The organism is Candidatus Omnitrophota bacterium (assembly GCA_003598025.1).
Lineage (GTDB): Bacteria > Omnitrophota > Gorgyraeia > Gygaellales > Profunditerraquicolaceae > Profunditerraquicola.
Window position 1 is genome coordinate 1 of the sequence record QZKH01000009.1, and the last position, 57,671, is coordinate 57,671.

Annotated in this window: 58 protein-coding genes, 5 tRNA genes and 1 other RNA gene (1 of these 64 running past the window's edge); 33 read left to right on the top strand and 31 right to left on the bottom strand. The window is 41.1% G+C overall.

Translation table 11 applies throughout. The annotated features are described in order from the left end of the window. Positions 1-121: 121 nt before the first annotated feature. The 31 genes from C4533_07375 to dnaA all read right to left on the bottom strand — a co-directional run bounded on the left by C4533_07375 (position 122) and on the right by dnaA (position 32,128). On the bottom strand, positions 122-574 hold the full coding sequence (locus C4533_07375) for a V-type ATP synthase subunit K (GenBank protein ID RJP27282.1): 453 nt from the start codon (positions 572-574) through the stop codon (positions 122-124). A 12-nt stretch (positions 575-586) separates the two neighbouring features. Then, positions 587-2,374: a hypothetical protein gene (locus tag C4533_07380; GenBank protein ID RJP27283.1), complete on the bottom strand. Its 1,788-nt coding sequence runs from the start codon at positions 2,372-2,374 to the stop codon at positions 587-589. Next, positions 2,371-2,988, bottom strand: coding sequence for a V-type ATP synthase subunit D (locus C4533_07385; GenBank protein ID RJP27284.1), 618 nt, complete (start codon positions 2,986-2,988; stop codon positions 2,371-2,373). Before C4533_07385 ends, C4533_07380 begins: the two co-directional genes overlap by 4 nt. A gap of 30 nt (positions 2,989-3,018) precedes the next feature. Continuing rightward, positions 3,019-4,311, bottom strand: coding sequence for a V-type ATP synthase subunit B (locus C4533_07390; GenBank protein ID RJP27285.1), 1,293 nt, complete (start codon positions 4,309-4,311; stop codon positions 3,019-3,021). Beyond that, positions 4,304-6,067, bottom strand: a complete 1,764-nt coding sequence (locus C4533_07395; GenBank protein ID RJP27286.1) for a V-type ATP synthase subunit A — start codon at positions 6,065-6,067, stop codon at positions 4,304-4,306. The genes C4533_07390 and C4533_07395 overlap by 8 nt, the downstream gene beginning before the upstream one ends. A gap of 5 nt (positions 6,068-6,072) precedes the next feature. Then, entirely contained in the window at positions 6,073-6,627 is a 555-nt protein-coding gene (locus C4533_07400) for a DUF2764 family protein (GenBank protein ID RJP27287.1), read from the bottom strand. Then, positions 6,627-7,244, bottom strand: a complete 618-nt coding sequence (locus C4533_07405) for a hypothetical protein (protein ID RJP27288.1) — start codon at positions 7,242-7,244, stop codon at positions 6,627-6,629. Before C4533_07405 ends, C4533_07400 begins: the two co-directional genes overlap by 1 nt. A 15-nt stretch (positions 7,245-7,259) precedes the next feature. Next, positions 7,260-7,931, bottom strand: coding sequence for an orotidine-5'-phosphate decarboxylase (locus C4533_07410; GenBank protein RJP27289.1), 672 nt, complete (start codon positions 7,929-7,931; stop codon positions 7,260-7,262). Beyond that, on the bottom strand, positions 7,928-8,869 hold the full coding sequence (locus tag C4533_07415; protein ID RJP27290.1) for a dihydroorotate dehydrogenase: 942 nt from the start codon (positions 8,867-8,869) through the stop codon (positions 7,928-7,930). Before C4533_07415 ends, C4533_07410 begins: the two co-directional genes overlap by 4 nt. Positions 8,870-8,871: 2 nt before the next feature. Continuing rightward, the gene (locus C4533_07420) at positions 8,872-9,231 is read right to left on the bottom strand and encodes a sulfite exporter TauE/SafE family protein (protein RJP27291.1); all 360 of its coding nucleotides are present in this window, start codon (positions 9,229-9,231) and stop codon (positions 8,872-8,874) included. 14 nt (positions 9,232-9,245) lie between these two features. Next, positions 9,246-10,157, bottom strand: a complete 912-nt coding sequence (locus C4533_07425) for a dihydroorotate dehydrogenase electron transfer subunit (protein RJP27292.1) — start codon at positions 10,155-10,157, stop codon at positions 9,246-9,248. Next, positions 10,145-10,945 (bottom strand): DNA-formamidopyrimidine glycosylase, encoded by an 801-nt coding sequence (gene mutM, locus C4533_07430; protein RJP27293.1) that lies wholly within the window; start codon positions 10,943-10,945, stop codon positions 10,145-10,147. The genes C4533_07425 and mutM overlap by 13 nt, the downstream gene beginning before the upstream one ends. A 125-nt stretch (positions 10,946-11,070) precedes the next feature. Then, positions 11,071-11,475, bottom strand: coding sequence for a YjbQ family protein (locus tag C4533_07435; protein ID RJP27294.1), 405 nt, complete (start codon positions 11,473-11,475; stop codon positions 11,071-11,073). After that, positions 11,438-13,024, bottom strand: a complete 1,587-nt coding sequence (locus C4533_07440; protein ID RJP27295.1) for a carbamoyl-phosphate synthase large subunit — start codon at positions 13,022-13,024, stop codon at positions 11,438-11,440. Before C4533_07440 ends, C4533_07435 begins: the two co-directional genes overlap by 38 nt. Before the next feature lies 1 nt (position 13,025). Then, on the bottom strand, positions 13,026-13,478 hold the full coding sequence (locus C4533_07445; protein RJP27296.1) for a TIGR00725 family protein: 453 nt from the start codon (positions 13,476-13,478) through the stop codon (positions 13,026-13,028). Positions 13,479-13,517: 39 nt separating this feature from the next. Continuing rightward, positions 13,518-13,592, bottom strand: a tRNA-Arg gene (locus C4533_07450). Between the two features lie 41 nt (positions 13,593-13,633). Beyond that, the gene (locus tag C4533_07455) at positions 13,634-13,915 is read right to left on the bottom strand and encodes a hypothetical protein (protein RJP27297.1); all 282 of its coding nucleotides are present in this window, start codon (positions 13,913-13,915) and stop codon (positions 13,634-13,636) included. 10 nt (positions 13,916-13,925) lie between these two features. Continuing rightward, entirely contained in the window at positions 13,926-15,161 is a 1,236-nt protein-coding gene (locus tag C4533_07460) for a DNA helicase UvrD (GenBank protein ID RJP27298.1), read from the bottom strand. A gap of 56 nt (positions 15,162-15,217) precedes the next feature. After that, positions 15,218-16,495, bottom strand: coding sequence for a dihydroorotase (locus C4533_07465; protein ID RJP27430.1), 1,278 nt, complete (start codon positions 16,493-16,495; stop codon positions 15,218-15,220). Further along, positions 16,479-17,426, bottom strand: a complete 948-nt coding sequence (locus C4533_07470; GenBank protein ID RJP27431.1) for an aspartate carbamoyltransferase catalytic subunit — start codon at positions 17,424-17,426, stop codon at positions 16,479-16,481. The genes C4533_07465 and C4533_07470 overlap by 17 nt, the downstream gene beginning before the upstream one ends. A gap of 4 nt (positions 17,427-17,430) precedes the next feature. Beyond that, the gene (gene pyrR / locus C4533_07475; protein RJP27299.1) at positions 17,431-17,970 is read right to left on the bottom strand and encodes a bifunctional pyr operon transcriptional regulator/uracil phosphoribosyltransferase PyrR; all 540 of its coding nucleotides are present in this window, start codon (positions 17,968-17,970) and stop codon (positions 17,431-17,433) included. Beyond that, a complete protein-coding gene (locus C4533_07480; GenBank protein ID RJP27300.1) occupies positions 17,967-18,188 on the bottom strand; it encodes a hypothetical protein in 222 nt (73 codons plus the stop codon). The genes pyrR and C4533_07480 overlap by 4 nt, the downstream gene beginning before the upstream one ends. Positions 18,189-18,420: 232 nt before the next feature. Next, positions 18,421-21,510, bottom strand: a complete 3,090-nt coding sequence (locus C4533_07485; protein RJP27301.1) for a class I SAM-dependent methyltransferase — start codon at positions 21,508-21,510, stop codon at positions 18,421-18,423. 145 nt (positions 21,511-21,655) lie between these two features. Beyond that, positions 21,656-22,309, bottom strand: coding sequence for a 16S rRNA (cytidine(1402)-2'-O)-methyltransferase (rsmI, locus tag C4533_07490; protein ID RJP27302.1), 654 nt, complete (start codon positions 22,307-22,309; stop codon positions 21,656-21,658). A 60-nt stretch (positions 22,310-22,369) separates the two neighbouring features. Next, positions 22,370-24,205 (bottom strand): glutamine--fructose-6-phosphate transaminase (isomerizing), encoded by a 1,836-nt coding sequence (glmS, locus tag C4533_07495; protein ID RJP27303.1) that lies wholly within the window; start codon positions 24,203-24,205, stop codon positions 22,370-22,372. A 77-nt stretch (positions 24,206-24,282) separates the two neighbouring features. Further along, positions 24,283-24,359 (bottom strand) — tRNA-Glu (locus tag C4533_07500). A gap of 8 nt (positions 24,360-24,367) precedes the next feature. Continuing rightward, positions 24,368-26,797: a DNA gyrase subunit A gene (gyrA, locus tag C4533_07505; protein RJP27304.1), complete on the bottom strand. Its 2,430-nt coding sequence runs from the start codon at positions 26,795-26,797 to the stop codon at positions 24,368-24,370. A 1-nt stretch (position 26,798) separates the two neighbouring features. After that, complete coding sequence (gyrB, locus tag C4533_07510; GenBank protein RJP27432.1) at positions 26,799-29,237, bottom strand: DNA topoisomerase (ATP-hydrolyzing) subunit B; 2,439 nt, start codon at positions 29,235-29,237, stop codon at positions 26,799-26,801. Between the two features lie 45 nt (positions 29,238-29,282). Next, positions 29,283-29,564 carry a DUF721 domain-containing protein gene (locus tag C4533_07515; GenBank protein RJP27305.1) on the bottom strand — a complete coding sequence of 94 codons (282 nt, stop codon included), beginning with the start codon at positions 29,562-29,564 and terminating at the stop codon, positions 29,283-29,285. Next, positions 29,565-30,656, bottom strand: a complete 1,092-nt coding sequence (gene dnaN, locus C4533_07520; GenBank protein RJP27306.1) for a DNA polymerase III subunit beta — start codon at positions 30,654-30,656, stop codon at positions 29,565-29,567. A 140-nt stretch (positions 30,657-30,796) separates the two neighbouring features. After that, positions 30,797-32,128: a chromosomal replication initiator protein DnaA gene (gene dnaA / locus C4533_07525; protein ID RJP27307.1), complete on the bottom strand. Its 1,332-nt coding sequence runs from the start codon at positions 32,126-32,128 to the stop codon at positions 30,797-30,799. A gap of 264 nt (positions 32,129-32,392) precedes the next feature. Here dnaA and C4533_07530 point away from each other — a divergent pair, with 264 nt between their 5' ends. From C4533_07530 to C4533_07690, 33 genes are all read left to right on the top strand, one after another. Continuing rightward, the gene (locus C4533_07530) at positions 32,393-32,530 is read left to right on the top strand and encodes a 50S ribosomal protein L34 (GenBank protein ID RJP27308.1); all 138 of its coding nucleotides are present in this window, start codon (positions 32,393-32,395) and stop codon (positions 32,528-32,530) included. After that, on the top strand, positions 32,518-32,745 hold the full coding sequence (gene yidD / locus C4533_07535; GenBank protein ID RJP27309.1) for a membrane protein insertion efficiency factor YidD: 228 nt from the start codon (positions 32,518-32,520) through the stop codon (positions 32,743-32,745). Before C4533_07530 ends, yidD begins: the two co-directional genes overlap by 13 nt. Positions 32,746-32,760: 15 nt before the next feature. After that, positions 32,761-34,284 (top strand): membrane protein insertase YidC, encoded by a 1,524-nt coding sequence (gene yidC, locus C4533_07540; GenBank protein RJP27310.1) that lies wholly within the window; start codon positions 32,761-32,763, stop codon positions 34,282-34,284. An 11-nt stretch (positions 34,285-34,295) separates the two neighbouring features. Further along, complete coding sequence (locus tag C4533_07545; GenBank protein RJP27311.1) at positions 34,296-34,475, top strand: hypothetical protein; 180 nt, start codon at positions 34,296-34,298, stop codon at positions 34,473-34,475. Positions 34,476-34,567: 92 nt separating this feature from the next. After that, entirely contained in the window at positions 34,568-35,383 is an 816-nt protein-coding gene (locus C4533_07550; GenBank protein RJP27312.1) for a ParA family protein, read from the top strand. Positions 35,384-35,397: 14 nt separating this feature from the next. Further along, complete coding sequence (locus C4533_07555) at positions 35,398-36,246, top strand: ParB/RepB/Spo0J family partition protein (GenBank protein ID RJP27313.1); 849 nt, start codon at positions 35,398-35,400, stop codon at positions 36,244-36,246. A gap of 2 nt (positions 36,247-36,248) precedes the next feature. After that, positions 36,249-36,752: a nucleoside-diphosphate kinase gene (locus C4533_07560; protein ID RJP27314.1), complete on the top strand. Its 504-nt coding sequence runs from the start codon at positions 36,249-36,251 to the stop codon at positions 36,750-36,752. A gap of 1 nt (position 36,753) precedes the next feature. Then, entirely contained in the window at positions 36,754-37,581 is an 828-nt protein-coding gene (locus C4533_07565; protein ID RJP27315.1) for a YicC family protein, read from the top strand. After that, positions 37,582-38,178, top strand: a complete 597-nt coding sequence (locus C4533_07570; GenBank protein RJP27316.1) for a guanylate kinase — start codon at positions 37,582-37,584, stop codon at positions 38,176-38,178. 18 nt (positions 38,179-38,196) lie between these two features. Continuing rightward, on the top strand, positions 38,197-38,406 hold the full coding sequence (rpoZ, locus tag C4533_07575; protein ID RJP27317.1) for a DNA-directed RNA polymerase subunit omega: 210 nt from the start codon (positions 38,197-38,199) through the stop codon (positions 38,404-38,406). A 6-nt stretch (positions 38,407-38,412) separates the two neighbouring features. After that, on the top strand, positions 38,413-38,955 hold the full coding sequence (locus tag C4533_07580; protein RJP27318.1) for a hypothetical protein: 543 nt from the start codon (positions 38,413-38,415) through the stop codon (positions 38,953-38,955). A gap of 40 nt (positions 38,956-38,995) precedes the next feature. Then, a tRNA-Cys gene (locus C4533_07585) sits at positions 38,996-39,068 on the top strand. A gap of 66 nt (positions 39,069-39,134) precedes the next feature. After that, positions 39,135-39,217, top strand: a tRNA-Leu gene (locus tag C4533_07590). A gap of 224 nt (positions 39,218-39,441) precedes the next feature. Next, positions 39,442-39,515: transfer RNA gene (locus C4533_07595), tRNA-Val, on the top strand. A 29-nt stretch (positions 39,516-39,544) separates the two neighbouring features. After that, positions 39,545-40,612: a CpaF family protein gene (locus C4533_07600; protein RJP27319.1), complete on the top strand. Its 1,068-nt coding sequence runs from the start codon at positions 39,545-39,547 to the stop codon at positions 40,610-40,612. After that, positions 40,612-42,330: a threonine--tRNA ligase gene (gene thrS, locus C4533_07605; protein ID RJP27320.1), complete on the top strand. Its 1,719-nt coding sequence runs from the start codon at positions 40,612-40,614 to the stop codon at positions 42,328-42,330. The genes C4533_07600 and thrS overlap by 1 nt, the downstream gene beginning before the upstream one ends. A gap of 137 nt (positions 42,331-42,467) precedes the next feature. Next, on the top strand, positions 42,468-42,956 hold the full coding sequence (locus C4533_07610) for a translation initiation factor IF-3 (GenBank protein RJP27433.1): 489 nt from the start codon (positions 42,468-42,470) through the stop codon (positions 42,954-42,956). A 75-nt stretch (positions 42,957-43,031) separates the two neighbouring features. Next, a complete protein-coding gene (locus tag C4533_07615; protein RJP27321.1) occupies positions 43,032-43,229 on the top strand; it encodes a 50S ribosomal protein L35 in 198 nt (65 codons plus the stop codon). Positions 43,230-43,272: 43 nt separating this feature from the next. Beyond that, complete coding sequence (locus tag C4533_07620; GenBank protein ID RJP27322.1) at positions 43,273-43,626, top strand: 50S ribosomal protein L20; 354 nt, start codon at positions 43,273-43,275, stop codon at positions 43,624-43,626. A 21-nt stretch (positions 43,627-43,647) separates the two neighbouring features. After that, on the top strand, positions 43,648-44,295 hold the full coding sequence (locus C4533_07625) for a TrkA family potassium uptake protein (protein RJP27323.1): 648 nt from the start codon (positions 43,648-43,650) through the stop codon (positions 44,293-44,295). A gap of 16 nt (positions 44,296-44,311) precedes the next feature. Next, positions 44,312-44,974: a TrkA family potassium uptake protein gene (locus tag C4533_07630; protein RJP27324.1), complete on the top strand. Its 663-nt coding sequence runs from the start codon at positions 44,312-44,314 to the stop codon at positions 44,972-44,974. A gap of 109 nt (positions 44,975-45,083) precedes the next feature. After that, on the top strand, positions 45,084-46,589 hold the full coding sequence (locus tag C4533_07635; GenBank protein ID RJP27325.1) for a TrkH family potassium uptake protein: 1,506 nt from the start codon (positions 45,084-45,086) through the stop codon (positions 46,587-46,589). Next, positions 46,586-47,095 carry a DNA-binding protein gene (locus C4533_07640; protein RJP27326.1) on the top strand — a complete coding sequence of 170 codons (510 nt, stop codon included), beginning with the start codon at positions 46,586-46,588 and terminating at the stop codon, positions 47,093-47,095. Before C4533_07635 ends, C4533_07640 begins: the two co-directional genes overlap by 4 nt. Next, positions 47,065-48,084 (top strand): phenylalanine--tRNA ligase subunit alpha, encoded by a 1,020-nt coding sequence (locus C4533_07645; GenBank protein RJP27327.1) that lies wholly within the window; start codon positions 47,065-47,067, stop codon positions 48,082-48,084. The genes C4533_07640 and C4533_07645 overlap by 31 nt, the downstream gene beginning before the upstream one ends. A gap of 39 nt (positions 48,085-48,123) precedes the next feature. Continuing rightward, positions 48,124-50,157: a phenylalanine--tRNA ligase subunit beta gene (gene pheT / locus C4533_07650; GenBank protein ID RJP27328.1), complete on the top strand. Its 2,034-nt coding sequence runs from the start codon at positions 48,124-48,126 to the stop codon at positions 50,155-50,157. Positions 50,158-50,244: 87 nt separating this feature from the next. Next, positions 50,245-50,404, top strand: a non-coding RNA gene (ssrS, locus tag C4533_07655) — 6S RNA. Between the two features lie 138 nt (positions 50,405-50,542). Next, on the top strand, positions 50,543-51,853 hold the full coding sequence (locus C4533_07660) for a replication-associated recombination protein A (protein RJP27329.1): 1,311 nt from the start codon (positions 50,543-50,545) through the stop codon (positions 51,851-51,853). A gap of 173 nt (positions 51,854-52,026) precedes the next feature. After that, entirely contained in the window at positions 52,027-52,680 is a 654-nt protein-coding gene (locus C4533_07665) for a 5,10-methylenetetrahydrofolate reductase (protein RJP27330.1), read from the top strand. A 1-nt stretch (position 52,681) separates the two neighbouring features. Further along, the gene (nifU, locus tag C4533_07670; protein RJP27331.1) at positions 52,682-53,113 is read left to right on the top strand and encodes a Fe-S cluster assembly scaffold protein NifU; all 432 of its coding nucleotides are present in this window, start codon (positions 52,682-52,684) and stop codon (positions 53,111-53,113) included. Between the two features lie 33 nt (positions 53,114-53,146). Beyond that, complete coding sequence (locus tag C4533_07675; protein ID RJP27332.1) at positions 53,147-53,689, top strand: 5-formyltetrahydrofolate cyclo-ligase; 543 nt, start codon at positions 53,147-53,149, stop codon at positions 53,687-53,689. Positions 53,690-53,737: 48 nt separating this feature from the next. Next, positions 53,738-55,291, top strand: a complete 1,554-nt coding sequence (gene rny, locus C4533_07680; GenBank protein ID RJP27333.1) for a ribonuclease Y — start codon at positions 53,738-53,740, stop codon at positions 55,289-55,291. 72 nt (positions 55,292-55,363) lie between these two features. Beyond that, positions 55,364-56,143 carry a TIGR00282 family metallophosphoesterase gene (locus C4533_07685; GenBank protein RJP27334.1) on the top strand — a complete coding sequence of 260 codons (780 nt, stop codon included), beginning with the start codon at positions 55,364-55,366 and terminating at the stop codon, positions 56,141-56,143. After that, positions 56,144-57,671 carry the 5' portion of a hypothetical protein gene (locus tag C4533_07690; protein RJP27335.1) on the top strand. The gene runs 242 nt beyond the window's last position, so only the first 1,528 of its 1,770 coding nucleotides appear in the window; the start codon lies at positions 56,144-56,146; the stop codon falls past the right edge of the window.

A 57,671-nucleotide genomic window follows, 5' to 3' on the forward strand; every position in this document is an offset into this window, starting at 1 on the left:
CCTATACCAAAACATATAACCAGTCCCGACGCTCATTTGCATTCGGTCGGGATGCCGACTTCACGTACTTTGTGAACGTCGGCACTGAGCTAAGCGCCCGAATTAAAAATATTAATTCTTATTAAGCAAGTTTACCAAGTAAACCCATTACAAAAGCCATAACAAACAATGCTACTGTTTCAATAATACCCAAAACGACAATATAATTACCAAAACCTTTGCCTGTTTCACCCATAGCATCAGCTGCAACTGCTCCGGCTTTACCCTGCATATAAGCTGAAAGCCCCATAGCAATACCGCAAAAAATACCAACACCCCAGAGATAATTTCCCTTGAGGGCAAGCTCTGCCATTTTGTTCATAACTATCATGCCGTATATCGTCTGGGTCAGAGGAGCTCCTACAAAAGCTACTAACATAAAAGAAGCGGCTTTATTCTGAGCAAAAGCCTTTTTCCATGCCCCTGCCGCTGCCATACCGGCAACGCCTGTCCCGAGAGCTGAACCCATAGCTGAAAAAGCCAAGACAGCTGCTAAACCTAAATCTTTGAATTGAGACAAAATGTTTGCTTCCATATTATTTCTCCTTTATTTTAAAATTCCCGGTTCTTCCCGGAAAGGACTATAGCTGAAACCGCTCCATTTAATATCTAAATGGCTGCAGAATTCCAAAACATTCAATCTTACGCCATGGACTAGTATAGACATCGGGCCTAATACAATATTAAGAACGTGGCCTACCAATATAATCAAAACCGTTAATATTCCGGAAAGGAAACTTCCGAATCCTATACCCATTGCCATTTTATTAAAAGAATCAGCAACAGCAACAGTTGCCAGGCCTACGGCAAAAAGACGGATATAAGAAACTATGTCCGTAAAGTTATTTATCAGGTTTAATAATAAATTTCCAAGCCCGGATGCGATGCTTTTTAATATATTCTTCTGTGGATTAGAGAATAAAATTACCAGCGCACAACCTGCGATTATCATCCATTTCACAAAACCGGGGAAAACTTCTGCTAAAATAAGCAATTTTGCCAGGAAAAACGCTGACCACAATATTAGAATCCAGCCTATATCAGCCAGCATGCTCAGAGAAGGCGCTTTTACTGCCGCCCGCCAGGCATGGGCTATGCTTAAGTGCACAGCTCCTAAAAGAAAACAAAAAGCCTGGACGTTTTTATCTTCCCTTAAAGCCGGCAGCAAAGGCTTGATAGCTTGCGTAAGCCATTCCTGGCCAAAAAACGTACCGGTCAAAACACCCCAGATAATAGCACATAAGCTCAAAATATAAAATAAAATAAAAAGCGACGCGTTTGTTTTATGCGCGAATTTCCTGTTAAAAATAACGGTGATAATAAAAAATACCAGCCCGTATCCCGCATCTCCGATAAGCATACCAAAGAATATGGAAAAAAATACCAGGAACCACATACTGATATCCAGTTCCCTATACCCGGGGATAACTTCAACAACCTTAAATAAAGGGCTTATAATCGAAACCCATCTTGGATTACGTATCAAAGTAGGGACCATATCATCTTGGCCCGGGTCTTTTATCATCAAGCCCCATTTTTCTTGCCTGCTTAAATTATACAGATTGGATTCAGCATCATAAGGAAGATAACCGCTTAGATACATAATATCTCCGTCCTGCCCCATGCCTCTAAGAGTATTATGAAATTCCAAATCCCTCTCTATTGCAGACCTTACAGCTTTTAATTTATCTATATAAACAGAATATCTGCAAATATCATCCTTGATAATGCTCATCAAGCGACCGTCTTCGTATAGCCGCTTCTGCATTTTGCTTAACCCCATTGATGGCAGAGCTAACTCTTTAAAAGGTATTTCTGCTTTTCTGCCTTTACTTATGACTATGCAATTAATTAAACCTCCGGTTACAGATACTTTTTTCAATATGAACTCTTGGCTATTTATCGACTCAAACTCTTTGGCCGGTATTTGATACAGGCTTACAAAAATACCGGAGTTTGACAAAAGTTTAATTTCTTCAGGATCAAAATCGCCCCATAGCTGCCATTGTGTTATTCTATTCTTTAAGTGGTGAGAATATTCCTCCAGCTGTTCAAGCCTGTTATTTAAGTCGATTATATGTTTTACAAGAAAACGCCAATCCTGATCAAATTTTGGTTTGCCGGGCGAACAAACTTTAGAGAATTCCGGACTCGATAATATTGCCAATACACTGTTCACAGAGAGAATATCGTCGTTTAACCCCTGTATCTCTTGCCCGTGGGGAACCTGCTGATGCTCAATATGCACCGCCCCAAGCTTTCTTAAGTGCAGTGTGGCGCTGGATGCATCTTTTGACTGCACAAAAACAAATATTTTTTTCATCGGGACAATCATGCGGCAACCTCGGATAAAATCAGGTTTTCTATTTTACGTTTGGCCATTTTGCTCCTGCCAACTGCATTTGTCATTTGGTCCCCAAGATATATCTTAATCAATCTTATTGCCTCTTCTGATTCGGGTATCTTAACTTTCTCAAAGAGATTAACCCTTTGGGTCGTCACACGCAATTCGTGCTTTAGTATATTTATGCCTTTATCAATAATGTTGATTTCTGCCTGGAGAGAAATCAATTCCTTAAGCGCCTCAATTGCATTATCTACCCATAAAGGTGTCGTGAAAAGATCATATTCCGTCTCTTTAAATTCAGCCTTTTCAAAAACCGGGATATCTACACCTGCTATATTATGTATGGAGGTCACGGTTTTTTCGAAAGCGAATAGCTCTTTTATGTTTACCTGTGGTTCGGCCAAAAGCCCTGCCCAGACAAATATGCTCTTAAGCTTCTTCTCCCTGTGTTTATCAGCCTGGTCTTTTAAGGATAGCTGGCGCAATATTTCCATCTGCAGCTGTTGCTTCTTTAGCTGTAACGTGGGCAGATATCTTTCGTATTGCCTTAGAGCATCTCTTTGCCTCTTTAATTCCCCTTTAGTAAGCTTTATCTTCCCCATATTTATGAACTATGAACCTCGAGCTATGAACTATTTCGGCCAATACTGTTCTATCACAGACTGTTTTATGCCGGTCTCTTCCGGGGTAAAACAAGCTGATAGTATCTGCCAACCCTTATCCAAAGCCTTCTCAAGAGGGATATTGACCTCTAGAGACATCATTTCCTTCTCAAATAAATCACCGTATTTTAAAAGTTTATTATCCCAGCCACTCATCTGGAAACCCATAGCCCGTTTCTCAAGCGCCTCACGGTAGCTGGCAAAAAGCTGAATCATTGTATCCATTATCGTCCTATGATCAGGGCGCGTCTTGCCATTGACCTGCTGTTTAAGGCGACTTAAAGAACCGAAAGGCTCGATTACTCTATTCTTTAAATAAAACTGGCCTTCGGTAATATATCCTGTGTTATCAGGGACAGGATGCGTGACATCATCGCCAGGCATAGTAGTCACGGCAAGTATAGTTATTGAGCCTGCCGTATCAAAATCAACGGCCTTTTCATATCTTGCCGCCAGTTGACTATACAGGTCTCCTGGGTAACCGCGGTTAGAAGGCACCTGTTCCATCGTAATCGAAATTTCTTTAAGTGCATCCGCAAAATTAGTCATATCAGTCAGTAAAACCAAGACTCTCTTGCCTGAAAGAGCAAATTGCTCAGCTACTGCCAGGCTTATATCCGGGACCAATAAGCATTCTACGGTAGGGTCTGCTGCAGTATGTATAAAAAATATTGAGCGCGATAGAGCTCCCTGTTCCTGCAGTTTATCTCTGAAAAATAAATAACTATCAAATTTTAAACCCATACCCCCGAGAATTATTATATCGACCTCCGCCTGTACTGCTATCCTGGCAAGAAGCTCATTATAGGGTTCTCCGGCAATTGAAAATATGGGCAGCTTCTGAGATTCAACAAGAGAGTTGAATACATCAATCATGGGGATACCGGTACGGATCATCTTATTCGGGATAATCCTTTTTACCGGGTTTACTGAAGGGCTGCCTATTTCAACCTGGTTATCGCCAAGTGCGGGCCCTTTATCCAGGGGCTGGCCGCTTCCATTAAAAATTCTTCCCAAAAGCGCATCGCCGCTTGTTATACGCATTGGATGGCCGAAAAACCTCACTTTATCTCCCGTAGATATTCCTTTGCTTCCGGCAAAAACCTGCAGATACACTTTATTGTTGTCGATCCTTATTACCTGCGCAAGTGATATCCCGTATCTGGTGGTAACTTCGGCGATTTCCATATAACCAACATTATCGGCCTCAACAGTAATAACATCCCCTGATATTTGTATAATATTTGTATGTACTTTACGCATTGGTTTTATCTTTCTCTTTCCTATCTAAACTCGCCTCATTTAATAACTCTTCGATTTCTGCCTGTGTCCTTTTAAAGCCCTCGGATTGCCAGCTGGCAGAATTCCAGGTTTTGAATTTTTGCCTAAGCTTATGGAAAAACTGCAAAGCATTATCTTTGTCGGCAAACCTAATTTCTCTTTCAAGTATATTATTATAAATAAATTCAAATATGAACTTCTGCCTTTCGGTGATAGTCGCTTCATCCACCTCATCAAAAGCATTTTGTTGCAGGTAAACAAAATCAAAAAAATCTCCTTTTAGGTAATCTATATAATCAGCCACAGACGTCCCTTCTTCTCCGATAACTTTCATCATTTGCGATACATCGTTACTTTTACGTAATATAGCATGGCCTTTTTTATTATGTTTTTCATTGATAAAGCTTGGGTATTTGCTCCAGCTTATCAGGGGATCGATAGAAGGGTACTTCCTGGCGTTAGAACGCTCGCGCGATAAACCGTGAAAAGCGCCTACGACCTTTAATGTCGCCTGAGTAACCGGCTCTTCAAAATTTCCTCCTGCAGGACTGACTGTCCCGCCTATGGTTACAGATCCGAGGGAGCCGTCATTAAGCCTGACAAAGCCTGCCCTTTCGTAAAAAGAAGCTATCCTGGACTCAAGATACGCAGGAAACGCCTCTTCTCCGGGGATCTCCTCTAATCTTCCGGACATCTCGCGCATTGCCTGAGCCCATCTGGAAGTAGAATCAGCTAACAGTAAAACGTTTAAGCCCATCTGACGGTAATATTCAGCTATTGTGGCTGCGGTATAAACACTTGACTCTCTTGCAGCAACAGGCATAGAGCTGGTGTTGCAAATAATCACTGTTCTTTCCATCAATGGCCTGGAAGTCTTTGGGTCGATCAACTCAGGAAAAGTCTTTAGCGTTTCTACTACTTCGCCGGCCCTCTCTCCGCATGCAGCTATAATTACAACATCAACCTCAGCATGTCTGCTGGTCAGCTGTTGGAGAACGGTCTTGCCCGCACCAAAAGGCCCGGGGATGCAATAAGTACCTCCTTTGGCTACCGGAAATAAAGAATCAATTATCCTCATTTTAGTTATAAGTGGTTCCTCCGGCTTCAATTTCTCGGCATAAGCTTTTATAGGCACCTTAACCGGCCAGGTCTGCTTGAGAAAAACTTCGTGTGTATTGCCGTTTGAATCTTTTATAGAAGCAATGCTATCTTTAAGGCTGTAACTCCCCGGGCTTGATATTCTTTCTACCTCAAAAATACCGGATAAACCAAAAGGAACCATTACAAAATGCTTAAAGATATTCTCTGTAACAAAACCTATTTTATCTCCTGCGCGTACCTTGGCTTTTTCTTTAACCAAGGGCTGAAAATCCCATTTTGAATCAGGGTTAAGAGGCTGCAGATAAACTCCGCGCTTAAGAAAAAATCCGCACTCTTTTGCCAGTTCGGGAAGTGGGTTTTGCAGGCCATCGAATATCTGGCCCAGCAATCCCGGCCCGAGTTCAACCGAAAGCAGCTCGCCGGTGAATTCAGCTACTTCTCCGACCTTTAAATCAACAGTATTCTCATAAACCTGAGTTTCAGCGAGCTTGCCGCGCACCCTAATTACCTCTGCCTTTAACCTTTGGTCGCCATGTATAATATAAGCTACTTCATTCTGTATCACAAAACTTTCCGCTTCCACAGTAACCATGTTGCCGTTTATCTTGACGATTTTGCCTGCCCTTAAAGAACTCATTTTTGCTATTCTCTCCTATCCATCCAGCCTTTATTTATTTCAGATATGCTCTTTAGAGCGCTCTCTTTATTAACTTGTCCGATATGATCCCAGCGATTTAATATTAGAAGCTTATACGCATAAACAATAAGTACATCAATATCAAAATAATGCCCTTGCGCCAATCCTTCCAAATACCGCCATTTTTCGTTATCTAAAGCCCTTTCAGCCTCAATCAGAGAAGGTATCCTGTGGATATTCATAGCAATATGCGCAAGCTCAACATCATATTCTAAATCTGGCCGCAAATATTTATCCGCTGGCACATGCTTACGGCTTGCCCGTATCTTTACCAACTCATTTCTTAATCCATTATTAAATCTGTACCAATATTTTATTGTGGGCTGCGTTAATGAATAGGCTTCTTCCTTTTCACTAAAGATACTTTTTATTATTTCCAAATCGCCTGAGCCTATCATTTCGGAACACAACCCAATGAATTTTTCAGGGGTAAACGGTGCTCGCATCCCAAATTGCAGCAAGGGTAAGCTCGAGATTAAATATATATAATAACTTGGCATTATCCCTTCTTGGAAGCTATCGGCTCTAGAATTTCTTTTAATTTCGGCTTAATTTGCGAACCAATAAATTCTGCTAAAGCTTTATCAGTAAAATCAAAATGTGATTTACCCGAATCAAAGCTTATTATGAACCCTGCTGATATCTCCTGAGATTGTTTAAGGACTATCTCTCTTTTGGCCTCATTTTTAAGTTTAGCCAAGAAAGTATCACTTAGCTTCTCTATATCGGCCTTGCTCACAGATATTATTATGTCCTCCTTGGAAGACTTATTGCAACCTTTTATTATGCTGTTCATCATATTACCTAATTCTTGGGGAGTTAAGGCTTCCTTAACCTGTAAATCAATAATCCTATCCAGGATATTATTAACCTCTCTCTTTAAGGTAATAATAAAATCTCTTCCTGCCTGGGAGAGCATGGCTTTACTGCTTTCTTCTTCCCTGGCAATATTATCTTTTGCCTGCTTGATAAGCCGCTCAGCTTCCTTCCTGGCTTCTGCAACAATACCGCTCGCTTTTAAGGCTGCCTCTTCTTCTATCTTTCTTGCCTTATCCTGGGCAGCCTTTATCCCTTCTTCCTGTATTTTCTGTATCAAACCTTTGATATCTTCCGGCATATTCCTCCCGCCTCTCTAATTAAGTTCTTTTAATAGCCGTTTAGCCATATCTAATGGATTCTCTGCTTTTAGAATCGGCCGGCCTACAACTATATAATTACTTCCTGCTTTTCGTGCTTGGCTTGCTGTAGCCACCCTCTTTTGATCATTAGCAGATACGCCTTCAGGCCTTATCCCCGGGGTAACTATAAGAAAAACCCTTTTGATATTTTCCCTTAAGAAAGCTGCTTCCCTGGCAGAACAAACAACGCCATCCAGGCCGCTTTCAATGCCAATTTTCGCTAAGGCTAAAACGCCGCTTAATTTAGTGTCCTTGCTGGTCAGAACCGTAACTCCTATAATCAATGGGCGCTTTTTTTTGATGGCTGCGGCCTCTTGGCTAGCTGCCTTAACCGCTGACCTAAGCATTTCCTGGCCGCCTGATATATGCAAAGTAATCATTTTTACATTTAATCTGACTGCCTCTTTTACCGCGTTTGCAACGGTGTTAGGAATATCAAAAAATTTAAGGTCAAGAAAAACCTGACCACCTTTCTTGTTAATAAAATCTATTATTTTAGGCCCGCAAGAAGTAAACAATTGTATGCCTACTTTGAAAATCTTTACCGTAGGGTAAAGTTTGTTGACCCATTTTTTTGCCTCTTCATAGCTATCCAAATCTAAAGCGAGAATTAAATCGGTCTTCAAACTTCAAGCCCTCCTATAATAGATCTAACTGTTTTTATCTTGTTTTTCGACAGATATTCTTCTAAGCCGGAAATTATTTTTATTGCCGTATCGGGATAAACAAAGTTGGCTGTCCCTATGCTTACTGCGGTTGCCCCAGCAACAATAAATTCAAGGGCATCTGAAGTATTCATTATACCACCCATGCCTATAATGGGAAGTTTTATGTTATTGAATACCTCCCAGGCCATCCTTACAGCAATAGGCCTGATTGCAGGGCCGCTTAAACCCCCTGTAACAGAGGCTATCTTTGGCCTACGGGTATTTATATTAATACACATACCTGATAATGTGTTAATCAAAGAGATGGCATCACTGCCTGCGCTTTCGGCAGCCCTAGCTATATCAGAAATACAAGTAACATTCGGAGAAAGCTTGGTAATTATTACCTTTCTCGTTTTTCTACGCACAGCCTTAACTAATTCATAAGTAGCGCGCGCATCCTGACTGATAAGACTTAACCCTTCTGCCCCTTGATTCCTTGATTCCTTCTTAATATTAGGGCAAGATATGTTCAACTCTATTGCGGATATCTCTTTTACTTTGTCGAGCAACGAAGCTAATTCGACAAACTCTGAAGCATCTTTTTCCGAAGCAATGCTTACAATAACCGGGGCACCGGTGCTAAGCAGGTATTTAAGTTTATCCTTAATAAAGGCATCAACGCCCGGATTTTCCAGCCCTATAGAATTCAATAATCCCGATGGAGTCTCGCAAGTCCGGGGAGCAGGGTTCCCTTTACGGGGCTTTAACGTAATTGTTTTTGTAACGATAGCCCCGAGCCTGCTAAGGTCCATAAATCCCTCGAATTCCTCGGCATAACCGAAAGTGCCCGATGCCACCATAACCGGGTTCTTTAATTTAAGTTTTCCTATGTTTATGCGAAGGTCTGTCTTCATATTTACTTAATAAAAATCATACGTAAAGAAATAGCTAACAAGAATAAACCAAAAAGCCTTTTAAGCATTTGCTCTGGTATGTTCTGCACAAGACTTGCTCCAATGAGCCCTCCGATAATGAATCCTATACAAATAAACATGGCCATGCCAAGTTTCACATTGCCGCTATAATAATAACGCAGCGCAGCTAACAAGCCTATCGGCGGCACCATTATGGCCAAAGTTGTCCCTTGCGCCTGATGTTGTGTCAACCCAAAAAAGAATATTAACGCGGGTATAAGTATCGAACCTCCACCTATACCAAACATACCGCCTAATACCCCTGCTACAAGCCCTAATATAACATAAAATACCTGTAACATAAACCCTCCTTGAGCTACTTCCAAATTAATTCTTCGGCATTAAAAACAGGGCCGTCTTTACAAACCCGCCTATACCCTGTTTTAGTATCAACAACGCAACCCAAGCAGGCCCCGATACCGCAAGCCATATGCTCTTCCATTGAGACCTGCGCCGATATATTCATGCCGGATGAAATCCTGCTTATCTCTTTTAACATAGGCTTTGGGCCGCAGGCATATATTTTTGTATTGCGTATTGCGTATTGCGTATTGCGCAAAATATACTCTAATAACTCTGTAGCTTTTCCTTTAAACCCTCTTGAGCCGTCATCGGTAGCAATCTTAACAACGCAACCCAGCTTCTTAAACTCATCCTCGCATAATATTTGATTTTTTGACTTTGCCCCAATCAACACTAATACTCTATGTCTTTGCGACCGAAGGGAGTCCTGAGCGACTTGTGGTGAGCGAAGTCGAACCAAGTCGAAGGATGACTTTGTGACTTTATGACCTGTTATCTTTTCCGCAAGAAATAGTAACGGCGCAGTACCCATTCCTCCGGCGACAATGACTGTCGGCTGATAGCTGACGGCTGATAGCTGACGACTTATAGCTGACGGCTGATATTCAAATCCATTACCCAACGGGCCGATAATATTAATTCTTGCACCGCTTTTGATTTGGGATAACAACCCTGTACCTTTGCCTAAGGCCTCATAAAGGATAGTAAAGTTTCCGTTGCCCGCCTTGTGTATACTAAAAGGCCTTCTTAAAAAAGCCTCTTCCTTGCCGCTAATCATTACTTGCACAAAATGTCCCGGCCGGGCATATTTTGCGATAGAAACACAACTAAAGACGATTTTGTAATAATTTAACGCGATATGTTTATTAGATAATACTCTGGCCTCTGTTTGGAAAACTCGTTCCGTCATTTTTATTTTTGGCATTTTGCGCAGAAATAAGTACCCCTGCCCCCCAAAACGATTCTTTTAACCGGAGACTTACAGATAAAACATGGCTTGCCTTCTCTGCCATACACCTTATGATACCGCACATAATTACCGGGTTTCCCTGAAAGCCGCACATAATCATCTACTGATGAGCCCCCGTGTTTTATTGCATCGGACAAGACCCTTTTGACAGCATAAAAAAGCTCTGCCTTTTCTTTATCAATTAGGGCCATTGCCGGTTTACTCGGATTTATTTTAGCAAGAAATAGGCTTTCTGCGGCATAAAGGTTACCTATGCCGGAAATGAATTTTTGATCCATAAGCAGCGGTTTGATTTTAGTCTTTTTTTTAGCGAGCATATCCTTAAACTGGGTGAGAGTCAAATCAAATGGCTCCGGACCTAATTCTTTAATGTAACTTAGCTTATGCCAATCATCAAGCAGCCTTAATTCAGCAAATAACCTTTGATCGTTAAAATCAAGAACGGTGCCATCTGATAAATTAAAGCTGACCCTGCTTTTCTTTCCTCCGCCGGGATAAACCAGCTGGCCGGTCATTTTCAGATGGATCGTCAAAAATTTTCCATTAGACAGTTCCAGGATTAAAAGCTTTGCTTTACGTATTATATTTCTGATTACTGTATTTTCTATGCCTTTTTTAAATTCTTCCACCGATGGATAACGGATCACTAAAGGGTGATGTACGCATACCTCTTTAATTCTTTTGCCTAAAAGAGTTTTCTCTAAATCATTTTTGATTGTCTCTACTTCCGGCAATTCAGGCATTTTTCTCCAGCTGGCTTAACAAATACCCATAAACAATGAACCAAGATCTATAAATTTAAACCTTTTTTGTGTCTTTGTGACGTGTGACTTTGTGTCTAAATACTCTAATCTATTTCTATGAACTATCAACAATGAACTACCTTAACCCATACCTCTCTTGATCGCGGGCCATCACTTTCACAAAAATATATCCCCTGCCATGCACCTAAAGCCATCTCTCCGCCGGTGATAAAAATACTTAATGATGCCCCCAGCAGTGACGACCTTATATGACTGTCAGAATTACCCTCTGCGTGCTCATAAGGATAATCCTCGGGTATAAGTTTACTGAGTAAGCTTATGATATCTTTCCTGGCAGAAGGATCGGCATTTTCATTAATAGTAAGCCCCGCAGTTGTATGGGGGCAAAAAATAAAACAAATACCTTCTTTAACCCTGCTTACCGCTACGATTCTCTTGATTCGCTCGGTAATATCTAGCAGCTCAAATCTTTTATTTGTTTTTATGCTTAGTTTTTCCAACTTTTGCATCCCGATGGTAACCCTGCAACGATTTCACGCCCAGCTTCTTATTGAGTATCGTCTCTATACCGTTTACTGTGGCCTGAGCGCCTGATATTGTAGTGGTATAAGCAATATTATAATGAATGACATGCGATCTGATTTTTACCTCGTCTTTTCTCGGCATTCTTCCGGAAGGCGTATTTATTACAAGCTGTATTTTATTGTCTTTCATCAAGTCCAATATATTTGGCCTGCCTTCAGCTATTTTGTAAAGCACCTTCACGGCAATACCGCCCCGTTTCAATATTTGAGCTGTCCCGATGGTAGCAAATATATTAAATCCGAGTATCTTTAATTTTCTGGCAATGGGGACTATCGCAGTTTTATCTTTATCCCTGACTGAAATAAAGACATTCCCTTTACCCGGAAGGTTCTGGCCTGCGGCAAGCTGACTTTTAATATAAGCGCTTCCAAAATCATTATCTATGCCCATAACTTCGCCTGTTGACTTCATTTCCGGGCCCAAAGCAATATCAACTCCAGGGAAACGGTTAAAAGGGAATACCGATTCTTTTACTGCTACATGCCTCGGGATAATTTCTTTAGTAAAGCCCATATCTTTTAATGAAGAACCAACCATAATTTTTGTAGCCAGCTTAGCTAAAGGAATACCTATCGCCTTGGAGACAAAAGGCACCGTCCTGGATGCGCGGGGATTTACCTCCAGGACAAAAACCTTTGAATCTTTAACGGCATATTGCACATTCATCAGGCCTACTATTTTTAATTCTTTTGCCATCTTATATGTAGCTTCACGGATTTGGCTTAACACAGACGGTGACAGGCTAAATGATGGGATGGCCATCGCAGAATCACCTGAATGGATACCCGCTTCTTCTATATGCTCCATTATTCCGCCGATAACAAAATCCTTCCCGTCACCGATCAAGTCAACATCAACCTCAAGCGCATCCTCTAAGAATTTATCTATAAGTATGGGGTGCTCACCGGAAACCTTGGCCGCTTCTTTTATAAACACCTCTAACGTGCTTTCTTCGTATACAATTTCCATTGCACGACCGCCCAATACGTATGATGGCCTTACCAGAACAGGATAGCCTATTTTACGCGCCACTTCCCTTGCCTCAATAAAATTAAATGCTGTTCCGTTCTCCGGCTGCACGATGCCCAATTTTTTTAACATCTGCTGAAATCGCTTCCTATCCTCAGCTATATCTATACTATCTGCGCTGGTACCAAGTAAATTCACGCCCGATTCTCTCAAAGAAACAGCTAAATTTAAAGGGGTTTGCCCTCCGAACTGGACGATTACACCCATAGGCTTTTCAATCTCAATGATATTGGATATATCCTCAAAGGTCAGCGGCTCAAAGTAGAGCTTATCTGATGTATCGTAATCCGTAGATACTGTTTCGGGATTGCAATTGACCATTATGCTTTTTATGCCCTCTTCTTTGAGCGCAAAAGCAGCATGGCAACAACAATAATCAAATTCAATACCCTGACCAATTCTATTAGGGCCTCCGCCTAAAATAATAACTCTCTTCTCTTTCATATCATTTTAACCTTTTCTTAACCTCTGATATTGCCTGAGTTATACTATCAACGCTTATAACTCCGGGTATATCCCAAGAGCCGAGGCTGATTACAGGAATGCCGAACTGTAAACAATAGGCTATTTCCGATAAAGTCCCTGCTTCCCCGGGAAGAGCTATCACAATATCCGCACTCTTAACTACTAATACATTTCTGGCTAAGCCTAACCCTGTAGGTATAACAATATCTATGAATTTGTTAGCGTCGTTCTTTTTGTAACTCGGTATAATACCTATAGTTATACCATTTCCCTCTTTGAATCCCTTATTAACTGCTTCCATTACTCCACTTAAGCCGCCAGAAACCAAAATATCAACCACTTTAGCCAAATTTTTACCTAAATTAAGGGCTAAACACTCCACCCTGCTATTACTTTTGTGCCCACCTATTACCGCGATAACCTTTTTTTGCATATGCTTATTCCTTGTGTTAAGCTTTCAGCTCTTTTAAGCTCGTGCGCCTGGGCCGAATCGAACGGCCACACATGGCTCCGGAGGCCATTGCGCTATCCGTTGCGCTACAGGCGCTCAATACTTGCCAAAACGACAAATCTAGCTGCAGAATTATTTCAATAAGCGCTCTCTGCGTAAATATCGTAGCGAGAAATCTGCGGGACTATTTGAAAGCTTAATTCACCCAATCTGGCTTCAAAAGTCTTGGTTTTGCCTACTGGAAAATTCTTTATCTTGAGCATGGCAGTACCTACCGGGACGTTACCAATAAATACTACGATTCGGAAAACCACAGAGCTAAAATTCTTCCCTGAATCATTGGTAATCTCACCTGTAATAAGCAGCCAATTTTCCTGCTCATGTTTCTTAAAATGGATATTGGTGTAAGTAAATCTCATTATCTGGTTGCTAGAATAAACTCAGTTGTTCTTCGTCTTTTTCTTTATGTTCCTGGTTAAAAACTTTTATTACTCCATACTCTCCGTCAAAACCGGCTTTAACATTGACCTTGCCCTCACGCATCCGGATTATCCCCTCAGAGATACGGCCGGGCAACCTTTCTTTAAGCTCCTGGGTGCTTGCCTTTAATAATACATTGAATTCGCTGCCGAATTTGGAAATAATACCCATAAATTCCTTTTCTACAGCTTGTGATGTTTTAGAGACATTTTTCGTTTCTGCTATAATCTCATCCAGAGGGATAAGATTTTTATATGGGATAGAATTCTCAGGCACATATCCAAGCGGCCTATCTGCAAGCTGCTCAACCCTGTTCATAACACCTACTGTTACCTGCTTTCCGCATTTAGGGCATTTGCCCTTATTCTTCCTCGTTTCTTCGGGAGAAAGCCTTACATCACACAATCTATGGCCGTCGAAATGATACTTTCCTTCTTCGGGGAAAAATTCAATAGTGTATAAAAGCTTTTTCTTGTCTTTATTTTTTAACGTGTCCCTTATCTCCTGATAGCTAAGGCCGCAATCAAAGACATTCGCCTCGCGCCCGATTTTTGAAGGAGAATGGGAATCGCTATTAGAAATAAGGGTAAATGGATCTAATGCGCTCAGCCTCCAATTCATCGCCGGGTCGCTGGAAAGGCCTGTTTCCAATGCGAATATTTTGCCTGTCTGGTCCTCAAAACAATCCTCTATACGGTCAAACCCAGACATCGATCCAAAAAGAGAAAACCATGGGGTCCAGATATGTCCCGGCACGATCATACAGCTTTCGTCTATATCAAAAACTATCTCGGCCAAGTCCCTTGCGTCTATGCCTAATATCGGGCGGCCGTCACTGGCAATATTGCCTCTTTTGCCCAAGGCAGAGTTTATCTTATCTGTTGTTTTAAAAGACGGTGAAATTATAAGGTTGTGTATCCTGTAAGTCTTACCCTTCTTTGAATAAATGCTGCTTACTTCTGACGTGAGTATAAAATGTATTCCCTTGTGTATAAAAAGCCCATTGCCCAAATCCTCGAGCTTGCCTTTAAGCTCCTCAAGCCACAAATGATGAGTAAAATCTCCTGTACCCATCAAGGCTATACCTTTAAGCTTAGCCCACTGGCTAATATGCTCGATATCCATATCTCTTGACGTGGCACGGGAGTATTTTGAATGAATATGAAAATCAGCTATAAATTCCATGACTTTCTTATAATCATATCAGAATTAAAAACAATATTCAACCGCTTAAACAGGTATTAGCCCTTTGAATAAACAATGCTGCCCTTGCAAATAGTGTATTCAACCAACCCAAATAACTTTTTGTTAATAAACGGGGAATTTTTTGATTTTGACAGGAAAAATTCTTTTTCAACAACCCATTCTGTTTCAGGAGATACTATAGCGATATCTGCATCTTCTCCCTCTTTTACAAGGCCTTTTTTTAGCCCCAAAACCCTGGCTGGGTTAACGGTTAATTTCATTAATAACTGCGGCCAGTCTAAAATCTTGGTTTTTACCAATTCAGTATAGGAAACGGCTAATAAGGTCTCAAGGCCGATAACGCCAAAAGCAGCCCGCTCAAATTCGATCTCTTTTTCATTTTCTGTATGGGGAGCGTGGTCCGAAGCGATAATGTCTATTATACCTTCCTTTAAAGCTCCCCTTAATGCAAGAAGGTCTTCTTTTCTGCGTAATGGCGGGTTCATCTTCATGTTTGTATCAAAACCCTCCACCGCGCTTTCATCCAAAGTAAAATAGTGCGGCGCTGTTTCTGCTGTAATGTTGACGCCAGTTTTTTTGGCCTCAGCGATTAACTCAATAGATTCTTTAGAGCTCACATGGGCAATATGAATATGGGAGCCGCTTTTCTTAGCTAAATTTATATCCCTGCTGACTCTTTTATATTCCGATTCCCTCGAAATGCCTCTTAACCCGAGCTTTGTCGAATAAAAACCCGCGTTAATGACTCCTCCCGCAGAAAGGCTTAAGTCTTCGCAATGGCATATCACCGGGACTCCGGCTTTTTTTGCAGCCTTAAAAGCGCTGAACATAACATTATCGTCATCGACTGAATTGCCGTCTTCAGAAATAGCTAAAGCTCCGCTTTTTTTTAGTGCCGCGATATCCACAAGCTCTTTGCCTTTTCGTTCTTTGGTAATAGCTCCGCAAATAAACACATTTACATTGGCAGTTTTCTGAATTATGTCTTTAAGCAATTTTATATTGCCGGCTGAGTCCATAGCCGGATCAGTATTGGGCATGGCTAATACTGAAGTTACCCCGCCCTTGGCTGCTGCCAGTGTACCGCTTTGCACTGTTTCCTTATCTTCTCTGCCGGGCTCCCTTAGGTGGACATGCATATCGATAAGGCCGGGCACCGCTATTTTATTGGCAGCATCGATAATTTTGGGCGCGCCTGCCTTGATATTTTTCCCGATTTTTAAAATCTTTGAGCCGTCGATAAGGATATCTGCTATCTGGTCAAGTTTATCGGCAGGACTTATAATTCTTGCGTCCTTAATCAACAGTTTCATTTTTTCGCCTTTCATTGGCCTGGGCAACCAAAAATAACACCGCCATTCTTACCGCTATGCCGTTAGTCACCTGCTCTAAAATAACTGAATTATCTCCGTCCGCAACATCGCTGGACATCTCTATCCCCCTATTAATTGGCCCGGGATGCATAACAATTATCTTCTTTGCGCTTTTATTTAATCTCTCTTTTGTTATACCGAACTCCCTGAAATATTCAAGCTGTTTTGGAAAGGCGTCTTTTTCATCGCGCTCAAACTGCATGCGCAGGACATTTACGGCATCTGCATTTTTAAGGGCGGATTCTATATTATTCGTGATCTTGACGCCCATCTTTTCTATCCCGTCAGGTATCAGCATCTTTGGCGCGCAGACTGTTACGTTCCCCCCGAGTTTAGTGAGCCCCCATATATTTGACCTTGCCACTCTTGAGTGCGCGATATCGCCGACTATACTCACATTTAAACCTTCTATTCGCCCTAGTTTTTCCTTTAAAGTAAATATATCCAGCAAGGCCTGGGTCGGATGCTCATGCCAGCCATCGCCTCCATTAACAACACTGATATCAAGGCTACGGGCAAGCATATGTGCTGCACCCGAACAATTATGCCGCATCACTATTATATCTGCATTTAATGCCTGTATGTTTTTCCCGGTATCTATAAGCGTTTCTCCTTTACGGACGCTGGATGTCTCGGTGGCAATATTTATCACATCTGCGGATAGTCTTTTTGCGGCTACTTCGAATGAAACCCTTGTACGGGTAGAAGGTTCATAAAACAAATTAACTACGGTCTTGCCTCTTAAAGCAGGGACTTTCTTGATCTCTCTGGTTGAAACCTCTTTAAACGAATCTGCCGTGCTTAAAATAAGTTCAATTTCTTCTCTGCTTAAATATTCTAATCCTAACAAATCTTTCTTTGTCCAAACCATAGATTCATTCCTTTTCCACAATAACTACTTCGTCCTTGCCGTCTACCTCTTCCAAGTGCACCTCAACAGTTTCCTTGCGCGAAGTAGGGATGTTTTTACCGACATAATCAGCCCTTATCGGCAATTCTCTGTGGCCGCGGTCTACCAATACCGCAAGCTGTATTGACCTGGGCCTGCCAAAGTCTATTAATGCATCAAGCGCTGCGCGTACCGTCCTGCCGGTATACAAAACATCATCCACAAGCACAACATCTTTATCCGTTATATCGAAATCTATCGATGTTTTATGCACCAAAGGCTGCGAAGCAACCAGGGTAAGGTCATCACGGTAAAGGGTGATATCCAATACCCCTAATGACACCGGAGCCCTGTCTATCATTTTTATCTGGGCGGCTACCCTCTCGGCCAGGTATGCTCCGCGATTTCTTATCCCAATAATGCATAAACCCTGAGTACCGCTGTTTTTTTCTGTGATTTCATGCGCAATACGGATAATTGTCCGGGAAATGCTTTCTTTATCTAATATTTTAGCTTTTTCTTTCATGCTATCTTTTCTGTATTATAACACCCGGCGTAAAAGCACCTTGGCATAAAGGATTGCCAAGTACGCCCCTGCTGGGCAGGATTGCCGGTGGCGCAGAAAGCGCATACTTGCCAATCATTTTTGGCAAGGCATGTGTTGCTTTCTGCAACAAAAAACCCTTGGCTGGCTTTTTGCCTATTCCAAGGGTATCTTTTTTTATTTTTAATTATTTTTCCCATTTTATTTACCTTGCCAGCTTCTCAGAGCCGGCTTAAAGGTCAGTATTTATTTTATTAAATATACCATGCACATAAGGCAATGTCAAGACAATAAATTAATTCGTAGTTCTTAGTTCATTGTTCGTGGATTTGGTGATTGGGGTTTTGGATTTACAAAAAGGGGCGTTTTTGTTTAGGATACTTGTTCTTCCGGCTGATAAACCTGGAAGGAAACGCCCCCCATTAAAATCAATTACTCAATTGTATTCTGCAGCTGCGTTTCAGCATTTTCTGACTCAAGTAAGCTTAACAGATCATTCAATTCCTGCGCCGAAGGAATACCTTTTGACTCCTGAAGCCGCATTATCTGCGCTATACAATTTATGGCATTGCTTCTGCCTGCGGCGAACTCTCCCCTTTTTGCACTTGCCAAAATGTAATCTTTTATCCTCTGGACAGACGGGATAATACCCCCGTTAATCATGTCTTCCAATTGCTGAGACTCTTTATCTTTTTTATAATATACTCTGTTATTGGTATTCCGGCTCTGCTTATATTCGGATATTGTTATCGGCAAATTCCTAAAATCAATACCTCCTATATTATAATCATTAGCGTCTTCTATCGGGCTGGAAGAAGTAAAATCTATAGTTGCGGGAGAAGGCTGGACATTCTTTGTTAATACAGTCCAGTCCGAAGCAGCATCAATATACCTGCTCGTAAACGAAGGGAACTCTTCCACTATAACCTGGTTCTCTATACCGTCTTCGCCGGCAAAGAGCTTCTCCTCAACGATTAATTTACCGCTATCCGGGTTTAATACGCGCTCAATTTCACCTATGGCCTGCCTGAATTTATCTTGATCCCTAAAATAAACCAATACTCCGGATTCAAATATAACATCAAAATAGCCTGAGGCAAAAGGCAGGTGCTTAACATCGGCGGCTGCTACAAAAACACCATTCTGCATCCCAGAATTAGCCAGGCCTAAATCTATAGCAAAAGATTCTATACTATCCCCGTATTTTTCTTTGAGCTTTCCCGAGGCAACAGCATGCGGGCCGGAGCCTATCTCCAGCACCCTGACTTTATTACCGCCCTTTTCTGTCAGCCTATTATCAATTGTACTAAAAATGTCTTCGGGAAGCCTGCCTCTGTCGCTTAGATCCGGATTCTGCGCATGGAATACCTGCCATAATGCCCTTTCTTCTTCATCGTTAAGGGCTAGATCCGTAGTCATTGATAATGCGCCCATTGTGTCGTAATCAATAACCCCTTGTTCAAATTTTTCCCTGATTTCGGCCGGCCAAGAACCGTAATAACGGCTGGCCTTACCTCTAACCCGCCGGATAATCTCCATCGGGCTGGACGCTTTCTTTTCTAATACTACAAAAGCGGTTGGGAACAATAGTGTTTTTTCGCCATATTTTATAAATATATCTTCCCTAGGCGTTAACGAATCCCTGCTTACCGGCAAACGCACAAATCCAGAACTTTCAGCAATGCTCTCTAATGGCAGGTCGCTCTTATCTAAAATAAGCACTTTGTCGCCTTCGCGCAATACCTGAGTAAATAAATACTCTAAAATCTCCCGGGCCCTGTCTTGATTCCCCTGCCCTGCAAATCTATTAAAACCCTTAAGTATGAGTACGTAAGGATTTTCTCTCCCGTCTATAAGCAGGTTGCGATAGCTGGCACTATTCAAAGCATCCTGTCTTTTATCCAAAGCACCTGCTCTACTGATGCGCTCTATTTGAGATGTATCCAGGTCTAATGCCGCCACCTTAAGGTTCAACATCCCCGGTATGCTTAGGTCTGTTAGGTCGTCATTAATAGCCTGGGTTTGGCCGACCGCATCCACAATAAGGTCCAGGCCTCTTAAAGGATAAATATAAGTCGGCCGGGATTTTGACCATTCATTAAAAGACTGCAACAATTCATAATAAGCCTTGTTTATTGCTGATATTCTTTCGATACCGCTAAGCAATAAGGATCTTGCGCCTGCTGGAAAATCATCTGTAATTCTGGCAATGCCTTCCTCATAAAACCTCAGCGAGCTATCAAACGCCAGATCACTCACAGGGGAAGAAACGCCGTCAGCAATTCCTTGGGCATCAATCTCGGGAGACTGAACAATATTAATTGTGACTTTAAAAGGATCCAGTCGGTCTAGGCTTACGGGTACAGCCTCTGCGGCTATAAGATAATCGGCAAATGGCAACGTCTGTGGCGTAGCTGCATCAATTATACGCATCTTTGTATCTTCTGCTAACGTCGTGGTGCCAAGAACCTGTTCTGAGGGGGCCATAAAAACAACATTATTAAGCGCTATGCCCCCGGAAAAATATGTCCTCACACTTTGTCCATATGCCGTAAATACGGGTTCCTTTAAGTTATATTCGCCTGATTCAAAAGATTTCTTATATTCATTAAAGTAATAAGCGCTATCCCATGCTTTTTCAGAAGTCAATCCTGTGAGGTTGCCTTTGTCTACTAATGCCGGATAAAAACTGCTGCTTCCCGCATATCTTGCCTTGAACCACTGGGCTAATATCAAAGAGTTATATACCCGACGAAGTAAAGAGTATCTTTTGGCTGTATTTACATCTTTTATCAATTCCGGGATTATAAACTGGCGCATCAGTTCAGATGCATATTCATTTAAAGCCTTGAGTTTTGGATCGTCAAATTTATAGTTGTCTGAGTCTTTAAGGAAATCTTGTTCCAGCATGACTTTTAAAGAAGCCTTATAAATATAAGCATTATTGCCCGCCTGGCGTATGATTATCTCGTCCGGCACAATCCAGGGCCTGGCCAGGGTCGGGATATTTAAATTTTGGTTTCCAAAAATCTCTCCTGCTTTTTTATAAAGCTTATCCCAGTATTGTCTGCCTGTTTTCGTTGCTGGAGAAGTATATTTAGCCGTATCTTTCTTAAGCTGTAGGTCTGCCTCTAAAAGCACTTTTCCGAAATCTGTCTTTGCGAGGTTGTCGTCTATTGTGACCTGGCTGGCATCGGGGCGGAGATTAACCCAAAAAGACTCTTTGGGCAGGCTTAATGCAATAAAGAAAAATTGAAGTATGTTTTCTACGGAATTACTGCTTAAATCCTGCTCATCCCCCTTATCGATAAAAACCTTGAAATTATTAGTCGCGCTGTCATATTCAAGATAGCGCAGGCTGGCTGGGCGGAATGATTCTTGAGATAAAGAGTTGCGCAGACCTGATATAATCCCAGAGAAATCTACTTGAGGCAAAATCTGCGCAAGCCCTAATTGGCTATAGATAAAAACAAGGGCGATTAAAATTATAATGATTTTTTTATTTTTGCCTCGTATCTGCATATATTAAAATAGCTAAGGCTTCATTTCTTACTCGGAGAATTTATGCTCCCAAGACCATAAAAGGGGTGTTCATCAGCCATTATATTAAATATAAATGATTTAAAGATATAATACAACAATTAATTAATCTTCAGAGAAAACGCTTTCAAATAACAACCACGAATTCTCCGCGGGGTTTATTTTGTTTGAAATGGCTCAATATGTATTCTGGAGAGCCCCTTATAATCTCTTCAAATTTCTTGGTGAGTTCTCTGGCTACCACTATATGCTTATCACCAAATATTTCATGGACATCTTTAATAGTGGCAAGTATCCTGTGGCAAGATTCATAAAATATTACAGTTCGCTTAAGGCCCGATAACTCTTTAAGGCGGTTGTGCCGGGAAATACTTTTATTCGGCAGAAATCCTTCGAATATAAAACTGTGCGCTGGCTTGCCGGACAGGACTAAAGCATTAATAAAAGCGGTGGGTCCGGGAATAACGGTAACGTTAATATTATTTTCGATCGCCAGATTTATTATATTATAGCCCGGGTCAAGGATGCCGGGAGTACCTGCATCAGAGACTAGAGCTACATCCTTTCCTTCTTTTAAAACCCTCAGCAAATATTGGCCCTTAATAAGTTTGTTGTGCTCAAAATAGCTTGTGGTCGGAGTAAGGATATGATATTGATCAAGGAGGATTTTGGTATGTCTGGTATCTTCGCAAGCAATCAAATCTACAGATTTTAACACTTCGATGGCCCTAAAACTTACATCAGCCAGATTGCCTATTGGGGTAGAAACAACATACAACATATCTTATCCTTGGCTAGATAAATAGAGCCGGATTATTATTATCCGGGCTACAAATGATTGTTATTCTACCGTTACAGACTTGGCTAAATTACGTGGTTGGTCTACATCGCAGCCGCGCTTTGCAGCTATATGATAAGCCAATAATTGTAAAGGTAGTGCTACGGTAAGGGGAGAAAAAAGCTCTTCTGTTTTCGGAACCAATACCACGTCTTTAGTCATTTTGCCTATCTGATTGTCGCCTGCGCTGGCGATAGCTATTACCTTACCCCGGCGGCTTAAAATTTCCTGTATATTTGATACCATCTTATCGTAGACTTTAGACGCCGGAGTTATACAGACAACAGCCCTATATTCATCAATCAAGGCAATTGGCCCATGTTTCATTTCACCGGCAGCATAGCCTTCGGCAGGTATATAAGAAATTTCTTTTAATTTTAACGCGCCTTCAAGCGCAGAAGGGTAATTAAAACTCCGCCCCAAGAACAAGAATGAACCGAAGTTCGAATTCTTTTTAGCTATGCGCGCAATTTTATCCTGCCTGGATAATATTGCTCTCTGCATCCTGGGTATTTGTCTTAATTTTTCAACATGCCTTTCTATCTGCGGCTTACTCAGAGTCCTTCTTTTGTCAGCGATATAAAAAGCCAGCAAGTATAAAATTACTAGCTGCGCAATATATGCTTTTGTAGAAGCCACGCCTATTTCGGGACCAGCATGGGTATATATTACGCCGTCGGACTCCCTGGTTAATGTAGATCCCAGGACATTGCATATAGATAAAATACTGGCGCCACGGTTCTTGGCCTCCCTTATACCTGCTAAAGTATCAGCTGTTTCACCGGATTGGCTTATAGCAATAACCAGAGAATCTTTATCAATAAGCAGGTCCCTGTAGCGGAACTCGCTAGAAACATCCACATTAACAGGTATTGCACATAATGATTCGATTATATATTTACCTACTATTCCGGCATGATATGCGGTTCCGCAGGCGACAATATTAATATTCTTTATATTTTTAAATTTCTCGGCTGGTATCTTCATCTCTTCAAAAACTATTCCCGAGCCGTGATCGATCCTGGAGTCAATCAAGTCTTCAACAATATGCGGTTGCTCATTGATCTCCTTAAGCATAAAATGTTTATACCCCTGCTTCTGGGCCTGATCAATACTCCAGTTTATCCTTATAACCTTGGCCTGCTTTAGCTTGCCATCCAACCCCTTAATGGCATATTTATCATCCTCTAAAATAACCATCTCATTGTCATTCAAAAATATTATATCCTTGACCTTATCCAGAATAGCCGGGACGTCAGATGCCAAAAAGTTCTCGTCTTTACCAATGCCGACAACCAGAGGGCTGCCTAATCGCGCCCCGATTATTTTACCAGGTTCTTTTTCAGAAATAACCGCTATAGCAAAAGAACCAACTATATTACCAAGCGCTTTCCTTACGGCTTCTTCTAAGGGCATAGATTTATAAAATTTTTCAACAAGATGCACGATGGCTTCTGTATCGGTTTCGCTGGAAAAATGATGGCCTTCCTTACATAGCATGGTTCTTAACAAAGCATGATTCTCAATTATGCCGTTATGGACAATGGCGATCTTATTACCGCAGTCACTATGGGGATGAGCATTAATCTTTGTGGGTGCGCCATGCGTTGCCCACCTTGTATGGGCTATGCCGACCCTTCCTGGCAAAGGATGTTGGCTGATAATATTCTCAAGGTTTTTAATTTTACCTGGGGTTTTTTTAATCCGGATACAGTTGCTGGCAGGAGAGAGTATCGCTATCCCACTGGAATCATAACCTCTATATTCTAAGCGCTTTAAGCCATTTAGTAATATTGGCTGTGCCTGTTTCTGGCCAACATACCCTATTATTCCGCACATATATCACCTGATGTTTTATCGGACCGGTTCTAAGCGTGATAACTTTGGCTTTCACGCCTGGATATTGAAGATTATTTTAGTGTCCCCACGGGGATTTGAACCCCGGCCGAGAGCTTGAAAAGCTCTTGTCCTGACCAGGCTAGACGATGGGGACAAATTTTGTTACTCTTCTTCGTTGATTACGGGAGCAATGCAAGAAACCCTGTCTTTATCATGAAGCTTTATGAGCCGTACCCCTTGAGCCGATCTGCCTGTTGAACGGATATCTTTGACTGCACAACGCAAAAACATGCCATTTTGAGTAATAGCCATTAGTTCATCATTGTCGTTTACTGTCTTTAGGCTGACGGCCTTGCCGTTCTTGTCTGTTACTTTAATATTGATAATACCTTTGCCCCCTCGGCTAGTCAAGCGGTATTCTTTAAAAGGGGTGCGCTTGGCAAAGCCTAATTCAGTTACGGTAAGGATTGAGGCTTCTTTATCTACCAATATCATTGCAATCACTTCGTCCTTCTTGTCAAGCTTTATGCCCCTGACCCCTTTTGCTCCCCTGCCCATTTCACGCACATGCGACTCTGCAAACCTTATCGCCTTTCCTTCTTTTGTGCCGATTAAAATTTCTTGTTTGCCGTTTGTCAGGCCTACGCTTATTAGCTCATCCCCTTTTTCAAGGCTTATACCTATTATGCCGCCTTTCCTTGGATTACTATAGGCATCGAGGCTCGTCTTCTTTATTGAACCCTGCTTTGTTACCATTATAAGGTAACTGTCCTGCGAAAATTCTTTTATTGGTATTATCGAGCTTATTTTTTCATCCGATTTAAGCTGCAATAAATTTACCACGGCCTTACCCTTGGCCGTACGGCTAGCCTGGGGGATTTCATAAGCCTTTAGCCAGTGCACTTGACCCGTATCAGTAAAAATCAAAAGATAGTCTTTAGTAGAAGCCACAAAAAGATGCTCAATAAAGTCTTCTTCTTTTAACTCTGCCCCGGTTACGCCCTTACCGCCTCTCTTCTGCTTTCGATATGCGCTTACGGGTAGCCTCTTTATGTAGCCATTATGGCTTATAGTTACAACAATATCTTCTTCAGCTATCAAATCCTCTACCTCAAGCTCTTCAACTTCCCCTACTATATCGGTCCTTCTCTCGTCGCCGTACTGTTTTTTTAACTCTTCTAATTCTGATTTAATTATATTTTCTATTTTCTTTTCCGACGCTAAAATCGCTTTGCAAGTCTCGATTATTTTAAGCAACTCTGCGTACTCGGCATCTATTTTATCGCGCTCCAAAGCCGTCAACCTCTGTAGCTGCATCTCTAAAATTGCCTGTGCCTGTATCTCGCTTAATTCAAACTCCTTTACTAAATTAACTTTTGCGATCTGGGTATTTTTTGAGGTCTTGATTACTTTAATTATCCTGTCTATGAATTTTAAAGCTATCTTTAATCCCTCTAGGATATGCGCTCTTCTCTGGGCTTTATCTAAGTCAAATTGGGTACGCCTGCGTATTACTATCTTCCTATGCCCGATATAGCAATCCATCATTTGCCTAAGGTTCAAAACCTTGGGACGGTTATCAACTAACGCCAGCATTATCACCCCGAATGTAGTCTCAAGTTGGGTATGCTTAAAAAGCTGATTCAATACAATCTGGGGCTCGGTATCCCTCTTTAGCTCTACCACTATACGCAAGCCGTCCTTATCGGACTCATCCCTTATATCCGAAATGCCTTCTATCTTTTTGTCATCGACAAGAGAGGCTATGCTTTCTATCATGCCGGCCTTCTGCACCTGATATGGAATTTCAGTTATAGCTATCAGGTCCTTACCGCCTTTTTGGCGCTCAATATTGGCTTTTGCCCTTAAAGTCAATTTGCCCCTGCCAGTAGTAAAGGCATCTTTTATACCGGCCCTGCCGCAGATTATGCCCCCGGTAGGAAAATCCGGGCCCTTGACAAACCGCATCAAGTCTTTAATCTCACACCCGGGATTATCTAATATATGGATTATCGCATCTGCGATCTCGTTTAAATTGTGCGGTGGAATATTAGTCGCCATGCCGACTGCTATACCGCTTGAACCGTTCAGCAAAAGATTCGGTATTTTTGCCGGCAATACTGAAGGCTCGGAAAGCGAAGAATCAAAATTAGGAACAAAATTGACTGTGTCTTTTTCAATATCAAAAAGCATCTCTTCGGCTATTTTGGTAAGCCTGGCCTCTGTGTAGCGCATTGCCGCCGCAGCGTCTCCGTCAATAGACCCAAAGTTGCCTTGTCCGTCTACCAATGTATAACGGAGAGAAAAATCCTGCGCCATCCTAACGAGCGTATCGTAAACCGCCATATCCCCATGCGGATGATATTTACCTAGGATTTCACCGACGATACGGGCGCTTTTTTTGTAAGGCTTATTGTGTTCAAGGCCCAAATCACGCATGGCATAAAGAACCCTCCGGTGTACAGGCTTCAATCCATCCCTGGCATCAGGCAGAGCCCTGCCTACAATAACGCTCATAGCATAATTTAAATAAGAGTCCTTTACTTCTTCTTCAATATAGATGGGAATTATTTTTTCGTTTCTGGTATACATTTTAAATGTCCAAATTTTTTACCTGATGTGCATAATTTTCAATAAACTCTCTTCTGGGTTCAACCTGATCCCCCATTAACACTGTAAACATCTTGTCTACCTCAACCGCATCCTCTAAAGTAACTTTCAAGATGGTGCGTTTTTCGGGATCCATAGTCGTCTCCCATAGCTGGTGCGGATTCATTTCGCCAAGACCCTTATATCTCTGTATGTGCATACCTTTAGATGCCTGGGTCTTCACATATTCCAAGGCTTCCTTTAAAGTGAAAAAATCGCTTACTTCCTTTTCTTCGTCAGTAATTCTAAAAAGGGGCTTCATTTTTACTTCAGCCGTTTTCTTGGCGTTCTTTGCTTCTGCTTGTTCCGTTTCTCTTGCAGCAAAATCTCCTATGTCTAAGCCTAATTTAGCTAATTTAAGAGAAATTTGCTCTAAATCCTGGGCTTCAAATAACTCCAAAATATCCTGCTCAGAAGCCTTACCATTAGCCTCTTCTGTAATTTTGGCGAGTTCTTGATCAGAATAAGCAAAATGGGCGATTCCATCCACTTTTACCCTATAAATTGGCATTTTTTTGGTCTTTGGGTGCCTCAAACTAAGGTAATTTGCAAATTTTACTCCCTTTTTATCTAAATTCTTGCCAATTTTCTCTGTTTCAACCAACAAACTCAAAATCTCCTTAAACTGATTATCTGTGAAATTTTGTTTATCCTTTAACCTTATAAAGCTGAATCCTTCTCTCCCTAAATCTAACAATAATTCATTCATTTGCTGCTCTGTCTGAATATACTCTTCGCGAGTGCCCCTTTTGATTTTGTATAAAGGCGGTTGAGCAATATATACAAACCCGTCTTCAATAAGTTTAGGGAACTGCCTGTACAAAAGCGTAAGCAATAAAGTGCGGATATGCGAACCATCAATATCCGCATCAGCCATTAATATTATTTTATGATACCGCAGTTTTGCCTGGTCAAATTCTTCTCCGACACCCGTCCCTAAAGCAGTAATGATAGTCCTGATTTCTTCGTTGGAGAGGATTTTATCCAGCCTTGCTTTTTCAACATTTAATATCTTTCCTTTTATTGGTAATATTGCCTGGAATCTCCTATCCCTGCCTTGTTTAGCCGATCCGCCTGCGGAATCCCCTTCAACGATATAAAGCTCGCAAAGAGCAGCATCCTTTTCAGAGCAATCAGCTAATTTCCCCGGCAGGCCCCCTGAATCAAGCGCCCCTTTTCTGCGCGTGAGCTCGCGGGCTTTTCTTGCTGCTTCGCGTACCCGTGAAGCCATAATGACCTTATCTACGATCTTGTTAGCAACCGACGGGTTTTCTTCAAAATATGTCGTGAGGGCATCAAAGGCGCTGGAAGCGGCGAGTCCTTCGACTTCCGAATTCCCCAATTTTGTTTTTGTCTGCCCCTCAAACTGCGGGTTGGGGATCTTAACAGCCACTATGGCAGTTAGCCCCTCCCTAACGTCCTCACCCGAAATGGCAACATTGTCCTTAAGCAGGTTTTTATTCTTTGCATATTGGTTAATGGCACGCGTTAAGGCCGATTTAAAGCCAGACAGGTGCGTTCCGCCCTCGACAGTATTAATATTATTCGCAAACGAAAAGATATTCTCTGCATAACCATCGTTATATTGCAAGGCTACTTCTAAATCGACTCCCTCTTTCTCTTTTTCAAGATATATTACCTTATTGTGCAGCGGATTTTTATTCTTGTTTAAGTATTCCACAAAAGAGACTATGCCTCCGGAAAACTTAAAGTTCGATTCTTTTTCGCTGCGCTCGTCTTTTAATGCTATTTCAAGGCCCTTGTTTAAAAAAGCCAACTCTCTTAATCTCTGGGATAAAATATCGTAAGAAAAATCTATAGATTTGAATATTTCCTTATCGGCCTTAAAAGTAACCTTGGTGCCGGTTGTTTTTGCCTTACCAATAATAGTAAGCTTGGAGGCGGTTTTTCCTTTTTCATACCTTTGGTGGTAAATTTTACCGTCCCTTTTTACTTCTACCTCCAGCCACTCTGAGAGCGCGTTGACTACGCTGACGCCTACGCCGTGCAGGCCCCCCGAGACCTTATATGCCTTATGGTCAAACTTCCCGCCTGCGTGCAGCGTTGTCAGAACGACTTCTACCGCGGGCTTCTTCTCGGTTTTATGGATATCAACGGGGATACCGCGCCCATTATCGGAAACAGACACGCTATTATCATGGTTAACCGCAACTTCTATCCTGTTACAAATACCCGCAAGCGCTTCATCTATCGAATTATCAACGACCTCATAAACCAGATGATGCAGCCCTCTGGAATAAGTGTCGCCGATATACATAGCCGGCCTTCGCCTCACCGCCTCTATACCCTCTAATACCTGTATGGTAGTAGCGTCATATGCCTTATCTTTCTTTGTGGGAGCCTGCTCCTGTTTTAAGGGCATAACACCATCCTTGCTTTCTTCTTTTTGATTTTTTTTCTTTTTCATTTATTTACCCAAAAATACTTTAATGTCTTTAAGTCCATCGATATCTTCTTTTAGCCTGCTTAATAGCAAAGGTTTTTTTAAATTAAACTGATACAGCCATGCAGATGAGTCTAAACCTATGCCTAAAACTCCGGAGCGAAAATAATTACACTTTATATGACTTAATTCCCTTTTTGTCAAAACCTTTTTTAAAATTTTTTCCGTGGCTATACCACCGGAACCATGTCCGGCTTTACCTAAGTCGGAAAAAAACTGCTCGATAATATCTTTTATTTTATCCATCTAACCTAAACGCATGGGCAAAACAACATATGTGTAGCCGTCAACACGGACAACTGCCGGCTTATCCGAATCGGTTACCTCAAGGCAGACCTTTTCATCCTTAAGGTTTTTCAAAACATCGATTAAATAATTGGGGTTAAAACCGATTACCAATTCCTTGCCTTTATACTCAATGCGGAGCTCTTCCCTTGATTCTCCGATATCCGGGGTTGTTTTAGAAACGACCAGTTTATCTTTAAACATCTCGAATTTAATAGCCTGGTAATCCGGGGTCGACAACAAGGCAGCCCTTTTCACAGCCAAGAGAAACTCTGCCCTCTCTACAAACATTTTATTTTCGGAAACACCCGGTACTACCTGTTTATAATCAGGGAATTCCCCCTCTATAAGTCGCGAAATAATCACAATATTGCCAAGATCAAAAAGCGCTTGGTTATTATTAATAATTAAAGATAGCTCTCCTTCATCTTTTAAATTACGGATTAACTCATGAATGGTTTTTATTGGAACAATTGTCCTGATATCTTTATCGATACTTTGGTTAATTTTCTTATCGATTATTGCCAACCTTTTACCATCGGTTGCAACAAGATTAATATTACCTTTTTCGATTTTAAAAAGTATGCCGTTTAATATATACCTCGTTTCATCAAAAGAAACAGCAAAAGATGTCAGATTTAACATCTCTTTTAACACTCCCTGATCTATCTTAATCACCTCTTTATCTTTAAATTCAGGAAGTTTTGGGAATTCTTCACTCGAAAGCCCGACAATCTTAAACTGACAGGTATCAGTCTCTATTATAACCATATTATTCTTTTTGGTGCTTATACTAATACTATCTGCGGGTAATTCCTTAACAATCTCTCCCAATTTTTTAGCAGGTATAGTAATTAACCCTGGTTCAGAGGTATTCACAGGTAATACACAACTTATACCTATATCTAAATCTGTTGCGGTAAGCCTGATACTATCCTGATGTGCTTCAAGTAACACATTCGAGAGTATAGGCAAGGCTGATTTCGAAGAAATAACGTTTTGAACTGCCTGAATACCCGAAACCAGCACATCTTTTTTAATTTTAAATTTCATTTTATTCCTCCCTATTAATATATATTTAGAAAAACTTAAATAGTATTAGTAATAAAAAGGTTGTGTTTCTGTTGAAAAGTTTATAACTATTTTTATTTTATAGTGTTGTAAATACCAAAAACATTGCATAAGTTCTTAATTTACTGTTGAATTATCTGAATGATCCTTTCGATTCTGGCTTTAAGATTTGGGTTTAAGTTAACACCCTCCTTAATTTTATTACATGAATGCAAAACGGTGGTATGATCCTTGCCACCAAAGAATTCCCCTATTTCAGGAAGCGACAAATCGGTCAATTCTCTGCTTAAATACATGGCAATTTGCCTGGGTAAAACAATGTTTTTATTTCTTCTTTTGGTTTTTAAGTCAAATATGGACACCCCAAACTCTTCAGATACACAGCGTTGTATAAAGTCTATATTAATATTTTTCTGGGTTTCCCTACAAAGGTCTTTTAAAACCTCCTTGGTTAAATCAAGGGTAATGGGTTTTTCTTCGAGCAATGAATAAGCTATGGTGCGGATCAGCGCACCCTCTAACTCCCTTATATTTGTTTTGACCAGCTGGGCAATAAAAAATATAACCTCATCCGGTACCGCAACAGGCTCCCTTTCAATCTTTTTCTTCAATATTGCTATTCGTGTTTCCAGGTCAGGAGGCTGCACATCTGTGGTTAGCCCCCAGCTAAAGCGCGAAACAAGGCGGTCCTGGAGGTTAGAAATTTCTTTTGGCGGCCTGTCAGAAGAAATTATTATTTGTTTATGCGCATCATAAAGAGTGTTAAATGTGTGAAAGAATTCTTCCTGGGTAGATTCCTTGCCGGCAATAAAATGTATATCATCGATGACCAGCACATCAACATTACGGTATTTTTGCCTGAAATTATTTGTTGAGTGGTGCTGGATTGAGTCAATAAGCTCATTAGTAAAGCGCTCGGATGAAATATAATATATTTTTGAATTCGGGTTCTTTAATTTAATCTGATGGCAGATTGCTTGCATAAGGTGCGTTTTACCGAGGCCGACCCCGCCATAGATAAATAAAGGATTATAGGTTTTTGCTGGAGAATCCGCAACAGCTAAAGAGTAAGCGTGCGCATGCCTATTTGATGGGCCTATGACAAAATTATCAAACGTGTATCTGGGGTTAAGGTTTAATGAGTCTTTGCCAACCGGTCTCTGAGTAAGGCTTGGTTCCGCTTTGGCTTGCTTAAGCTCAGATTCAGGAGCAACGATTAATTCTATGGTGATACTTGAAGCGGCATTATAACTCACAGCCTTTTCAATAACATTTTTATAGTGCCCTTCAACCCAATCTTTAAAAAACCCATCTGGAGCTTCCAGGGTTGCCTTATTCGGCTCTAGCGACAAAAGCTTGAGCGGCTCGATCCATGCGGAATATATCGAATCCCCTAGCTCGTTGCGAAGAGTTTCCTTGCTCGATTCCCAGATTTTTCCTGCTGGTTTATGCATACTATTAGGGGGTTATCTACAGTATCCACAATTTATACACAGCTTTAATAACTCTGTGGAATACTATTTTTGAAGACCGGTGACTATTATACATAAAAATTTTATGCAGTCAATATAATTGTTTCAACAAGTTTTTAACATTCAGAAAATTTTTCAGAAAAAACAAAACCTACGGCATTGACTTAAGTTAAATTTGTGTTATAATTATCCACCGTTATAAAAATTTATTATTTAACAACAACAATTATAACCGGAGAATACCGCATGAAAAAAAATATTAAAACACCGACGAGGAGAATTGGAAAAAGGAGGCATGGGTTTTTGAGTCGCATGAGAACAGCTTCCGGCAGGGCAGTTATAACGAGAAGAAGGCTGAAAGGAAGAAAAGCATTAAGCAAGTGAAAACCCGAATATTTTTTGTCAATTTAATTGAAGCTTACCAAAAATACGCTAGTCATAGCATGCCTAAAAGCTGCAGGTTTATACCCAGCTGTTCCGAATATACTAAGCAGGCACTTTTAAAGTATGGCTGTATTAAAGGATGGTTTTTGGGATTCAAAAGGTTATTGCGCTGCCATCCATTTTCTGGCCAGCATGGCTATGACCCGGTAAAATAAAGAATCGGAGAAAATATGCAAAAAAGAATTATCTTAGCTTTTTCCCTGTCAATGCTAATCATGATAACCTGGTCTGCGCTAGTATCTAAACCGCAACCAATTGTAAATAAAGAAGTTGCGCTTAGTGAAGTTACTTTGCCAAAGCAAGAAGTTTTAAATAATATTGCTGAAGCAAAGCCTTCTCTGGCTGAGAAGACCGGCAGAGATATTGAGGTTATTGCGGACCAATGGGGAAAAATAATTTTCTCTGAGAATGAAGCAGCGATCTCTGATGTATCTTTTAAAAATTACAACTACCAGAATTTGCTGCTAAATGAAGGCCTATCTTTAAAAGGTAGTAATAAATTTGTTTTGCTTGAAAATACTCCTAAAAGCATTAAATTTGTCCAATCTGATAAAGATAAAAAGATTATTAAAGATTTTATTTTTTGTAAGCCTAAGTATTGTATAGAGTTATATATTTCTATCACTAACAATTCAAATACTGATCTTAAGTTTGCCTTTCCTTTGGTATTAGGTGTTATTAAAGATTCTAAAGACCAGCTTCTTGGAAGATATGAAGATGTAACTGTCGCTGTTGCGAATAAATTTACTCATGTCAATCTTAAAAATGATAAGGATTTTTCTAATGTAAAATATTTATCTTATAGGGATAGGTATTTTTCTTTAATAGTAGAGCCCGTAGAAGGAAACTATTCTGGCTATATACGCCGGTTTAACGGAATAAAGGGATCGGAGATTGGATTGATCTCAGGCGATTATTTGATAAAACCAGGGCAAACCCATATAGAAAAATTCGCTATCTATTTGGGACCTCAAGATTTAAGTCACATTAACAATGTCAGTACCAGCTGGGGTAATATTGTAAATTATGGTACTTTTGATTTTTTTGGGCAGATAATTTTTCAATCAATGGAAATGATATTTAAAATCGTTCATAATTGGGGAGTGGTTATAATCATTCTAGGGGTTTTTATTTATTTGCTGTTTTATCCGCTTACAAATAAACAGATGCGTTCTATGAAAGCCATGCAAGCTTTACAGCCCAAAGTCGAGGAATTAAGGGCCAGGTTGAAAGATAACCCCCAGAAACTTAATAAGGAGATAATGGCTCTATATCGTGAGAATAAAGTCAATCCTTTAAGCGGATGCTTGCCGATATTATTGCAGATACCGATATTTTTTGCATTATATCAAGTCTTAATGAGGTCTGTCGCTTTGAAGGGAGCAGAATTTTTGTGGATTAAAGACCTTGCTGAGCCGGACAGGCTATTTATACTACCCAAAAACATCCCTTTATTAGGCAATGAGATCAATTTATTGCCGATATTGATGGCTATCGGTATGTTTATGCAAAACAAATTGTCTATGTCGTCGTCAAGCGGCGCTAGTGCGGAACAGCAAAAACTTATGATGTTTATGTTACCGATAGTATTTGGATTTCTTTTTTATCATATGCCTTCAGGCCTAGTGCTGTATTGGTTTGTAAATAGCTTATTGATGCTAGTAAATCAAATCAAATTAAACTTGGCTAAATAGTATTAAATAATATGAAGAAAAATAGCATTGAAATAGAAGGAAACAGTGTAGAACAGGCCATAAAAAAAGCGCTTAAGGAATTACAGCTGCCTCGAGATAAAGTTAAAATTAAGGTGCTTTCTGAAGAAAAGAAGGGGCTATTTGGCATGCCTGGTGCTAAGCCTGCTAAGGTGCGGGTAACGCCAATTTAGGGCCTAAGCCAAGAAATTGATTGACAAACTAAGAAAATGGGTTTATCGTATTAATTGTTAATTAAACATAAAGTTCCACGCGGAACATTAAAATGGGCAAAACCATAGTAATTTGCAATCAAAAAGGTGGCACAGGCAAAACAACATCAGCTGTTAATCTTTCGGCATGTTTTGCCATGATGGGCAAAAAGACCCTGTTAATTGACCTAGACCCTCAAGCAAACGCAACAAGCGGCCTAGGCATCAACAGGGCAGACATAAAAAAAAGCGCTTACCATATCCTTATGGAAGAATGCAGCGCAGACGAGATCAAGCTAAAAACCTCGATATACAACCTAGAATTAATACCTTCGAATTTAGATTTAACCGGAGCAGAGATTGAACTAGTAGGAGCGCTAGGTAGGGAGCATAGGCTAAAAAAAGCATTATTAAATATTAAAAATAATCATGAATTTATAATTATAGACTCTCCGCCTTCACTTGGGTTATTGACCATAAATGCTTTATGTGCAGCTAATTCAATATTGATTCCAGTGCAATCTGAATATTTTGCTTTAGAAGGATTGTCGCAACTACTTCATACTGTTGAGCTTGTGAGAAATAATCTAAACCAAGAGCTCTATATCGAAGGCGTTTTTCTTACAATGGCAGACGTGAGGACTAATTTAAGCCGAGAAGTAATACAAGAGGTTAAGAATCATTTTAAAGATAAAGTTTACAATACAATTATCCCGCGTAACATACGCTTAGGAGAAGCTCCAAGTTATGGCAAGCCTATTTCGTTGTATGACAAAGCTTCTATTGGCGCTCAAAAATATGAAGAATTAAGTAGGGAAATTTTAGGCCTACCCGCAACAAATAACAGATTGGACAATTTAGAAACAAACAATTCTCCAGATCGGACATAAAAGAGGAGCTTATTATGGAAAGAAGAGCTTTAGGAAGGGGAATTAGCGCTTTAATCCCGGAACAGACAGAAGAAAAAAGCTTAAAAATTAATTTAATCAAGGTGGATAACATAAAGCCGAATCCCTATCAGCCGAGAAAAAATTTTGATCAGGAGAGTTTAGATGAATTAATACAATCAATAAGAGAAAGAGGAGTAATCCAGCCAATTTTGGTAAGGCGTAAAGGCGATAGTTTCGAGCTTATCGCCGGCGAGAGGAGATTTAGAGCTGCCATAGCCCTTAAGCTGCAAGAAATCCCGGCGATTATTAAAGAAGCGGAAGATATTGATTCGCTGGAGCTTTCTCTGGTTGAAAACCTTCAGCGGGAAGATTTGAACCCCATCGAGGAGGCCAGGGCGTATCAGTACATGATAGAAAAATTCCAATACACCCAAGAAAGAATCAGTGAAGTTTTAGGAAAATCCAGAGTAAGTGTGACCAATAGTTTACGTTTACTTAAGCTTCCCATAGAAGTGCAAGAAGAATTAAAAAATGGCAGGATTTCGTTTGCCCATGGAAGAGCGCTTTTAGAGTTGGATGAGCCTAATTTGCAAAGAAAAATAATGAATGATATTATCTCTAACTCTTTGTCTGTAAGGGAGTTAGAGAACATCATAAAAAGTAAAAGGAAAACGCTTGTCAGAAAACACCCTAGCGCCAGAAATCAAGATACCTATTTAGCCGTGATCGAAGAGCAGTTGCAGCATCATCTGGCCACAAAGGTCAATATTCTCAAAAAGAAGAAACGCGGCAAAATAATAATTGAATTCTTTTCAGATGAAGACTTAAATAGAATTATAAAAAAATTAAAAGGAGAAGTTTAAACATGAACAAGGCTGTATTAATATTAATCAAGCCTGACGGATTGAAAAAGTCGCTAACGGGAAATATTCTTACAAGGCTGTCAGAGACCAAACTCGAGATTGTTGCTGCAAAAATGGTCAGGGTAAAAAGGGATTTAGCTGCGGAACACTATAAGCATTTAAATGATAAGCCGTTTTTTGAAGAGCTGATAAAGTATTTACAGGGGGAGCTTCATAACCGCAAAAAAGTGATGGCGTTGATTTATTGGGGCAAGGACGCTATTAATAAATGCAGAGAATTGGCAGGCGCCACTAATCCCGAGGAGGCCGAGTCAACAAGTATAAGGGGATCTTACGGCAGGATAACTACCTCCGGGCTTTATGAAAACGTTATTCATGTTTCTTCAAATGAATCTGAAGCAGAAAGAGAAATAAAACTTTGGTTTAATCCCGACGAAATAATAGTAGATTTATATCCTTCAAAAGAAATTATTGAAAAAGAAATAAAGACAAGGGTATGGGCTTAATATGATTACAAGCATGACAGGTTTTGGCGCGGCCGAGGCAGATATAGGTTTGCTGGGCAAGGTTAGGATCGAGCTGAGAAGCTCTAACCATAAATTCCTGGAAGTTTCTTTGCACCTCTCTGAAGGGTTTTTAAGCCTGGAAGACAAATTTAAAAAAGAAATCGAATCAAAGATAAAAAGAGGGAGGGTTGTATGTGTTATGAACATGCCTGCGCATAAATCCTCGCCTGTTTCAATTAACAAAGCGCTGTTAAAAAATTATTTGGATGCGATAAGCGAAATAAAATCGCAGTTTAATATCAACGATGAGCTTAGCATAAATACCGTGATCCAGCTTCCTGGCTTATTTTCATCGGTTCCTTTTGAAGTTCCGGGACAACAGGTTTGGCCCGGGATACAGGTATTGCTGCATAAAGCAATAAACAAGATGCTTAAAGCCCGGCAGAAAGAAGGAAGGGCCTTAAATATCTTTCTTAAGAAAAGGCTTAATTTTATAGATAATCAAGTCAAGGTAATAAGGGTCAGGTTTATCAAGGTAATGAAAGATAAGACGAGGCTGGCAAAAAATACTGATGAACAGAGCAGTATTTTAAAAGAGAGCGATATATCCGAAGAGATAGAAAGGCTTTCGTTTCATGTGAAGAATTTTAAAGATAGGATTGCAAAAAATGGCCCTATGGGTAAAGAGCTGGATTTTATAGCCCAGGAGATGCAGAGGGAAGCCAATACCTTAGGGGCAAAATCATGTAGCGTATTGATATCGGCTAAGGTAGTACAGGTTAAGAGCCAGATAGAGAAAATAAGAGAACAGCTACAAAATGTTGAGTAAGTGAAAAAAAACAGCGGTTTAATATTTGTTATCTCCGGGCCATCAGGCTCAGGTAAGACCACCCTTTTAAGCAAGCTTATAAATTCCCCTGGTCTTAAACAAGCACTAAAGAAGTCCATATCCTTTACAACCAGGCCAAGAAGGTCAAAAGAGAGGAATGGCAGGGATTACTATTTTATTACAGAGCAACAGTTTAGGGATAGATTGAGAAAGAAAAAAATTCTTGAATGGACCAAATATTTGGGTTATTATTACGCAACACCCAGCGGCATAGTAGATAAGTGTATTAAGGACGGTAAAAATATTGCTTTATGCCTGGATAAAAAAGGAGCTTTTAAGTTAAAAAAGCTCTATCCCGGCACAATTACTATTTTTGTCATGCCCCCGTCTTTGGTTTCTCTTAGGCAGAGGATCCGGGGGCGTTGTAATAAAACCAGTAATAAGGAGATATCGGGGCGGTTGAGGTTGGCAGAAAAAGAAATGATGATTGCCAAGAAATACGATTTTTGTATTATCAATAAGGATTTAGAACAGGCTTCCAGGGAAGCTACGGGTATAATTTCAAGATTGATAACACTCAATAATATATTAAAATAGCTTAGGGAGGAGAGTAATATGGGTTATGTTGCTTTGGAAAGACTTTTGAATAAAACAGGCAGTTCTATATATAAACTGGTGATCTTAGCTGCAAGAAGAGCTTTAGAGATAGCCGAGGGGCAGCCTAAGCTGGTAGGCGCCGATCCATCAATGAAGCCATCCAGTATAGCTTTACATGAAATTTCTCAGGGCAAGATTGGTTATAAGACGGCAGCTTTAGCCAAGTAATTTAATATGAAAAAGAATATTATTTTAGGGGTGAGTGCAGGAGTGGCTATATATAAATCCTGCGATTTAATAAGGCGTCTGATAGAGGAGAATTTTTCAGTAACCGTAGTAATGACCGAGGCCGCTGAAGAATTCATTAAGCCCCTGTTATTCCAGAGCCTGTCCGGCAATAAAGTGTACAGAGGCATGTTCGATGCCCCGGAATCATGGAATATTGAGCATATTTCTCTGGCAGATACCGCTGATTTGGTTTTGATCGCGCCAGCCACAGCTAATATTATAGGCAAAATTGCTGCGGGGATATGTGATGATCTTTTGACCTGTGTTGTTGCCGCCACAAAATCAAAAGTTGCCATTTGCCCGGCTATGAATGAGAATATGTACAATAATATAATTGTACAAGGGAATATAAATAAATTAAAGAAAGCCGGGTATTATTTTATCGGACCTAAAAAGGGAAAACTTGCCTGCGGAAAAACCGGCTTAGGCTGTTTGGCAGAAGTTGATTTGATTGTAAAAGAGACAAAGAATTTGCTGGCCGGCAAATAAAAGCCGGGGTTTTAACCCCGGGTTATACATTTTTGTTTGCGGCGTGGTACCCAAGTGGTTAAGGGAGTTGTCTGCAAAACAACTATTCACCGGTTCGAGTCCGGTCCACGCCTTGAATTTTGCGCAGCAAAATTCAATTCTGAGCTCTCTGTTGGTGGGCGAAGGATATTTGCAATTTCGGGCAAGTGGTGGAATGGCATACACGTCAGACTTAAAATCTGATGGCCGCAAGGTCGTGAGGGTCCGACTCCCTCCTTGCCCAAATTAATTTGGCACTCGAGCCAGTGTCAAGAATCGTGGTAAGCGGTTTAGCGAGCTAAGTGTTTAAAAGGATGAGCAAATTGAATAAATAACAGGGCTCATAGCTCAGCCCCGACGCGCATAAAAGATGGCGGTCGGGGTCCCGACTTCCGACTATCGCTTGCGTTCGATCGGAACGTCGGGATTGGTTAGATGTGTTCACTATGAGCAATAGCGAAAAAATTTGGGCTCATAGCTCAGTTGGTTAGAGCGTTGCGTTGACATCGCAAAGGTCAGAGGTTCAAGTCCTCTTGAGCCCATTTTAAACCCAGGATTGTTAGGAGGGTGTATGGCTACAAACTTAGGGCCGATACAGAAATTGCTCGATGACGATTCAATATCAGAGATAATGATTAATGGCTACAATAAGGTTTTTGCCGAAAAAAACGGCAAGAAAGTTCTTACCAGCGTAAAATTTTCCAGCGAAGAAGAGCTGTATAAAATGGTGGACAATATTTATTCTTCTTTGGGCAAAAGGGTAGCCAAAGATGTGCCTTATGCCGATGTTTGCATGGAAGACGGAACGCGTATTAACGCAATTATACCTCCGCTTGCAAGGTTCGGGATATCGGTTACTTTCAGAAAATTCGCCGGGAATATTAAGACACTCGAAGATTTGATAAGAAATCAGACTCTTAGCCAGAAAGCAGCGGATTTGCTGGTTGCTTGTATCAAGGGTAAAATTAACATAATTTTTTCCGGAGGTACGGCAGTAGGAAAAACCACAACCTTACAGATACTTTCAAATTATTTCAGCGATGAGGAGAGAGTTATCACCATAGAGGATGCGGCGGAGTTAAAGATTAACCGGGCAAATTACATCTCTTTAGAAACAAGGACCCCTGATCAAGACGGCAAAGGAGGGGTCAGTATACGCGACCTTATAAGGAATGCCTTGCGTATGGCACCGGACCGGTTGGTAATAGGGGAAGTAAGGGGGGAAGAGGCTATAGACATGATCCAAGCCATGGCAACCGGGCATACCGGCACTATTGGCATAGTCCATGGTAACTCTCCCAAAGATGTTATCTCCAGGCTTGAGACAATGGTTTTAATGTCCGGGATTAATTTGCCTCTATGGGAAGTGAGGAAATTGATAGCTTCGACGATCAACTTGATTGTGCATCAGGAAAGATCTCCGGATGGCGCAAGAAGAATAACCTACATAACGGAAGTCAGGGGCCTTGACAGGGAAGAGGTTATACTGAACGATCTTTTTACTTTTCATTTCGAAAAAATTTCTGAAGACGGTAAGGTTATAGGAGTTCTTAAACCTTCAATTAAGTATTACCCGTTGTTCTTTCAGAAATTCCAGAAACTCAACCTGCTTGGCGACCATATATTTGTAAAAGACTAATGGATATTGATATTTTAAGACATAGCTGTTCTCATGTGCTGGCTCAGGCTGTAAAAGAACTCTGGCCGGAGGCAAAACTTGGTATCGGCCCGTCGATAGAAGACGGGTTCTATTACGATTTTGATAAAAAAGAGCCCTTTAGAGATGAGGACCTGCCAGTGATAGAAAAAAAGATGGCAGAGATAATAAACAGGAACGAGCCTTTTAATAGAGAGGATCTGACAAAAGAAGAAGCAAAAAAAATATTCCTGTCCAGGCACGAAGATTATAAAATAAAGCTTATCGAAGAGATACCCGAAGACAGGGTTTCTATTTATAAGACGGGAAACGGTTTCATAGATTTATGCCGGGGTCCGCATGTTGGTTCAACAGGCCAGATCAAAGCATTTAAGCTGCTTTCGCTTGCGGGCGCATATTGGCATGGGATCGAAACTAATCCCATGTTGCAGAGGATATACGGAACATGCTTTGAAACAGATACGCAGTTAGCCGAATACCTGGATAATCTTGAAGAGGCAAAAAAGAGGGACCACAGAAAACTCGGGCCGGCTTTAGGGTTCTTTGATATTTATCAGGAAGATGCTGGCGCAGGCCTTGTTTTTTATCATCCGAAGGGCGCCTTGCTTAGGATGCTTATAGAGGACTACGAGAAGAAAGAGCATTTAAAACGCGGCTATCAGATTGTCACTACGCCACATATAATGCAAGCTTCGCTTTGGCAGAAATCCGGGCACTATGATTATTATAAGGATAATATGTATACACTGGATATCGAGGGCAAGGAGTTCGTTTTAAAACCCATGAATTGCCCGGGACATATCCTTATTTATAAATCAAAAACCAGAAGTTACAGAGATTTGCCTATACGCCTTTTTGAGCTCGGTACGGTATACAGGCATGAAAAAGCAGGCGTTTTGCACGGCTTACTCAGGGTAAGGGGTTTTACCCAGGATGATGCGCATATATTTTGCAGGCAGGAACAGTTGAAAGATGAAATAAAAAGCGTGATAGATTTTATTTTTGATACCATGAAAGTTTTTGGCTTTGATTCCGTAGGTATAGAGTTAAGCACCAGGCCAAGTGAATATATAGGCAGCGAGGATGATTGGCAGAGGGCTACTGTAGCACTTGAGGATTCCCTTAAAGAAAAGGGCCTTAAATATGATATAAATGAAGGAGAAGGCGCGTTTTACGGACCAAAGATTGACATAAAATTAAAGGATGCGCTTAAAAGATCCTGGCAGTGCGCGACTATCCAATGCGATTTTGCTTTACCAAAGAGATTTGACCTGTCTTATATAGATGTTGACGGGAAGGAAAAACAGCCGATAATGTTACATAGGGTGCTTTTAGGAAGCGTAGAGCGTTTTACAGGCGCGCTTCTGGAGCACTACAAGGGAGATCTGCCTCTTTGGCTGGCTCCTGTGCAGGCGCTGGTTGTCCCGATAAAGGATTCCAATATCGAGTATTGCATGAAGATAAAAGATGCACTTAATCAGCATTCTATAAGGGCAGATATAGATCCGCGCAATGAAACCCTGGATAAGAAAATACGCTCGGCAGAATTGGATAAAGTGCCGTATATACTTATTGTGGGCTCTAGAGAGGAAAAGCAACAGAGTGTTTCTGTCAGGAAAAGGCTGGAAGGCGATTTAGGCAGCATGCCCCTTAATGTATTTATTGAGAAAACAAAGAAACAAATCATAGAGCGCAGATAGCACAAATATGTTAGAATTAAGTAAAAAATAACAAATAAATCAGGCTTACGGAGCTGAGATCTGAAATTTTAGATATTAGTTCTTTAAGCCCGGTTATTAAAAAGAAAGGGGTGGTTAAAATAAAAAAATTTATTAGGATTAACGAGCGGATTAGGTCTCCCCAGGTGCGTCTAATAGGGCCGGATGGCGGTCAGTTAGGGGTGTTGCCGATTCAGAAGGCGATGGAAGCTGCAAACCAGCACGAACTGGATCTGGTAGAAGTCGCTCCTTCGGCTAACCCGCCGGTCTGCCGTATTATAGATTTTAGCAAGTTTAAGTATGATCAGGAGAAAAAGGAACGCGAAGCCAAGAAACATCATAAACATGGCAAGATCAAAGAGATCAGGCTTAAACCTAATATAGATGAACACGACTATCAGACTAAATTAAAGCAGAGCATAACCTTCCTGCAAAGAAAAGATAAAGTAAAAATCAATCTTTTTTTCAGAGGACGTCAGATGGAGCACATGGACTTAGGAAGAAAAATATTAGACAGGTTTATCAGTGACATGCAGAATGAAGGCCAGGTAGAGAAAGAGCCGGCCCTTGAGGGAAGGGTTATGTCTTTTGTTATCGCCCCAAAATAATTTTCATAGGCCGGAGCTTAAATACTTTTCGGCCGTGAATGAATAAGTAATACCTTAAGATATAAAGGAGAACAAATGTTAAAGACAAAAAAAGGAGTATCTAAAAGGTTCAGGTTAACTAAAAAAGGTAAGCTGAAATTCTCTTCGCAGGGAAAAAGCCACCTTCTTTCAAGCAAAAGCCCGAAAAGATTAAGGAAGCTGCGCAAGGCATCCCAATTTAAGAAGGCCAAAGAGAAGAAATTTATCAAGCAAATGCTTCCTTTTGGAAGATAACAGAGTGTAAGCACCAAAAATTTAAGAATGGAGTGAGAAAAATATGGCAAAAGTCAAACACAGTGTTGCAACAAGAAGAAGAAAAAAGAGAGTATTGAAGCGGACTAAAGGCTATTGGGGCGACAGGAGCAAGCAATATCAGCAAGCCAGCAGGTCTTTGATGCACGCGTTAGTTTATGCATACAGGGACAGGAAAGTAAAGAAAAGAAATTTCCGCAGTCTTTGGATAGCCAGGGTTAACGCAGCATGCCGGCTTTCAGGGATAACATACAGCAGGTTTATGGACGGATTAAAAAAAGCAAAGATCAACTTAGACAGAAAAATCCTTGCTGATCTGGCGATTAAAGATATAAAGGCCTTCAAAAAATTAGTAGATTTGGCCAAGGGTAAAAAATAACCGATTTACCGAGGGATAGATATGTATGTAATAATAGTGGGCTGCGGGAGAGTTGGTTCTGAGCTAGGCAAGCTTTTATCCAGCGAGAAAAACAACGTGGTTCTTATTGACAAAAACCAGGCGTCTTTTGAAAGGCTGGGAGATTCATTTAATGGCCTGACTCTCGTAGGTAATGGTTTTGATTTAGAGCTTCTGAAACAAGCCGGGATTGAGAAAGCCGATGCTTTTTGCGCGCTTACAAACGGAGACAATACTAATTTAGTCTCTGCTCAGGTTGCAAAAAAAATATTCCGGGTGCCCAAGGTAATCGCCCGGGTCTATGATCCGCAACGCGCGCATATTTATTCTGCGATCGGCGGCCTGGATATCATAAGCGGGACCATACTTTTTGCCGCGATGCTTAGGGATAAAATAGTGGAGAGCCGCTTCTCCAGTTATCTTATCGAAAACAAGGACATCGGCGTGCTTGAAATCGAAGTAAAGAAAGACCTGATCGGTAAATCCGTAAAAGAGCTGAACATCGCCAAAGAGTTTTTAGTCGTAGCTATAAGGAAGATCGACGGAGTAATGATACCCGAGCCCGAGACAATCCTCGGAGAAAAAGATGTATTAATGGCTATAGTAAAGGTTAATAGTTTAAAGAGAATAAAAGACAGATTCAACCTTTGATAAAAAAGAGAAGAATATGTATATATTAATAGCCGGAGCAGGCAAGGTTGGTTTTTTCCTGGCAAAGAGATTATGTCAGAATAAGCACACTGTGAGCATAATAGACAAAAACAGGCCTATTTGCGAAGAGATCGCAAAAGAGCTGGAAGTTTTGGTTATTAATGGCGACGCCTGTGATCCCAGGATTTTGGAAGAAGCGGGGATTAAACAGGCAGAAGTTGTTGCGGCGGTTACCGGAGAAGACGAAGATAACCTTATAATCTGCCAAATGGCAAAAGAAAAATTTGGCGTCCAGAGAACTGTAGGCAGGGTAAACAACCCGGACAATGAACATACCTTTTCTGAGCTGGGCATAGATATACCCGTAGATTCCACAACTATAATATCAAAAATTATCGAAGAAGAAGTTTCTTTCTCCGATTTTGTCAATCTTATGAGTTTTAAACGAGGAAAACTGGCTGTTGTCCGCGTAGACCTTCCTGAAGATTCGCCGATAATCAATAAACAGATACAAGATATCCACCTCCCCGAAGATTCTGTTTTGGTTTCTATTGTCAGGGGAGAAGAGGTCATTGTCCCGCGCGGAAACACGGTTTTAAAACCTGGCGACGATATCATCGCTATCACTTTCATCGGGAACGAACCACAATTACTGAATCTTTTAGTCGGTAAGCTATGAAATTAAAAACGCCTGTTAATGTCATTTTAGGTATCGCAACGGAAGTCGTGTATTCTTTGTTTATTATGATCGCTGCGTTTTTAATTTGTTTGATATTGACCTTTAAGATATGATCCTTAGGCCCCACCTGCAAGACATAAAAGCAATAGGGTATTATTTAGGTAAGATTATCATCGGTCTTGGTTTTCTTATGTTTATCCCGGTATTATTCGGTGTCTATTTTAGGGAAGCCAACCCCACCCTTGATTTTATTATCGGTGCAGAAATTGCTATTATATTCGGCCTCATCCTGACCAAACTCTGTTTTACAGAAGAAGACTTAAGTTGGATGCAGGGCATGATCGTGGTTTCGCTGTCATGGCTGGTGGCAGCCCTTTTAGGGGCCGTTCCTTTGTATCTAAGCGGCCACTGGGCTTCTTATCTGGATTCCTTCTTTGATGCAATGTCGGGTTTTGCCACCACAGGCCTGGTTTTGGCAAAAGACCTGGATCACCTCTCTATTACTCATACAATTTGGCGCCACTTTATGATGTTTATCGGCGGCCAGGGAATAGTAATTATAACCATAGCTTTTTTTGTCAAGGGGCAATCTGCGGCAATGCGGATGTATGTTGGAGAAGGCAGGGATGAAAAGATTTTGCCTAATGTAGTACATACAGGAAGGTTCATATGGATGGTTAGTACGGTCTACCTGATTCTTGGTACAGCGGTGTTGGCCTTTATTTGTTTATTTAACGGCATGAACCTGGAAAGGTCTATTGTGCACGGATTGTGCATTTTTATGGCGGCTTTTGATACCGGAGGATTTACTCCGCAGTCGCAAAATATATTATACTATCATAGCGGGATTTTTGAGGCGGTTACAATCGTGATAATGTTTCTTGGCGCGATAAATTTCAAGCTGCACTATGATGTCTGGAGCGGTAACCGCAGAGAGATACTCAGGAATATTGAAACAGTGACTCTTTTTATAACCATTATGGCAACTTTCTTAGTCACCGCAGGCGCACTTAGCCAGCTTGGCGTATATCCCGATGCAACTTTATTGTTCAGGAAGGGTTTTTACCAGCTTATATCAGCCCATACAGGCACAGGGTACCAGACTTTGTATGCCAAGCAATTTATAAACGAATGGGGTAATCTTGCCATGGTGGGGATAGTTTGCGCTATGGCTTTAGGCGGTAGCGTTTGTTCCACCACCGGTGCTATAAAAATGCTTAGGGTAGGAGTGATATTCAAGGCATTTATCCAGGATGTCAAAAGGTTTATCTTGCCCGATAAGGCCATAATCATCCAGAAATTCCATCATGTAAAAGAGGTTTATTTGGAGGATGGTTTGGTAAGGTCTGCTTTTTTGATAAGCTTGTCGTATTTAATACTATTTGCTATCGGTTCCTTTGTCGCCATGTTTTTTGGTTACCCATTTCTTGATTCTTTATTCGAATCTACTTCGGCAGGCGCTAATATAGGATTATCATGCGGCATAACTAATCCAGCCATGCCCGCGGCTTTAAAACTTACTTATATATTTCAAATGTGGGCAGGAAGGTTGGAGTTTATGTCAATATTTACTCTCGTAGGTTTTTTTATCGCTTTACTAAGAGGTAAAAAATGAATTACGCCGGTTTCAAATCTTGGCTTAAAGCAGGTCTGTTTTTTATGGCTTTTTTTAGTTTCATGTTGACGGTAAATACTGCTGTTTTTTGTCAGCCGGTATCCAGCAATGAGCTGATAAATGATGCAAAGAATTATGATAATAAAACAGTAATTTATTCCGGAGAGGCGATTGGCGATTTAATGAAACGCGGTAACTACAGCTGGATAAATGTGAGCGATATTGATAACGCTATGGGTGTATGGGCTGAGAACAGCCTTTTGTCCGGCATTAAAATTATGGGGGATTATAAGCACAAGGGAACTTTTGTCGAGATAACAGGGATTTTTAATAGGGCATGCCCCGAGCATGGAGGGGACATGGATATACATGCCCAGAGTATAAAAATTATATCCCCGGGCAGGCAGATTAATGAGGGTCTCAACACAAGTAAAAAAGATTTTGCAATTATTCTTTTTGGAGTAATATTGATAATATGGATATTGAGGCTGTTAAAAATTCGCTGAACGAAGAAGTATCGGGGCTTTTATCACAGGAAAGCCTGGAGGCTTTCAGGGTTAAGTATCTAGGAAGGAAAGGTGTTTTAGCCCAGCTGACTTCTTCCATCCCAAGCCTGCCCGCAGAAAAACGAAAGGAGTTCGGCAGGGAAGTTAACGAACTCAAGGCCAGGGTCTTGGCTATTATTGAAGAAAAGCAGAGAGCTGTATCCGCAGGCGGTCTGGTCCAGCAAGAAAAATTAATTGAGGCAGATGTTGATCTGCCCGGAGAGATGCGTTATTTAGGCAAACTACACCCCGTAACTCAGGTAATAGATGAGATATGCAATATTTTTGAAAAAATGGGCTTTTCTGTACTCGAGGGTCCTGAGGTAGAAACAGAATTTAATAATTTCACAGGATTAAATATACCCCTTGACCATCCTTCCAGGGATGCTTTCGATACTTTCTATATAAAAAATCATGATAAGCTCTTATTGCGCAGCCATACCTCTCCTGTACAGGTACGTGCCATGAAAAAACACAAGCCTCCGCTGGCTATTGTCGTACCTGGAAAAGTATATAGGCCTGATGCGGTTGATGCTAGCCATTTATTCATGTTTCACCAGGTAGAAGGATTTTTAGTGGATAAGTGCGTTTCTTTCTCAGACTTAAAAGGCGCCTTGGAGGTTTTTGTAAAATCCCTTTTTGGGAAAAATATAAAGATGCGCCTTAGGCCGCACTTCTTCCCGTTTACAGAGCCATCTGCCGAAGTGGATATCTCATGCATTATCTGCCAAGGTAAAGGATGCTCTGTCTGCGGCAGAAAGGGATGGCTTGAAATATTAGGCTCAGGCATGATCCACCCGAATGTTTTTAAGCATGTTGGTTATGACCTGAATAAATTCAGCGGCTTTGCATTTGGCATGGGCGTTGAAAGGATTGCGATGTTGAAGTATGGCATAGATGATATAAGGCTGTTTTTTGAAAACGACATAAGGTTTCTGAAACAGTTTTGATCCTGATAGGTTTGGTGCAAATTTAACTGATACAAGCATATGAAAGTTACTTACAATTGGTTAAAAGATTACGTGAACATCAAAATGCCAGCCGAGTCATTGGCAGATAAGCTTACAATGGCCGGGCTAGAGGTTACTTCGCTGTCTCAAAAAGACGGTGATTATGTATTTGAAATAGAGATTACTTCTAACCGCCCGGATTGGCTAAGCGTAATCGGCATAGCAAAAGAAGTTGCGGCTATAACAAATTCGAAATTTAAGAAGCCGCCTTCAAAAGGCGCGCACTCGTTAAATAGATATATAAATAAAGATTTAAGGATAAAAGTCCAGGATCCAGGCGATTGCCCTTTGTATACTGGTACAATAATCCGGGGAGTATCAGTTTTGCCGTCTCCTGGATGGCTGAGGAAAAGAGTCGAGGCCATAGGCTGCCATAGCGTAAATAATGTAGTTGACGTAACTAATTATGTGCTTTTTGAATATGGACAACCTTTACATGCCTTTGATTTAGACAGGCTCAATCTCAATGACGGCATAAACGTCCGCAGGGCAAATGCACAAGAAAATATACTAACTATCGACGGAGAATTAGTATCGCTGGATAAAGGGATTCTGGTTATTGCAGACAGCAGATCCCCCGTGGCTATTGCCGGTATTATCGGCGGCAAGAATACAGAAGTCGGCAATGGAACCGTTAATATATTGCTTGAGGCAGCCGTGTTTAACCAGGCGCTTATCCGCAAGGCGAGACAGAGCCTGGGGATGCAAACAGAATCGTCGTACAGGTTTGAAAGGGGTCTGGATCCGGCAGTGCTTAAAGAGGCGTCTTTGGCTGCTGTTCAACTTATCAGCCAGGTTTCTAATGGCAAGATTACTGCTTATAGGGCCAGCAGGGAATATAAGATAAAAGCCAAGAAAATAATTTTTGATCTTAATTATGCAGGTTCCTTTTTGGGGTTTGATATTGGTAAAGTTAAAATAAATAAAACGCTATCGGCTTTAGGTTTTACTGTAAAGAAATCCGCTAAGGATAAGCTTATTGTAGGCGTCCCGTCGCAGAGGAGGGATATTAATTTAGCAGCAGACTTGACAGAAGAGATAGCCAGGATAGTCGGATATGATAAGGTCCCTGTGAGCCTGCCGGCTATCAGGCCAAATGCCGGGCAAAATACCGTACGGGTATTATCCGGCAGAATAAAAGAAGCGCTCGTCGGTTTAGGATTTAATGAGATTATAACATACAGCCTGATAGATAGGGGGTTTCTCAATTTGTTTGGCGATTATGATAACCGGATTGTTGAGATCTCCAATCCTTTAAGCAGGGATTTGGGTATATTAAGGCCGACGATAATACCCTCTATAGCAAGATGCATAAGCTATAACTTGAGCCAGCGCCAACCGTTCATCAGCCTTTTTGAGATGGGTAATGTGTACATAAACGAGGGGCAAGCGGTTAAAGAGCAATTGGTATTAGGGATGACGATGTGCGGCCAAAAGGCGTCTTTTGTCAATTCGACAACAGTAAAAGAGATAGTGGGTTTTAGGCATCTCAAGGGGGCAATAGAAAGCCTGTTTAAATTCTTTGATATAAATGAATACGAATTCAATATTTCCGGGCCCGATTCAGTATCTTTAAGTATTGCATCTATAGAGTGCGGCGCAATCAGAAGGCTCACAGAGAAAGCTTTAAATTCATTAGATATTAAGAATAGGGATATTTTTATAGCAGAACTTTTCTTGGATAAAATAATCCCGGTTGCCGCCGCAGATAAAACCTATAAACCGCTACCGCTATACCCGGCAATCACCAGAGATATAAGTTTGATAGTAAAAGATACCACCAATATTGCCGACTTGATCCAAGAAATAAAGAAATGTGCAGGCAAGTTATTAGAAGAGGCAGAGATATCTGATTATTACCGGGGCCAGCAGATCCCTGCTGGATATAGAAGCCTGACTATATCGTGTTTATACAGGTCTAGCGAGCGCACTTTGACAGATTCCGAGATCAATTCCATACACGCTAAGATCCCCGGGGCTTTAGAATCAAGTTTTGATATAAGGATCCGTTAAGCTGTTGACGGCAGAAGCATTTCTTAATTAACCTTGCCACGGTTGATTTTATAATAATATGTGCTATACTATTATTGTAAATTTGATTAATCCCTGCGGTGCACGTTGGTAAAGATGATTTGTGAACCAACACAAATTTAGAGGGAACCCACAGCTTCCCTGGGCGCGAGCGTCCAAGGAGAGGGTACCCACCTGAAACCAAAAGGTTCAGTACACATCATATCCAACGGCACGACGCGGGGATTTTTTTTGAGGCCGCAACTTACGGGATTACAAACAAGGCGTAAAGAAAAAATCCCGAAGCAAATGCTTCTTAGCGCCGGTTATTAATGAAATTCGTGACGAGAGTTCAACCATTAAATCAGTAAATCAAAATCACCCTCCTATGGACCTATTTAGCCAAACACCGAAAGAAAGCAAGAAAAACTTTCCCTTAGCTGTAAGGATGCGGCCTTATACTTTAAAAGAATTCGTTGGGCAGGAGCATATTCTTGGAGAGGGTAAAATCTTGAGGCGGGCTATTGAAGCCGACCGGCTTAGTTCTCTGATTTTATACGGTCCTTCGGGGGTGGGAAAAACTTCGTTAGCCTGGTGTATAGCTAATACCACAAAGTCTGTTTATAAGTCAATTAATGCGGCTACTTCCAATGTTGAGGAGTTAAGAAAAATAATCTTAGCCGCCAGAAGCTATAAAAAAAATGAATCAAAGAGGACAATCCTGTTTATAGACGAGATTCACCGTTTTAATAAAGCCCAGCAGGATGTACTGCTGCCTGATATAGAGGAAGGAAATGTAATTTTAATCGGGGCAACTGTTCATAATCCTTATTTTTATTTGGCATCAGCGCTTCTTTCCCGTTCCCTGGTTTGTGAGCTTAACCAGTTAAGCGAAGAAGAAATTACAAGGATCATCGATAGAGCGCTGCAAGACAAAGAAGACGGTTTAGGCAATATTAAAATTAAGGCGGAGAAAAAAGCAATACAATTTCTGGCCAAAGTATGCGAAGGTGATGCCAGGAGGGCTTTAAATGCCGTAGAGATAGGGGTGCTTACAACGCCTAAATCAAATGACGGCTCTATTCACTTTACTGTAAAGATAGCCAGCGAGTCCATACAGAAGAAAGCCGTTATTTACGATAAGGACGAAGACGCGCATTATGATACTGCTTCGGCGTTTATCAAGTCGATGCGCGGCTGTGACCCCGATGCGGCTATTTATTGGATGGCTAAGATGCTTTATGCCGGAGAGGACCCCCGATTCATCGCCCGCCGGATCTGCATATGCGCTGCTGAAGATGTGGGCAATGCCGATCCGCTTGCATTAGTGCTGGCGAATGCTGCTTTGCATGTAGCTGAATTCGTAGGTATGCCTGAAGCAAGGATACCGTTAGCCCAGGCGGCGATTTATGTTAGCTGTGCGCCCAAATCGAATGCTTCATATTTAGCTATTGATAATGCCTTGTCAGATATAAAAAGCGGCAGGGTACAGGAAGTGCCCGGGCATCTGAAAGACGCCTCTTATCCACAGGCAAAGAAATTAGGCCGCGGAGAAGGTTATAAATACAGCCATGATTTTCCACAGCATTATGTGGAGCAGAAATATACAAAAGACCCAATAAAGTATTATGAGCCTACCGATAATGGCTACGAATCCAAAATAAAACAGAGGATGGAGAAGCTGAAAGGTAAAGAGTAGGTGTTAGTTCATAGTTAATAGTTCAAGGTTAATAGCACGCCCGTCTATCTATGAACCATGAACTATGAACCCTGCCTGCTCTGCCTGTCGGTAGACAGTGGCAGGCAGGTAATATAAATTTCCCTTGTCCTGAAATTTGGAAAATGGTAGAATAATAAAGGGAATTACTAAATATGATTATTACTGAGCAGAAACCCTTTGCGCAACTTATAGATATATTAAAAACCGCCAACAAGATTTTTTTAATCGGATGCGGTGAGTGCGCTACTTCTTGTAAAACCGGCGGTGAAAAAGAAATCGCTGAGCTTAAAGATAAGCTGCAAGCAAGCGGTAAAGAAGTTGTCGGCAGCTGCATACCAAAAGCCCCTTGTGTTGCCAGCCAACTAAAAGCAGAACTGGCTAAAAACATAAAAGACTTACGTAAGGCAGATTCGATTTTAGTACTGGCCTGCGGGTTAGGCGTCCAGTCTGCCAAGGAGAATGACCGTCTCGGATTAGCGGTCCTGCCCGGATGCAATACTTTGTTTGGGGCAGTAATGGACTCCCGCGGGAATTTTTACGAAAAATGCTCTTTATGCGGGGAGTGCATATTGGATATTACGGGGGGTATATGCCCTGTTACGATTTGTTCTAAAGGCCTGCTGAACGGGCCTTGTGGCGGAATGGATAGCGGTAAATGTGAGGTAGATAAAAATAAAGACTGCGCCTGGGTATTAATATATAGAGAATTGGAGAAAACCGGCAAATTAGCAAATTTCAGAAAAATACAGAAAGCAAGGCAACATACAAAGAGCATCCGGCCTAGAGAGCTGTTGATCAATAAATGATATGGGCGAACTGAATTATAGCGAAAAAGTAATGGATCATTTTACCAACCCTCGTAACGTCGGAGAGATACCCGATGCAAGCGGAATAGGTAATGTCGGCAACCCTATATGCGGTGATGTTATGAGGATGTTTATTAAAGTCGAGGGGGAAGTTATCGTCGATGCCAAATTCAAAACCTTTGGATGCGGAGCAGCAATCGCGACTAGCTCGATAGCAACGGAATTAATAAAAGGCAAGACCATAGAGGAGGCGCTGAAAATATCTAATAAAGTGGTAGCGGAAGCCCTTGGAGGGCTGCCGCCTATAAAAATGCATTGTTCTGTTTTGGCTGAACAGGCTCTTAAATCGGCGATAAAGGATTACTACCAGAAGATCGGCAAAGATACCTCTTTTTTGGAGATTAAGGAAGATCCTCATCATGGATGCCACTAAAAAACAGGGATTCTTTGATATTGGATTTTGGCGATGTTGACAAAGCAAAAGTTACGTAGTAAGATTTTACATAAACTAAAAACACAGAAGGAGGAAAACCGAGAGGAAAAAAGTGCTAAAATTAAGCAAAAACTTTTTAAGACTTCGGTTTTTAGAAGGTCAAAAAAAATAATGTTCTATATTTCGTTTGATGGAGAGGTTGATACAAAGGAAATGATAAAAGAAGCAAAAAAAATAGGTAAGATTATCGCAGTCCCCGTCAGTTTCTTTAGTAAGGTAATAAAGCCGTGTATTTTAGGGGCCAAACCTTCCTTAAAGAGAGGCTTATATGGCGTGCGGGAGCCAGCGATTAAAAAAATGATTGATAAAAACGAGCTAGATCTGATCATCGTGCCGGGCCTTGCTTTTGATAAAAAGGGTAATCGTTTGGGTAGGGGAAAGGGATATTACGATTCTTTTTTAAGTTGCCTCCCCAAGCATGCTAAAAGTATAGGTCTTGCTTTTGATTTTCAAATCTTACCTTCAATTCCTACCACCAAGCGAGATATAAGAGTCAACAAGGTCATCTTTGCTTAATTTTTTCCCGCATAATAGCATTACCAGACAATAGGAGGTTTATAATATATGTTAAGTCTAATTTTTATTCCGGTTGCTGCTTTGATTTCGCTTTATGCCGGCTATATTTTAAGGAAACATATTGCCGAAAAGAAAATCCAGGATGCCGAATCCAAAGCAAGCTATATACTTGAACAGGCAAAAAAAGAAATTCAGGATAAACGCAGAGAAGCAGAGTTAGAAGCCAAGGACCTTCTCTACCGCATGCGGCAGGATTTTGAGCGCCAGACACAGGATAGGCGCCAGGAACTCGTTAATGCCGAAAAAAGGCTGTCTCAAAAAGAGGAAAACATAGACCGCAGGCTCGATCTTTTGGAAAAGAAAGAAAAAGAAATAGACCTGAAGTTAGATAATGCCCATAAGCAGGAGGAGAACCTAAAGAGCAAAGAGCATCATTTGCACTCTTTGATAGCGGAAGAAAAGGAAAGACTGCAGAAAATCTCCTCTCTGTCGGCTGAAGAAGCAAAACAGATATTGCTTAATCGTTTAAATGAAGAGTTGAATAATGAGAAAGGCCTTCTGATCAAAAAGCAGGAAGAGGAGATAAAAACCATAGCCGATAAAAAAGCAAGAGAGATAATCAGCCTTGCGATACAACGTTGTGCGGCTGAACATACTGTTGAATCTACAGTCAGCGTTGTTAATCTCCCTAATGATGAAATGAAGGGCAGGGTTATAGGCAGAGAAGGAAGGAATATACGTGCTTTAGAGATGGCGACCGGAGTAGATGTAATTATCGATGATACCCCGGAAGCGGTTACGATTTCTGCGTTTGACCCGGTAAGGAGAGAGGTCGCCAGGATGAGTTTAGAGAAACTGATAGGCGACGGCAGGATACATCCCGGACGCATTGAAGAAATCGTAGAAAAGACCAAGAAAGAAATGGATGAGAAGATCCGGGAGGAGGGAGAACGTGCCGTCTTTGATGTTGGCTTAAGCGCTTTCCATCCGGAATTGATAAAGTTGTTAGGCCGCTTAAGATACAGGACAAGTTTCGGTCAAAATGCATTACAGCATTCTAAGGAAGTGGCATTTATCTTGGGTGCCATGGCTTCAGAGATGGGCCTGGATTTTAAGCTTGCAAAACGCATAGGCCTGTTACATGATATAGGCAAGGCTATCGACCATCAGGTAGAAGGCACGCATGCCAAGATCGGGGCGGAGCTAGCCAGGAAGTATAACGAATCGCAAGAGGTCCAGGCGGCGATTGAGGCCCATCATGAAGAGGCAGAACCCTACAGCTTGTATTCAGTCCTTACAATAGCTGCCGATGCTATCAGCGCAACAAGGCCTGGGGCAAGGCGCGAAACCCTGGAAACATACATAAAAAGGCTCGAGAAACTTGAATCGATAGCAAATGTATTTAAGGGGGTTGAAAAATCTTTTGCAATACAGGCCGGCAGAGAAATCCGTGTAATTGTCCAGCCGGAAAAGATTACAGATACAGACAGTGTCAACCTGGCCAGGGATATACGTAAGAAGATAGAAGAGGGATTGGAGTACCCGGGACAAATTAAAGTTACTGTGATTAGGGAAACCAGGGCAATTGAGTATGCCAAATAGTTCATGGCTTATGGTTCATAGTTCATAGTCAGAGCAAGCGAGCAGTTTCTATGAACAATGAACTAACTAATTATGAAAATATTATTTATCGGCGATATAGTCGGAAGCCCCGGAAGAGAAGCCATAGAGAAACTATTACCAGGGGCTAAAGAAGAATACGGCGTTGATTTTGTTATAGCAAATGCTGAGAATGCGGCAGGAGGTTCCGGGATTATACCCAGGATCGCAGCTCAGCTTTTTGACGCCGGAGTCGATGTTTTGACTTCCGGAGACCATATCTGGAAAAAGAAGGAGATCTTTGAAGTGATTGACAAGGACAGAAGGATCCTGCGGCCTTGTAATTTCCCCGACGGTACGCCTGGTTATGGCTGGGGAGTTTTTAGCGATAGAAAGGGTAATAAGGTCGGGGTAATCAATGTAAACGGCAGGGTTTTTATGGATCCGCTTGAATGCCCTTTTAGAGCTACATTAAAATGTTCCGAAGAAATCGCAAAAGAAACAAAGGTAGTTATTGTTGATATGCATGCCGAGGCGACTTCGGAAAAAGTCGCCCTTGGATGGTATCTTGACGGCCATGTATCAGCTGTTCTTGGCACGCATACGCATATACAGACTGCCGATGAAAGGGTTTTACCTAAAGGGACGGCTTTTATAACAGACGTAGGCATGACCGGACCTTGCGATTCTGTGATTGGAAGGAAAGTGGAAGATGTTCTGCAAAGGTTCCTTACGCTTATTCCTACCAGATTTAATGTCGCTGAAGACAATGTTAAGATGCAAGGCGCCATTGTTGATATAGATGAAAATAACGGTTTAGCCAGGAGCATTTTAAGGCTGCAAAAGGGGTATTAAATGTTTGATCTGCGTTCGGTTGCCAGGGGTTTTCTGTGTTGTGCAATAATAGCATTGTTTCTATTCAACCCCTGTGAACTTTATCTGTTCGCCCAGGAAGATATTATAGAGCTTAATCTAAATGCGTCATCAGCAACGGTAATTACGCCTAAGATATTCAGGCCAAATATAGATTTAAGCGGGAGAGGGCATAATAATGTTGCTTATTGGCCTCAGGAGCTGGCTTCCCCGGAATCTATAGAGACATGGAAAAAGGCCATTGGTTTTTCGGGCATGTACAGGATCCAGTATAATCTATGGGAAATCAGCGAGTCAAAAGAACGCGATAAGCTGTTAAATAGCTATGAAGAAGTGATAAAGAATATTAACGACGCAGGAGGCATAGTAATCCTGGACATCTTTGGGACACCTGCGGGTATGGGCAGGATTTTAGATAAAAGAAGCGCAGTAAGAGATTACCGCGCATTTAAAGAACTGATAAAGTCTCACATAAACAGGTTAAGCGTAGAGAAGAAATATAATATCTGGTATGAAGTCTGGAGCGCCCCTGATCTTGACGATTTCTTTTTAGGGGGAAAGCAGGATTATCTTAATTTATACCGGGCTGTAGCAGAAGCTGTAAAAGAACTGAGGGCAAAAAGTAAAATTTATATATCATTAGGCGGCCCATCCGTAAGCTGGTGGTTCCAGAATTTTGATGGCGCAAATATCATCAAGCCGGAAAGAAGCCTGATTTACGAATTGATAAAATACTGTTCAAGGTATAATCTGCCTCTTGATTTTATAAGTTGGCATGCATATTCCACCGATCCCAAGACTGACCAGGAAATGACAGTTTATAATAAAAATGCTTCTTCTCTTATCCGAGACTGGCTTTCGTATTTCCGCCTCGACCGCAATATCCCTATTATCATAGATGAATGGAATTATGACAGCGGGCCCAATGTAATCCCCGAGAGAAGGCAGAATTGTCAGATTGCGGCAAGTTTTATCCCTGCCCGGATAAAATATATGCATTTGGCCGGAATAAATTATCAGCAGCTATTCTCTTTGGAGGATTTTTATGATACCGAAGAGAATGTCATAAGAAATATTGGCATCTTTTGGTTTGACCAGAGGGCATCCGGGTATAAAGGCGGCCCCAAATCATTGTTTTCTGTATATAAGATGCTTTTAAAGCTCGGGGATTATATTTTTACAGACTCGCTAAAGGCAGATAACGAGTTTGTGGGGATGATAGCGTCTAAGTCAAGCAATGAATTGGCGATCATTGTTTATAGTTATATTGACCCAGTTATATCCAAAAACTATGTTTCCAGGAACATTTCTTCGCTTAGCGATGCTGATAGAAAGTCGCTGCTTGGGCTGTTTAGTAGCGGAGATTTTGATAAATTAATATCCAGAGAGATAGATATAACCAAACTTCGAGTAAGGAATAAATTAAAAAATCTGCTTAAAAAGGCGCAGGAATTAAAAGAACAGGCCAATAGTTTTGCATCCAAAGATCATACTTTACGGCTAAACATTA

Bases quoted from the DNA above. Each gene is read 5' to 3' on its own strand.
- C4533_07375 (RJP27282.1), bottom strand. From the start codon at position 574: ATGGAAGCAAACATTTTGTCTCAATTCAAAGATTTAGGTTTAGCAGCT.
- C4533_07380 (RJP27283.1), bottom strand. From the start codon at position 2,374: ATGATTGTCCCGATGAAAAAAATATTTGTTTTTGTGCAGTCAAAAGAT.
- C4533_07385 (RJP27284.1), bottom strand. From the start codon at position 2,988: ATGGGGAAGATAAAGCTTACTAAAGGGGAATTAAAGAGGCAAAGAGAT.
- C4533_07390 (RJP27285.1), bottom strand. From the start codon at position 4,311: ATGCGTAAAGTACATACAAATATTATACAAATATCAGGGGATGTTATT.
- C4533_07395 (RJP27286.1), bottom strand. From the start codon at position 6,067: ATGAGTTCTTTAAGGGCAGGCAAAATCGTCAAGATAAACGGCAACATG.
- C4533_07400 (RJP27287.1), bottom strand. From the start codon at position 6,627: ATGCCAAGTTATTATATATATTTAATCTCGAGCTTACCCTTGCTGCAA.
- C4533_07405 (RJP27288.1), bottom strand. From the start codon at position 7,244: ATGCCGGAAGATATCAAAGGTTTGATACAGAAAATACAGGAAGAAGGG.
- C4533_07415 (RJP27290.1), bottom strand. From the start codon at position 8,869: ATGAAGACAGACCTTCGCATAAACATAGGAAAACTTAAATTAAAGAAC.
- C4533_07420 (RJP27291.1), bottom strand. From the start codon at position 9,231: ATGTTACAGGTATTTTATGTTATATTAGGGCTTGTAGCAGGGGTATTA.
- C4533_07425 (RJP27292.1), bottom strand. From the start codon at position 10,157: ATGCCAAAAATAAAAATGACGGAACGAGTTTTCCAAACAGAGGCCAGA.
- mutM (RJP27293.1), bottom strand. From the start codon at position 10,945: ATGCCTGAATTGCCGGAAGTAGAGACAATCAAAAATGATTTAGAGAAA.
- C4533_07435 (RJP27294.1), bottom strand. From the start codon at position 11,475: ATGCAAAAGTTGGAAAAACTAAGCATAAAAACAAATAAAAGATTTGAG.
- C4533_07440 (RJP27295.1), bottom strand. From the start codon at position 13,024: ATGAAAGAGAAGAGAGTTATTATTTTAGGCGGAGGCCCTAATAGAATT.
- C4533_07445 (RJP27296.1), bottom strand. From the start codon at position 13,478: ATGCAAAAAAAGGTTATCGCGGTAATAGGTGGGCACAAAAGTAATAGC.
- C4533_07455 (RJP27297.1), bottom strand. From the start codon at position 13,915: ATGAGATTTACTTACACCAATATCCATTTTAAGAAACATGAGCAGGAA.
- C4533_07460 (RJP27298.1), bottom strand. From the start codon at position 15,161: ATGGAATTTATAGCTGATTTTCATATTCATTCAAAATACTCCCGTGCC.
- C4533_07465 (RJP27430.1), bottom strand. From the start codon at position 16,495: ATGAAACTGTTGATTAAGGACGCAAGAATTATAAGTCCTGCCGATAAA.
- C4533_07470 (RJP27431.1), bottom strand. From the start codon at position 17,426: ATGGTTTGGACAAAGAAAGATTTGTTAGGATTAGAATATTTAAGCAGA.
- pyrR (RJP27299.1), bottom strand. From the start codon at position 17,970: ATGAAAGAAAAAGCTAAAATATTAGATAAAGAAAGCATTTCCCGGACA.
- C4533_07480 (RJP27300.1), bottom strand. From the start codon at position 18,188: ATGGGAAAAATAATTAAAAATAAAAAAAGATACCCTTGGAATAGGCAA.
- C4533_07485 (RJP27301.1), bottom strand. From the start codon at position 21,510: ATGCAGATACGAGGCAAAAATAAAAAAATCATTATAATTTTAATCGCC.
- rsmI (RJP27302.1), bottom strand. From the start codon at position 22,309: ATGTTGTATGTTGTTTCTACCCCAATAGGCAATCTGGCTGATGTAAGT.
- glmS (RJP27303.1), bottom strand. From the start codon at position 24,205: ATGTGCGGAATAATAGGGTATGTTGGCCAGAAACAGGCACAGCCAATA.
- gyrA (RJP27304.1), bottom strand. From the start codon at position 26,797: ATGTATACCAGAAACGAAAAAATAATTCCCATCTATATTGAAGAAGAA.
- gyrB (RJP27432.1), bottom strand. From the start codon at position 29,237: ATGCCCTTAAAACAGGAGCAGGCTCCCACAAAGAAAGATAAGGCATAT.
- C4533_07515 (RJP27305.1), bottom strand. From the start codon at position 29,564: ATGGATAAAATAAAAGATATTATCGAGCAGTTTTTTTCCGACTTAGGT.
- dnaN (RJP27306.1), bottom strand. From the start codon at position 30,656: ATGAAATTTAAAATTAAAAAAGATGTGCTGGTTTCGGGTATTCAGGCA.
- dnaA (RJP27307.1), bottom strand. From the start codon at position 32,128: ATGCATAAACCAGCAGGAAAAATCTGGGAATCGAGCAAGGAAACTCTT.
- C4533_07530 (RJP27308.1), top strand. From the start codon at position 32,393: ATGAAAAAAAATATTAAAACACCGACGAGGAGAATTGGAAAAAGGAGG.
- yidC (RJP27310.1), top strand. From the start codon at position 32,761: ATGCAAAAAAGAATTATCTTAGCTTTTTCCCTGTCAATGCTAATCATG.
- C4533_07545 (RJP27311.1), top strand. From the start codon at position 34,296: ATGAAGAAAAATAGCATTGAAATAGAAGGAAACAGTGTAGAACAGGCC.
- C4533_07550 (RJP27312.1), top strand. From the start codon at position 34,568: ATGGGCAAAACCATAGTAATTTGCAATCAAAAAGGTGGCACAGGCAAA.
- C4533_07555 (RJP27313.1), top strand. From the start codon at position 35,398: ATGGAAAGAAGAGCTTTAGGAAGGGGAATTAGCGCTTTAATCCCGGAA.
- C4533_07560 (RJP27314.1), top strand. From the start codon at position 36,249: ATGAACAAGGCTGTATTAATATTAATCAAGCCTGACGGATTGAAAAAG.
- C4533_07565 (RJP27315.1), top strand. From the start codon at position 36,754: ATGATTACAAGCATGACAGGTTTTGGCGCGGCCGAGGCAGATATAGGT.
- rpoZ (RJP27317.1), top strand. From the start codon at position 38,197: ATGGGTTATGTTGCTTTGGAAAGACTTTTGAATAAAACAGGCAGTTCT.
- C4533_07580 (RJP27318.1), top strand. From the start codon at position 38,413: ATGAAAAAGAATATTATTTTAGGGGTGAGTGCAGGAGTGGCTATATAT.
- C4533_07600 (RJP27319.1), top strand. From the start codon at position 39,545: ATGGCTACAAACTTAGGGCCGATACAGAAATTGCTCGATGACGATTCA.
- thrS (RJP27320.1), top strand. From the start codon at position 40,612: ATGGATATTGATATTTTAAGACATAGCTGTTCTCATGTGCTGGCTCAG.
- C4533_07615 (RJP27321.1), top strand. From the start codon at position 43,032: ATGTTAAAGACAAAAAAAGGAGTATCTAAAAGGTTCAGGTTAACTAAA.
- C4533_07620 (RJP27322.1), top strand. From the start codon at position 43,273: ATGGCAAAAGTCAAACACAGTGTTGCAACAAGAAGAAGAAAAAAGAGA.
- C4533_07625 (RJP27323.1), top strand. From the start codon at position 43,648: ATGTATGTAATAATAGTGGGCTGCGGGAGAGTTGGTTCTGAGCTAGGC.
- C4533_07630 (RJP27324.1), top strand. From the start codon at position 44,312: ATGTATATATTAATAGCCGGAGCAGGCAAGGTTGGTTTTTTCCTGGCA.
- C4533_07635 (RJP27325.1), top strand. From the start codon at position 45,084: ATGATCCTTAGGCCCCACCTGCAAGACATAAAAGCAATAGGGTATTAT.
- C4533_07640 (RJP27326.1), top strand. From the start codon at position 46,586: ATGAATTACGCCGGTTTCAAATCTTGGCTTAAAGCAGGTCTGTTTTTT.
- C4533_07645 (RJP27327.1), top strand. From the start codon at position 47,065: ATGGATATTGAGGCTGTTAAAAATTCGCTGAACGAAGAAGTATCGGGG.
- pheT (RJP27328.1), top strand. From the start codon at position 48,124: ATGAAAGTTACTTACAATTGGTTAAAAGATTACGTGAACATCAAAATG.
- C4533_07660 (RJP27329.1), top strand. From the start codon at position 50,543: ATGGACCTATTTAGCCAAACACCGAAAGAAAGCAAGAAAAACTTTCCC.
- C4533_07665 (RJP27330.1), top strand. From the start codon at position 52,027: ATGATTATTACTGAGCAGAAACCCTTTGCGCAACTTATAGATATATTA.
- nifU (RJP27331.1), top strand. From the start codon at position 52,682: ATGGGCGAACTGAATTATAGCGAAAAAGTAATGGATCATTTTACCAAC.
- C4533_07675 (RJP27332.1), top strand. From the start codon at position 53,147: ATGTTGACAAAGCAAAAGTTACGTAGTAAGATTTTACATAAACTAAAA.
- rny (RJP27333.1), top strand. From the start codon at position 53,738: ATGTTAAGTCTAATTTTTATTCCGGTTGCTGCTTTGATTTCGCTTTAT.
- C4533_07685 (RJP27334.1), top strand. From the start codon at position 55,364: ATGAAAATATTATTTATCGGCGATATAGTCGGAAGCCCCGGAAGAGAA.